The following is a 57,671-nucleotide window of genomic DNA, read 5'->3' as shown; positions in this document are numbered from 1 at the left end:
CCTCCGGATGAAATTGCAAACCATACATTTGACGACGTTCATCGGCCATACCTGCAATGGGTGCATTGCGAGTCTCACATATAATTTTAAAACCAGGAGGCAATTGAGTTACTTTATCACCATGACTCATCCATACATCCAATAAAGCGCTGCCATCTAGTGTTGTACGATCTTCGATATTGGCTAGTAATTGGCTATGTCCATGCAAGTGTAATTCCGCATAGCCAAATTCTCTTAATGTCGATGACTCTACCTGTCCACCGAGTTGTACTGCCATGGTTTGCATTCCATAGCATATCCCTAACAAAGGTAAACCACAATCGAATAACCATTGAGGAGCTCGTGGATTCGCATCGTACGTTACTGTAGACGGACCTCCCGACAAAATAACACCACAAGGGTTTAATTTACTAAATTGCTCATGATTAATAAGATATGGATAAATTTCACAATAAACTCCCATTTCGCGGACACGTCGGGCTATTAATTGTGTGTATTGAGAACCAAAATCCAATATTAATAATGGGCGTTTTTTTAAATCATTCATTATTAATTGTCCACTTGATAATTAGGAGCTTGTTTTGTAATACTGACGTCATGCACATGCGATTCACGCATACCAGCATTAGTAACTTGTACAAATTCAGTTTTGGTATGTAACTCATCAATAGTTGCACAACCGGTATAACCCATGCAAGAGCGCAAGCCACCTAATAATTGATGAATAATCGTTTGTACAGGGCCTTTATAAGGCACCCGCCCCTCAATTCCCTCTGGAACCAGTTTTTCTGTTCCTAAGGCAGCATCCTGAAAATAACGATCACTAGAACCTTGTGCTAAAGACATAGCACCAATTGATCCCATTCCTCTATAATTTTTATATGTTCTTCCTTGATATAATTCAATTTCACCAGGTGACTCTTCGGTACCAGCAAACATACTACCTAACATAACAGTATCAGCACCTGCGGCAAGCGCTTTACAAACATCTCCAGAAAAACGTATTCCGCCATCTGCAATAACAGGAATTCTTCCTTTGAGTTCTTGTGCTACATTAGCTATCGCACTGATTTGAGGAATACCAACACCAGTGACTATCCGAGTAGTACAAATAGAACCTGGCCCTATTCCAACTTTTACAGCATCGGCACCTGCTTCATACAAATCTTTGGCTGCCGCTGCCGTTGCAATGTTTCCACCTATGACTTGGACACTCGGATAATTCTTTTTAATCCATTTCACTCGATTTAATACGCCTTGAGAATGACCATGTGCTGTATCCACTACTAACACATCTACTCCGGCTTCAATTAATGCGGCAACTCGCTCGTCAGTACCTTCGCCAACACCAACTGCCGCACCAACACGCAATTGTTCGGAACTGTCTTTACATGCGTAAGGATTGTCTTTCGCTTTTTGTATATCTTTTACTGTAATGAGCCCACGAAGTTTGAAATCTCCATTGACAACCAATAATTTTTCTATGCGATGCTTGTGCAACAAGCTTCTCACTTCTTCTCTACTGGCTCCTTCCCTTACAGTAACTAAACGTTCTTTGGGAGTCATAACTTGGGATACAGTTAACCCCATGTTAGTTTCAAAACGAATATCTCTACTGGTTACTATTCCGACCAAATGTTCGCCATCAACAACTGGCACACCTGAAAAATTATATTTGGTCATAACCTGCAGCAACTCTTTAACAGTTAAATTGGGAGTCACTGAGATAGGATCTTTAACCATACCGCTTTCAAATTTTTTAACCTTTCTTACTTCTTCTGCTTGTTCCTTGATACTCATGTTTTTATGGATAATACCCAAGCCACCTTCTTGGGCTAAAGCAATAGCCAATCTTGCTTCAGTCACTGTATCCATCGCAGCTGAAATCAAAGGCATATTTAGATTAATTCCACGAGTTAATTTGGTTTTTAATGAAACATCTTTAGGTAAAATAGTTGAGTGGGCAGGGACAAGCAAAACATCATCAAAAGTTAATGATTGTTGTATAATGGAAAGAGGCATTTTTATCTCACTCCAGTTATTAAATAACCCAATAGTTTACTATAAACATTCAAAAATTTAAACATTTATTACATAAAATTATCTCGTTTTAATCAGGGCAAATTCAGTGCAAAGTATGATTTTGCCCTGTTCATTTTAATACATTGATTGAAGATTATTTATCGTTCTGAATACAATGAAATCTTTATTTAGTTTTTATTACAATAAAGTGATTGATGGCTTGAATTAGTTAATCAATAACGTGTAAACTGTTGGTTAAATATTGTGTTGAATCGAAAAATAGGAAGGGTTCAGCTTGGCTAAAATAATAGTAATTACATCAGGAAAAGGCGGAGTAGGAAAAACCACTTCATCGGCGGCTATTTCTTCTGGGCTTGCGCTGTTAGGACATAAGACCGTAGTTATCGATTTCGATATTGGCTTAAGAAACCTAGATATCATCATGGGCTGTGAAAGGCGCGTGGTATATGACTTCATCAATGTTATTAATGGTGAAGCCAACTTAAATCAAGCCCTTATTAAGGATAAACGGATCCCTAATCTTTGCATACTTCCAGCATCACAAACACGTGATAAGGATGCCTTAACACTAGAGGGTGTTGAAAAAACCTTGAATGAATTAGCTGAAGAGTTTGACTTCATTATTTGTGATTCTCCTGCTGGAATTGAAACAGGGGCACTTATGGCAATGTATTTTGCTGATCATGCTATCGTTGTGACTAATCCTGAAGTATCCTCTGTTCGGGATTCCGATAGAATTCTAGGGATACTATCCAGCAAAACAAAACGAGCCATAGAAAACAAACCGCCCGTACAAGAACACTTACTACTAACACGATATGATCCAGAGCGTGTAGAACGTGGCGAAATGTTATCTGTGACCGATGTAAAGGAGATATTAGCTATTCCTTTAATTGGTGTTATCCCAGAATCTAAATCAGTACTCAAAGCATCAAATACGGGGACACCTGTTATTCTTGATGAAACTAGTGATGCCGGAATTGCTTACCAAGATGCTATTGCACGCTTTCTGGGTGAAGACAGACCATTGCGTTTTGTAAGCAACGATCGAAAAGGAATATTTCGTCGCTTATTCGGCAAAAACAAGGAGGAAGTGACAATATGAGTATTTTTAATTACTTACGGAGAAGAGCTTCTACCGCATCAGTTGCTAAAGAACGTTTGCAAATAATAATTTCCCATGAACGCTCTCAGCGCAATACGCCGGACTATTTACCCAAGCTGCAAGAAGAGATTCTTGCAGTCATTGCAAAATATATTAATATTAGCCGCGATCAAGTCAGTGTCAATCTAGAGCGAATGGAAGATAGTGCAGTCCTAGAACTAAATATTACAATGCCAGACAAAGCATTGGAAGAAAATTAAAATTAATTCATTATAAAATAATTTCTTTTTACACCAATAAGCCGGCAGCGATTAGCAATTGGCATCTTATCGGTTTGTAATCATCAATCCAATCAATTTTCACTCTAATTAAGTAGATGAGCTAACGCAGCCATGTACCTCTCATCCACAAAATATAGTAGAGATATTAGAACAATCACATTAGAATTCATAATTTAGGGGAAAATGAATTAAAGTCTCTAAAATTTTTTGTAGACTTCCCTGCGTTAACCTAGGTACATAATTTTCAGTTTGCTTCAACGACAAGTCCTCCTCCCGCGCAAAGCATTAGAATAGTATACTAATGCTTTATCGCAGGAAGACAGTTGCCAGAAATAATTACACCATTTCTGTTTCTATATCATCCTTCTCCGGGATCTTTTTTCTTGATTTTGCCTCATTGTTAGAGAGTTGTACACGACGTAGATCTTCATCAGCAAAATCATCTACTCTGATGACCTCTTGTCTTGCTAATTCAGCTTCCTCCAGCTGTTTCGCTTCAACAGGAGTCAAAATCTTACAATCCAGTGCTTCTAAAATTTGTTCATGGAATGTAAGTGATTTCAATACATTGTCTTTGACCGCCCTCATCACTTTTCGTTCCAGCTCTTCTACCGCGCAAATCTTATAGAATGCTTCTTCCATTCGCCCTAAAGGACAATTTTCTCCCGGTTTCTTATACACCAATCTTGTGATTCGATTTCTTGTTTCATTAGGCTCTATTAGTAGTTTTGCTACTCTGTGTCCTAATCTATCGTTGGGTTCGTGTCGTCTGTTACCTAACGGTTTCAAAATAAAAGATAAGGCCGCTCTTGCCCACCGCGCAGGAAAATTAATAATGACGCCATGCATCGCAGCTTCACACTCATGCAACAACTGTTGACAGCTCCAGTGCACTACAGGCAAATCAACCCGTGGCTCCCCGTCCTCATAAAAACGCTTTAAAACGGCTGAAGCCATATATAAACTACTTAACATATCACCCAAACGAGCTGATAGTTTTTCTCTTCGCTTTAACTCCCCTCCAAAACTATCATTGAAAAATCAGCTAGAAAAGCCAAATTGGTACTGTATTTATGAATTAGTTGGTAATATCTTTTAACTGAACTGGCTGGGGCTTTACTCATGCGTGCATCAGTCCATCCAAAAATAACTGATTTGGTAAAATTAGCAATAATTAGACCGACATGAGAAAAGAATGATTCATCAAACTTCTCTAAATCATTATTTCTCATACTTTCTAATTCTTTAAAGATATAAGGATGGCATCTTACCGCTCCTTGACCAAAAATAATTAAACTCCGGGTTAAAATATTAGCTCCTTCAACAGTAATACCAATGGGAGAACCTTGATAGCCTCTTCCCATATAATTATTTGGACCAAGACATATCCCTTTACCACCATGAATATCCATTCCATCAAGAGCTAAATGACGCGCCCGCTCCGTAGTATGGTATTTTAAAATAGCGCCCGCAACAGAGGGTTTGGCTCCATGATCTATGGCAGCAGCAGCCATTGTTAAAGAGGAGTCAATGATATAAGCTGTAGAAGCAATACGAGCGAGGGGCTCCTCAATTCCCTCAAACTTTCCGATTGGCTGATTAAATTGTCTTCGAATCCTTGCATAGGCACCTGAGGCGAGAGCAACGGCCTGTGCACCGCCACTGGCACTTGAAGGTAAGGAAATTGCCCGTCCTGCACTTAAGCACTCCATAAGCATGCGCCATCCTTGCCCAGCCATAGAAGCTCCCCCGATTAAATAATCAAGCGGAATAAAGACATCTTTTCCTTGTGTGGGACCATTTAAAAATCCTGTATTTAAAGGGAAATGCCTGCGACCTTTTGTTACTCCAGGGGTTGTTGACGGAATAAGTGCACAAGTGATCCCTATATCTTCACCTTTCCCTAGCAAATTATCTGGATCAAACATCCTAAATGCTAATCCAATGACTGTAGCCACTGGGCATAAAGTTATATAGCGTTTATTCCAGTTCAAACGAACGCCAATTATTTGTTCTCCATTAAACTCCTGACGACAAACAATCCCTTTATCAGGGATAGATGCTGCGTCGGATCCCGCATTAGGGCCCGTTAAAGCAAAGCATGGAATTTCCCTTCCATCTGCCAATCGTGGCAGATAATAATTTTTTTGTTCATCAGTACCGTATTTAAGAAGCAATTCACCAGGGCCCAGTGAATTTGGTACAGAGATAGTCGTAGCAGCGGTTATTGATCGCCCATATAATTTTACTAAAATTGACATTTGTGCAGTAGCCGAAAATCCAAGGCCACCATACTCTTTTGGAATTATCATTCCCAAAAACCGATTTTCCTTTATAAATTGCCAGACCTCTGGTGGCAAGTCAGTTCTATTATGAGTGATATCCCAATCATCCAACATCTCGCATAGGGTATTTACTGGACCGTCTATAAACGCCTGCTCTTCCTCTGTTAAGGACACAAATGGAGCATTTCTCAAAAGAGAAAAATTAGGATTCCCACTAAATAAATCGCCTTCCCAGCCGACAGTACCTGCTTCCAGTGCTTCTCTTTCAGTACTGGACATCGATGGCATTACCTTTTTAACTATATGAAAAAGGCGTTTTGATAATAATTCTCTTCTTAAGGGTTTGATAGATCCAAGGACTAGAGTTATTTCAATTGTCCATAATATAATTTGGCTTAATATTCCAGGAGAACCGTAATGTAACACCAACCCAAGAAAAATAGTAAAGCTAATAGCCCAAACAGATATCGATGCTTGTCGAGTTAACAACATTCCTGCTGCACCAATTGTTGCTAGTAATAATATGAGTTGTAACACGAAGTTCTCCTTATTGTAGGCTAATCCAAGAGAGCGATTAAAAGTGAGGTTTTTTTATTTGATCTTATTCTCAGTAATCCTAGACATCCCGCGACTTGACTGCAGGACCAGAGATCTTGAAGATCATGGACCGCGGTCAAGCCACGGGGCTTCGGCCAAGAAAACCACACTTTTAATCGCCCCCTAATCTAAAGATTATATGATCTAATCAAATTATAGCATCAACCACTTCCATAACTTGCTTCCCAACAGCTTTAGGATACTCCATCGGGAATAAATGGGTACCCTTAGTTTTAAAGCATTTTACGTTAAAATGATTTTCCATATAACGAATATCCATTCTATCAACTACTGTGCTTTTGTCTCCATAAATCAAAGCAGTAGGAGTTACTAACTTGCCTTTATAACTTGGAATAACATGTGGAATGGTTCGGTATATTTGATATTCAATATGCCTATCAAAGCGCAAATAATATCCATCTTCTTTGTATTCTAAACCATAAGTAATGTAATCATTTAAACATTCGTCAGTAAATGTTTTGAATAAGTCTCGTGTTTTTAAATAAGCCATCAGCTGATCATAGTTCTGCCAATGCTCTCGTCTTTTCTTTGTTCTAAAAGCGGGCGTCACTCTATCAATAATTCCTAAAGCTTTTGCTAATCGCACCATACTGGATTTAAAAGAACCAATAAGAGGTGAATCCAGCATAATAACTGCTTTAAATAATTGAGGTTGCTCTATTGCAGCCAATAGGCTGAGTACTCCCCCCAAAGAGTGCCCAATGGCAATTATTGGTTGTTCTGCTTGTTGTTTTATACTGTCAATGACTTCAGCTACTAAATTATGCCAGTTTTCTCCAACTGGATATTTTGGGTTATGCCCAATTCTATCAATAAAGCAATAATCAAACCGAACTTCCAATTCGTTAAATAACTGTTTATAACAAAGCGAGGGAAATCCATTACCATGGGCAAAATGGATTAACTCCCTCATTTAAACACCATTTGTCTGCTTTCGCCCCTAAAGCTATAAACACCATAGCTGTAATAAGCAATCATCAGCGTCAGCAAAATAACTCCCAAACCAGGAAAGACTAAATTAAATGCTAGCATAATCGCCAAAACAACCAACATAGGTGTTGCTGCTACCATAAGCAATCTACTGGACTTCATAAAAGACAAAGAGAATGAAAAAAAGACTTTAGAAAATACCTGTCCTAAAAATGCAATAGCTAACAATACAACGACTGTAATAGAATATAAAATAGTCACTACCACAGGATAAATCAGTAATTGAGAAGCGTATTTCAATCCTGACACCGCATTATCCTGAATTATTTTCTTACCATCAAATACTGTATTCATTCCCTTATCTAAAGGCTGAACTATAGGAACACCAGTATTTTTAGTTGTCTGACTCATCCCTAATAATTCTGGTGTTGGCAATCTAAAATAAATATTATTTTTATTGATTAAAATATTGAGATCAGGATACTCATTGCTGAATTTTTCAATTTTACCCGTTGTATCTATAATGATGACTACCTGATTTCTGTCATTTCGAATCAAATAAGGCATAGGTTTATCGAAAATAACTTTGCCATTTTGTACATAAATAGTGGGTAATTTCGACAATGGCATGATAATTTGTTGATTAAACGTTTTATTGAAATCAAAAGCTACTCTTAATGAGAGAGGTATGGAGCTCACGGTAATAGCTAATAACAGATAGAGAATGCCTATCCCACGCCAACGCTTAGCCACATCCACATAAAGACGTTTTGAAAAAAAGGACATGAACAGTGCTGACCAATAACCATATATGGGGGTATCAATTGGTTTTAATTTTTTTTTCTCTTTAGCCACGCCACTCTCCTATGCGTTTTCCTGTTCGCTGATGAAATATGTGTAACTTCTCTTTAGGTAGCATCACATATATTTGTCTACCTGAAATCAGTTGATCTGCTGAAATTCTTAGATTAATCAATTCCTCATTTTTAATACATTTTGCCTGTATTAATTTATCGGCTCCCATATCATCGATGAATTCTATGTTAAGCTCAACTGCATTATTACTTTGAGCTGAGCAAAGCTGAATATGTTCAGGGCGAATTGCCAAAACAAGATTAGTTTTATCTTCGAGAGCATGTCTCCAATCCGATGCTAAATAATCTATACCTAAATTAGTTTGAATGCTATCTGTTTTCTTATCATACTTGCCAGAAATAAAGTTGACCGGGTAATGGCCAGTAAATCCTGCTACGAATTGAGTAGCAGGATTCTGATACAATTCCTGTGGCGTTCCAATTTGTTCGATTTTCCCTTGATTAAGGACTAATACTCTGTCTGCCATAGTCATGGCTTCTGTTTGATCATGAGTAACATACAGACTGGTTGTATTAAATTGTTGATGCAATCGTTTAATCTCATGACGCATTTCAGTCCTTAACTTAGCATCTAAATTAGACAATGGTTCATCAAATAAATACACTGCCGGAGATCGAACAATAGCTCTTCCCATGGCAACACGTTGTTTCTGCCCCCCTGACAGCTCCTGGGGCTTCCTTTCTAAATAGGGCATCAAATGCAGCAATTGAGCAACATCGCGTACTCTTTTATTAATTTCTTCCTTATTGAAACGTCTTAATTTTAAACCATAAGCCATGTTATCAAATACTGTCATATGAGGATAAAGAGCATAGTTTTGAAATACCATAGCCATATCTCTTTTAGACGCATGGATATCATTAACGCATTGATTATTAATGAGTATTTTCCCTGAGCTTAGGAATCTAGCCCTGCGATTAGCCGTAAAAGAGTGGATTTTCCACAACCCGATGGACCAACTACCACCATAAATTCACCTTTCTTGATGTCAACATTGACGCCATTTAAAATGGTTGTTTGTCCAACTTGCTTCGATACTTCGATCAAATTTAGTGTTGCCATTATTTCAATCCTTTCTCAAACCATCGCTGCGTCAACATAACCACTATACAAGGGGGAATCAGTGCAATTAATGCAACAGCCATAATATAGTGCCACTCTGGAACCTGATCTGCTACTCCAGCCAAATATCGAATACCCATCACAATAGTTGTCATTTTAGTTTCAGTAGTGATAACCAGAGGCCATAAATACTGATTCCAACCATAGACAAATAAAATTACAAACAAAGCAGAAATTTGAACTCTTGATAAAGGTAAAACAATATCGATAAAAAATCGAAATGGACCTGCCCCATCTAATTTAGCAGCATCAACTAACTCTTTAGAGAGGGTTCTAAAAAACTGGCGAAATAAAAAAGTTCCAGTAGCAGAGGCCAATAATGGCAAGGTAAGTCCTGAAAATGAATTTAATAATCCAAAGGATGCCACCACTTGAAAAGTAGGAACTATTCTGACTTCTACCGGCAACATCATTGTTGCAAATATCAAAGCAAAACAAGATTTTTTAAAAGGGAAATCAAAATATACCAGTGCAAAAGCAGATCCCAAAGCGAGAACAATTTTACCTAGAGCAATAATGAAAGCCATGCACAGACTATTAATTAACATTAAAGTAATTGGTTCCCCCCCAGTGACAGCCAACCCATCTGTCAGCACATTTTTGATATTTTTAAAAAATGAGGAGCCTGGAAATAAGGGCAATTGAGAATGCATCATTGCCGTCCCTTCATTACTGGCAGCAACCACAGCCAGATACAAAGGGAGTAACATCAACCCTATAAATAATAGTATAAGTCCATGTGACAGAAGATATTTTAATTGTTTCATTCGTAATGAACCTTTTTTTCAAGGTATTTAAATTGCAACAAAGAAACTGCTATTACGATAATCATTAGTAAAACGGACTGGGCTGAAGAACTCCCTAAATCCATTCCCTCAAAACCGTCTTCATACACTTTATATATTAAATTAGTAGTACTATTACCCGGACCTCCATGGGTCATAACCTGGATAATCCCAAACGTATCAAAAAAACCATAAATTAAATTCATTATTAGCAGGAAAAAGGTAGTAGGTGAGAGAATTGGAAAAATTATCTGCCAAAATCTTTGCCATGCATTGGCTCCATCCATAATAGCCGCATCGATTAAAGTCTGGGGAACTGCTTTCAGTGCAGCAAAATAAAATAAAAAATTGTAGCTGAATTGTTGCCAACTGGCAGTTAGGATAATCACTAACAAAGCCTGATTGGCATCATTGACATAATTAAAATGAATTCCCAAAAAACCCAAAGCGTGAGTTAACCACCCTAAAGTAGGATGACATAAAAATCGCCACAGTATTGCTGCGACAGCAGGTGCTATAGCATAAGGCCATATCAATAAAGTTTTGTAAAGTCCCTGACTTTTTCTTCTATGGCTCACCAAAGTTGCCATTAAGAGCCCTAGACTCATGGTGATGAAAGTCACGCTAATTGCAATGACAAAGGTAACCCACACTGCTTTGGCATAACCAGGATCGGAGAACAAATCAAAAAAATTGGTCAAACCTGCAAAATGTTTATGTAAGCCAAAAGCATCCATATAAAAAAAAGATTGCATCAAAGCACTACAAGCTGGCCAGATAAAAAATACAATGGTAACAACAAGCTGGGGAACTATAAAGAACCATGAAAATAAACTTTGATGATTAAATTTAGCCATTAGCTAGCCATATGGTTGTTTAAGTAATTATTCATCTCAATACCCTCTCCTCATTTCCATCAAGTTAATGGCAGTATCCTCGACCCTTCTTCTTAAGCCAGGGGTCAAGACTAACAGTTACAAAGATTTTAACTATTATGTGAGCTACAAAAGATATAATATAGTAAATTATTACACTATGCATTCACACTTTAAAAGAAGGATCTAACTTTGCGTTATATACAAATTAATAATCCTGGCCCTCACAGTCAGTTAACTCTTGTTGAAGGTCCCAGTCCTCAATATAAACAGTCTCAAATCTTGGTTCAAGTAAAAGCTACTGCATTAAATAGAGCTGATTTAATGCAGAAATTTGGCAAATATCCCCCTCCACCTGGTGAGTCGGATGTTCCTGGATTAGAAGTCGCAGGAGAAGTGATAGCAATCGGTTCTAAAGTAGAACAATTTAAACCTGGCGATAAAATATATGGTCTTGTTGGTAGCGGTGGATACTCTGAAGTTTGCACAGTAGAAGCATCCCTAGCCCATTGCATCCCTTCGCATTGGGATTTTTCGCTTGCCGCTGCGCTTCCTGAAGCATTAACTACTGTGTATGCCATACTTTATGATCTCGGCAACTTACAAGCCGGACAAACCCTGTTAATACATGGTGCTGGCAGTGGTATAACCTCACTAGCGATTCAAATGGCTAAATTAACATCAGCTCATGTGATAACCACTGTTGGTGATTCCAATAAAATAAAAAAGGCAATGGCTCTAGGCGCTGATCAGGTCATACATTATAAAGAGCAAAATTTTGAACTGTTGATTGAGAATAGCTCTGTAGACTTGATCATTGATTTTGTGGGTGGTGATTATTTTAATAAACACCTGCATTTATTGAAACCAAAAGGTAAATTAATCCAGATCGCATGTCTTAAAGGCAGTAAAGTAGAATGCAGTTTGGCCTTAATCATGCAAAAAAGATTACAGATTGTTGGTTTTGTCCTGAGGCCACAAAGCATCGAGGAAAAAACCAGACTATGGAAATTAGCTCATGATCGTTGGTTTAATGCACTAGAAGAGAACAAGCTAAAGCCTATTATTGATTCAGAATTCACGCTAGATCAAATAGAACTGGCACAACAGCGCATGCAGCAAGGAATCCATTTTGGGAAAATAGTTATTCGAGTTAATTAACGTGGGCTTAAGAACTTACTTTACTTAGTCGCAAGCTCCTATCTAATAATTGAGTATAAATTGGTTTATTGCGCGCCAACTGCACTACCGTGGTCGCAGTAATACAAGAAATCATAAGGGGAAGAATTAAAGAATAGTTTTTTGTCATTTCAACGACTAATACCACACCAGTAATTGGTGAACGTACTGCTGCTGAAAAAAGAGCCCCCATACCTGCCACAGCAAACATACCAGGTTCAATAGCAAAATCAATACTTAACCATTGAAACAAATGGAAAAACGCCAGCCCAACCAATGTTCCCAAAGCCAGCATCGGTGCAAAAATACCACCAGGAACACCACTGGCGTAGCATAGCATCGTCGTTATAAACCGGAAAACCACCAGACTACATAATACTCCAAACGCTGGAGACATGGTTAGCGCCTCGTTAATAATAACATAACCTCCACCAACTGTAGCCGAGTGAAAATAGGCCAGATAGCCCACTAAAAAACCGACCCCCAGAACATAATATTTCTTATTTTGGGGATGTAGCTTATCTAGCCATCCAAGCGTTCTCATTAATACAATATTGAATAACAAACCAACTAGACCAATTAATATGCCAAAAAGTAAAAACAACCACAAAGAAACCAAAGTCGGTAACTCAAAAACTTCCATTTTAATCGCTGGTTGGGAGCCAATCATAAGGTGTAAAACGATTGTTGCCATCACACAACAAATAATTACCATTTTAAAATTGGTAAATGAATAATTAAATTGGTTACGCATTTCTTCCATAACAAAAAGTACGCCCGCCAAAGGCGCATTAAATGCAGCGGCTAACCCTGCTGCAGAACCTGCAGCAATTAAAGTATCACATCGATGCTGTGCAAGTCGGAATAACTCTCCAAGCATTTGCCCCAAGTTACCTCCCATTTGTATGGTTGGCCCCTCTCTACCCACAACCATTTTTGCTGATATGGACAACACACCTGAAATAAATTTGACTGGTAATAAACGTTTCCAAAAGATAGGTCGTATATGCAGTAAAGTCCCTTCAATTTCTTGAACACCACTTCCCGCTGCCTCAGGTGCTATATATCTCACCATTGTCCAAGATATAAATACCATAGCCATAGATACTATGGCTGAAATAAAGGCAGCTGGCAAACCGTATTGACTCACTAGAGAAAAAAATAATTCCAATAAATGATCCAGTTGGGCAATAGCCAGTTGAAACAAAGAAGCAATTGCACCTGTTAATATCCCTAATAAAATTGATATAAAATACAAAGTCAGTATTTTTTTACCCATCGCTCCTCACCATACTCATCAAATTGACGATTATTTTTAGCCCAGCTTGATTTGCCAACGACAAGATTGTTTCAGGATGAAATTGTACGGCATGCACAGGCAAATGCTTATGCGATACTGCCATCACTATACCATCCTCACTTACAGCAGTAACCAATAGTTCTTCGGGTACTGCCTCTTCTCGAGCATAAAGGGAGTGATACCTTCCTGCTTTAAAATAATCTCCTAGCCCGGAAAATAATCCATCACTCTTTAATACTTTTATCTTTGAAGGCTTACCATGCATAGGGTAATCGAGAGTATCTAACACCCCCCCAAAATACTCTACAATACCCTGCAAACCCAAACAAACGCCAAATATTGGAATTTTTCGAGAAAGAGCGGCATTTATTGTATCTGATAGTTTAAAATCACTTGGCTTCCCTGGCCCAGGAGATAACACCACTAAATCGAAATGATTATTTTCTAAGTAACTAGCTGCTTTATCATAGCGTACAGTAATAACCTCGGCGCCAGTTTGCCTTAAATAATTTGCCAAGGTATGTACAAAGGAATCTTGATGATCAATAAGCAGAATCCTTTTATCTTTTCCGGTTAAGGGAATCTCATCATTTTTCTTTTTCAGTTTCTGTTCTGGTTTTCTTAAAATATCTAAAAATGCGGAAGCCTTTAATCGCGTTTCGTCTTCCTCTGCCTCTGGGATAGAATCATAAAGCAAAGTAGCCCCTACTCTAATTTCAGCAATCCCTTTTTCTATACGAATAGTCCTTAAAACTAATCCCGTATTTAAATTTCCATCAAAACCAAACCATCCCACAGCCCCAGCGTACCATTTACGAGGAGATTTTTCATACTCTTCGATGAAATTCATAGCCCAAATTTTAGGAGCTCCTGTTACTGTAACAACCCACATATGAGTTAAGAAAGCATCTACCGCATCAAATCCATCTCTTAAAATACCCTCAACATGATCCACAGTATGAATCAAGCGTGAATACATCTCAATCTGACGACGTCCTATCACTTTCACACTACCCGCTTCACAAATCCGTGATTTGTCGTTCCTATCTACGTCAGTGCACATAGTTAATTCTGATTCTTCCTTTTCAGAATCCAATAACATTTGAATGTTCTGTGCGTCCTCAATAGCATCTGATCCCCGTTTGATAGTGCCTGAAATTGGACAAGTTTCTACTCTTTTACCCTGAACACGAACATACATTTCCGGGGAAGCACCGACCAGATATTCTTCTTCCCCCAAATTTATAAAAAAACCATAAGGAGATGGGTTTAGTTCCCTCATTTGTCGAAACAACTGAGAAGGTTGCTCTGTAAAATGAGAATAAAAGGTTTGACTGGGTACCACCTCAAACAAATCACCACAGGCAAATTTTTCCTTAGCTTTCTTGACAACCTCTGCATATTCACCTGTTACATGATCGCAATCCCTTTCTGGTTTACTATTATAGTGATAAGGGGAATACTTTCCTTCCCTGGCTAAAGATTGTGTTGATCGGCCTGATACCCGAAATCATAACGTCTAACAAATGCTTCTTCCTTGTGATGATTCACTATAAAAATCTCGTCGGGCCAATAGAGGACCATATCTCTTTGTGTAGTTATCCTCGGCTTGCAACGATTTAATTGCTCAAATTGGTAAATTAAATCAAACCCAAAAGCGCCATATAACCCTAAATAGGAATCTTCTTCCGTTTTAAAAAAATTCAGTAATAAACGAATAACACTAAATACTGAAGGCTGATGACTTCGTTCCTCTTCACTGAAGATTTTATTAGATGGCTTCACTCTTAGCTGGCAAAAAACAGGGGTTTGGATAGTTAATTCCCACGAATCTTCCATGCTTAATAAAGGAGAAATAAAAGACAGTAATACTTCTCCGCGTTGGTTCAGCGCTTCTAAGCTAATGATGTTGTTACGACAAACTATAGCCAAGGGGGGATTATAAAACCCAATATCCCAACACGTATAACGCCCAGGATATTCAAAACTTGAAGCAAATAATGCCCCGCGTTGAGAGTCCAGATTCTCGATAAGAAAGTCTATCCCTTGTTTATAATCCAACTCTTGTTGAGAAAATTCAACTTGAACACCACCACGAGTTTTATATTGTTGCAGCATGAATAACAGTCTCTATTAATTTTAACTTATACGATATTCATTCTACTGTAAAACTACTTATCTGCAAGAATCTTCTTCGAGATTACTATCGTCGCATCCTCACTAAATTAAGGAAGAATAATGATTGTCATCAACCCTGTTAGTATCAATAGAAAACGACTGCGCTTTATCAGAAAAACCTTGAGATAGTTTTCTTTAGGATAATTAAACTAACATTTCATTTTTAGAACAATATCGCTATAATGATCTCCTGCATAACCTATATATGGATTATGGCCATGACAATTTCTGCTAAAGATCTTGAAGATATTTCCAAACTGGCTTATCTGAATGAAGACGCTGAACATTCTGCCAAATTAACTCAGGAAATCAGCGCCATCATGGATTTTGTTGACCAACTTAAAGCAATCGATACCAGCGATGTAACCCCTCTTTTTCATCCACTTGCCCTTACCCAACGCTTAAGGCCGGATGAAGTCACCGAGGCTGAATGTCTTGCGGAATTAGAAGCCATGGCGCCTTTATTTGAAGATAATTTATACTTAGTGCCAAAAGTAATCTCGTCGGACAAATCATAATGGAAAATTACTCTCTCACTCAATTATCAAAAGCCCTCCGTAATCGGGAATTATCCAGTGTTGAGTTAACCCAGCACTACCTTAATAAGATTCAAAATAATAAGGATTTAAATGCTTTTATCAGTCTTGATGAAGAACATGCTCTTAAGGAAGCTCAATCAGCTGATTTAGTGTTAAAAAATGGACAAGGGAAAATATTAACTGGAATTCCCATGGCCTTGAAAGATTTGTTTTGCACTAAACGACTAAAAACAACCTGTGCTTCTAAAATGTTAGCTCATTTTCAAGCTCCTTACGACGCTACGATCGTATCAAAATTTAAGGAAAGTGGAGCAATTATTATTGGGAAAACCAACATGGATGAATTTGCCATGGGTTCCTCTAATGAAAACAGCTATTTTGGCCCAGTTAAAAACCCTTGGGATAAAGAAAGAGTATCCGGCGGTTCTTCAGGTGGTTCCGCAGCTGCAGTTGCAGCTAGACTTGTTCCTTTTGCTATTGGTTCTGATACCGGTGGCTCCATTCGTCAACCAGCAGCCTTTTGCGGCGTTAGTGGGATAAAACCCACCTATGGATTAGTTTCCCGATATGGAATGGTAGCTTATGCATCAAGCCTGGACCAAGCAGGTCCGTTTGCTAAATCAGCGGAAGATCTAGCCATCATTCTTCATTGTATGGCCGGGTTTGACAAAAACGACTCCACCTCTGTAGAGACACTTATTCCCGATTATGTTGCTGAAATCCAAAAACCTACCACTAAAATACGCATAGGACTTCCTTCCTGTTTTTTTCAACCACAAGTGGACAAAGGAATCCAGAATGCCATACGTGAAGCTGTTAAGTTATTTGAAGATTTAGGCGCTGAAATCATTGAGATGGATTTAAAACTCCAACCATTATGGGTGCCATGCTATTATGTCATAGCTTGTGCCGAGGCATCATCCAATCTTTCTCGTTACGATGGCATCCGATTTGGCCATAGAAGCAAAGAAGCATCTACCTTAATTGAGTTAATTACCAATTCCCGCAGTGAGGGGTTTGGAACTGAAGTGAAACGCCGAATTGTAACAGGAACTCATGTTCTCTCGTCCGGCTTTTTTGAAGCCTACTATCTGCAAGCCCAAAAAATAAGACGATTAATTCAAGATGAATTTATTACAACTTTAAATTCAGTGGATGTTATCTTGGGACCAACAACACCTACCACTGCTTTCAAGCTTGGGGAAAAGATTGATGATCCCATACAAAATTATTTAGCCGATGTATTTACAGTGGCAGTCAATCTTGCTGGTCTACCAGCGCTCTCTATACCTACTGGTTTTGATAATAAATTACCAATTGGTTTGCAATTAATCGGCAAATACTTTAGCGAAAATCGCTTACTTGCCCTAGCACATTATTATCAGCAACATACCAACTGGCATTTAGCCGATCCTAACAAGCAAAGGTGATATATGGAATGGGATACCGTCATTGGTCTTGAAGTTCATGCCCAACTAAAAACTAAATCGAAATTATTCTCAGGAGCATCTACTGCTTTTGGTGCTACACCCAACTCTCAAACGAGTTTTATTGATGCTGGCTTGCCAGGTGTTCTTCCTGTATTAAATCAACAAGCCATTGTGATGGCTATTCAATTTGGTTTAGCAATTCACGGAACTATCAATGATCTCTCTGTTTTCGAAAGGAAAAATTATTTCTATCCCGACTTACCAAAAGGTTATCAAATCAGCCAATACCAAAAACCTATTGTCACGAATGGCCATTTAAATATACCTCTGAATAATAGTCTAGAAAAAACCGTTCATATTGTACGCGCTCATTTGGAAGAAGATGCCGGTAAATCCATGCATGAGACCCACTTCGATTGCACTGGGATCGATCTTAACAGAGCAGGCACTCCACTTCTTGAAATTGTAACCGCTCCTTGTTTATCTTCCGCTGAGGAAGCAATCAATTATCTAAAAGCGTTACATCAACTAGTACGATTTCTTGGAATATGCGATGGGAACATGCAAGAAGGATCTTTTCGTTGTGACGTTAATCTCTCCATAAAGCCTAAAGATTCTACCGCATTAGGGACACGCACAGAACTCAAAAACTTGAATTCCTTTCGATTCATTGAAAAAGCTATTATTTATGAGCAAGCCAGGCATCAGGAGGTATTAGAAAGTGGTTCATCCATTCTTCAGGAAACTCGTCTTTATGATCCTGATACCAACACCACCCATACCATGAGAGGCAAAGAAAATGAAAACGATTACCGCTACTTCCCTGACCCAGATTTGTTACCTATTCATATTACCCAAACTCAGATAGATGAAATAAAAAACAATTTACCAGATTTGCCTGAAGCAATTAACAGAGAAATGCAAGAAATACCTTCTTTAAATGAGGAAGATATTAATTTTATATTATCATCACCAGATACTTATCAATATTACAAAAGCATTAAGTCTCTTGGCCATGCTGCTGACAAATTAATTATTAACTGGCTAAAAGGCCAATATGCCGCTTTCCTGAATGAACATAACCTAAGCTTTGAAATGCCTCCCATTTCAGCTAAAACCATGGCTGATTTTCTCAACAAAATTCACGATAAACAAATTTCTTCGAATATCGCAAAGATTCTTTTTAACAAGCTTTGTGAGGGAGAAGATAATGTGGATGCCATAATTGAGCGTGAGGGTTACCGACAATTGGACGATACTTCGACTTTAGAGGGAATAGTTCAGCAAATCATTAATCAATATCCTCAACAAGTCGCGGAATATAAAGCCGGCAAAGAAAAATTATTCGCTTTTTTTGTAGGACAAACGATGAAACAAACAAAAGGAAAAGCTAATCCCGAGCAAATTAATGTATTATTAAAAAAATTTTTGGCATGAATAATATTGTGAGGATAGGTTGCTGTACTGAAAGAGTCGGTCGATAAGCCGGGTTCTGTCGCGGGCAATCATTCATCTGGGACATACGTCACCGTATGCCTCAAGCGACCTACCCGAATCCCGTATGGGCCATACGTTATGGCTTTGCAGCCAAATGGATTCCTATTTGGTCTTGCTCCGAGTGGGGTTTTCCCTGCCACGATTGTTACCAATCGCGCGGTGCGCTCTTACCGCACCATTTCACCCTTACCCGCAAGCGGGCGGTATATTTTCTGTGGCACTTTCCGTAGATTCACATCTCCCAGGCGTTACCTGGCACTCTGCCCTTTGGAGCCCGGACTTTCCTCCCCTTGCTTTTGCAAGGAGCGATTGCCTGACCAACTCTGACTCCAATATTAGCAGAGCGTCCAGGAAAAGGCCACAATTAATGGTGAGTTTCTATTGAAATACTAGAGGGGTGTGTTGATAATTGTTCCCCAACGCCTACATACCGCAATTTGTTCAGGAGGTGAACACACCCTAAAAAGAACAGCAGAGTTTAAAGAACTATAGATTAAAAATCACGAGTTCCAATAAATTCATCATCAAAATAACGCTTTAATTTAGTACGCAAAGTACCACGCTTACACCAAGAACTCGAGCAGCTTTTGATTGGTTATAACGAGTTAATTCCATAACAGTACGGAATAAAGGTGCTTCCACTTCTTCAACGATTAATTGATATAAATTTAAGTTAGCATCTTTATTACTACCAACACTTGTTAAATAACCTTTCACCACATTAATTACCTGGTGTGACAAAGCATCATTACCTTGCATCACCTGTTGCATAACGGCACTCATTTTAGTCTCCTAATACAAATTTAATGAACATAAATTATGTTCAGCACATCAATTTGGCTCCAACACCATGACCGATATAATATCAAATATCCCAAAGAGTGTAAACATTGTTTTAATGGTATTCATTTATTAAGGAATTATTAAGTCATTATTGTATCATTTTAGTTATAATTGTAAAAATAATTGCTTTATTTTTTCTAAAAATTTACTTTTTACAATTAAGGCATGTTCTCTTTGCTTCTATGCCCTTGATATGGTTAAAACCTATAGATTCTATAAACCAGGCACGGAATGAGTATTCATCAAACCACACCACAAAAAAACCACATAAAAGACGACACAAAAAGACTGGCTGATATTTGAACTATTAGAATAAGATTATATAATTAAGAATAAAATACAGTCAACAAAATTGTTTTAGTTTTAGCTAGGGGAAATCAAATGGCTCGTTGGAAAATGTTTAAGCAAACGGCCACTGCTGTTGGAGGAGCTCTTACCTATTATTTGGGACAGCAAGTGGTTGATTATAGAGAAGTACAAAAATCTTTGCAAAATCCAGACCTTGAAACAAGCGCCCCCGAAAGAGCACAGGTAACTGCTACAAAAAAGGAATGGTATTTATTTGGAAGACAAAGTCCCCATTATGTACGCGACATGACGAAAACTCCCAAGCATGAAGAACATAGAAAGATCGAAGAAAGTTCTTTGTATCTAAAACGATTCGGCACTGTGATGGATAATGAAAAACACTATGATTTATTTGAGGGGTCTGATTTTGAGATAGAACCCATCTCCAGTAACAGTAAATATCCTAAAGTGATAGTCCCTCCTGAAGCCATGTTGAGTGACAGGATCGATGAATTGGATGATGATGCCAGATTTGAAATACACTTTGCCCGTAAACGAGGTTTCGCAGACATTTCAGAAAAATCACCATTCTTTCACTCCTCGATTGCATTAAGAGTTATTCCTGAAGAAGAAACACCTGATCCAAGTACTGTCGTAGTCAGTGGTTCTGAGATAAAAAAAATTTTAAAAGGCACAGAAGAAACTGTCTGTAAAACTCAGCATTGTAATCTCTACACATCCAATTGTTATTCTGCTTCTATTTTTTCTTTAGAAGGGGTAATTAAAACCATTAATGAAAGAGAGGGAGTAGAAAAAAGTAGCAAGAAAGAAGATATCGCTAAAGTAGCTCAAGTGCTTCAGCAAGCAACCACTGACAATTTATCTAGGGGCATTTCTAATAATTCCTTAATAAAATCATCCCTGATATATGATATCCATCCTATACTGTTAAACTATGGTTTAGTGCAAAAAACTAAAGCAGAGGATGAATACGGAAGGACACCCCCTCCCCAAATGTAATCGCGAATTTAAAATTTTATGACGTGGGTGCAGAGGACTGTGAGGAACACCCCTTATTAATTAAAGGAGAAATTTTATGAATAATAACGAAAATAAAGTACCTAACGAACAGGCTCTACCCAATTTAGGACCACATGTCCTAAAATTAATAGAAACCAAGGGACTCCAAATGGAAGAAGAGCTTGTATCAAAACTATCAGAGCTCGAGAAAGTGAGTATGGAAGGTTCTTCAGACAATGGATTAGTAACTGTTACAATAAATGGCAATCATCAGCTTCTCGATGTGGCAGTGAATCGCCCTCTTGCAGATTGGACAAATAACCAAATAAAACTATGTCAGCTCATTAAAGAAGCGATTAACGACGGGATGTATAAAATCGATTTATTTATTGAAAAAGAAATTTCATTAATTAAGTACAAATACATCAAACAAGTCATTGAAAGATCTTCCAAATTAGAAGGTTAATTTACGACATTCTCATTTTATATTAATCAACAACTCAAATTTTTGAATAAATTGGGATAGTACGTTTTGATAATGTGTCCACTTCGACTTGTTCTCAGGATAGATGTCTACCTTGTGTTTTTGCTTCTTCATTCAGTTTGTTTTTAAGAATTTACTAGGACAGTAAAGAAGATATCCTATATTTATTAGACTCCATTTCAACTCTCTCGATCAATTCTTCAGTGTCGATAAGCAATTCTTTAGCATCTTCAGAATGAGAATCCTTAACCTGCTGCTTCGTTGCATTCAGTGCCGATAACAACCTATCAACAACAACCTGATTATTGAGTACTCCAAAAGAACAGTGGTCTTTTAAAGGGTGATCTTTTATAACTTGAATAATTTGTCGAGAAGAATTGGGATCGTAGTCGGATCGTGCCAGTAAACATTGTAAAGCATACGATATGGCCGTAGTGGAATAAGAATAACAATTAGAATTTATCATATTACATGCCTGACTTTGATTAATCGCAATATCGGCTGAATTAAGAAAAGAATTAATTTCATCTTTTGAAAAAGAAACTCCAGTAGGATAAAGGGTAAAACCAAAATTATCATTTAAATAGTTTGATTCATTATCTTTCCTAGTATTAAAACCAATACCATCTCTAGACCATAATGACAAATCAAAAGGACTTTGCCGGCCATAAATCGCATAAGTTCCATCCTCATGATTAGCAAATGCAATTGCAGAATGACTGATTGGAAAATTGTGAATTGGCAGGCCACATTTTTTAGCGAACATAAGCTCATATTGGGATTTTATTGACCAAGATTCTAAAGAAGACAATTGTTTTTTAGTCACATATATTGGTTTTTTTGGTTGAACTAATTGTGAACTTTTCCTTATATGATTTGCTGCACTAGGGCAAGCTGCTTTGAAAAATTTGCCAATATATTCCATTAATATTCCCTTGTAATACAATCTAACAACAATGAACAAATAAAAATCATCATAGCAAGAAAATATGCATTAGAAAAGGGGTAGTACCCTATTTATTAACCAAGCATCAGAACACATACTGCCCTATCAGGCAGCATTATTGTGTAAATTATTTATTTAACAAATTCTGCATTTCTTCTGAGGTAATGGGCTGGCTGAAGTAAGTCCCCTGGATTTCCTCACAATGGTTAGACTGTAGAAATTCTAATTGTTTTTGAGTTTCAACACCTTCCGCCACAATATTCAAGTTTAATTTTCTAGCTAACGTAATAATGGATTGGATAATCACTTCATCACTGTTATTTAAATTGATATTTTTAATATAAGATTGTGCTATTTTTAGTCTATTTAGTGGGATCCGGTGTAAATAATTAATACTAGAATCTCCTGTTCCAAAATCTCCCAAGGTAATATTCACCCCCATTGCCCTTATGTCAGCAAGAGGATTTTCAGGCCAATCTACAGCACGAACAAGTGCTTTTTCAGATAACTCCAATTCCAAGTACTTTGATTTTAATCCAGTTTCTTCTAAAATACTTTTGATTTTTTGCGCAAAATTAGCTTGTTTAATTTGTTTTAAAGTAATGCTAACCGCCACTCTTATTTTGGGAAAGCCCTTCTCTTGCCATCTCTTATTCTGCTCACAAGCGGTCTTTAAGATCCAATCACCAATTGAAAAAATTAACCCCGTCTCTTCAGCTATCGGTATAAAATGTATAGGCAATAAAAGTCCCTTTTTAGGGTGTTGCCAACGAATTAATGCTTCAACAGACAATATTTTTTTTGTTCTAGCATCCACTTGAGGCTGATAATACAAGACGAACTCATCATTACTCAGTGCATTAGTTAAATCATTTTCCAGCTCCAGACGCTCTGCAATTTGGCGTCCAAGCTCTACTGTATAAAAATGTGGCTGACTTGTCCCCAGACTTTTTGCCCTATACATGGCAGCATCAGCATGCCTCAATAATTCACTAATCGTAGTTCCATCACGAGGATAAAGACTTACTCCCGCACTAGTACTGACTGACAAGGAATGCCCGCATATTTCGAAAGTGTCTTTAAACACACCCATAAGACGATTTGCAATTGTACCGGCATCTAATTCACTATTGATACTGTCTGCAATTAGAACAAACTCATCTCCACCAAGCCGAGCCAATGTATCCGTTTGACGCAATACAAATTCCATTCTTTTGGCCACAAGCTTTAGCAATTCATCCCCTGCGGCATGCCCCAAGCTGTCGTTAATCAATTTAAATCGATTTAAATCAAAAAATATAATAGCAAATAAAGATTGTTGTCTTTTGGCTCTTTCTAATGCATGTTGAAGTTTATGTAACATCAATTCCCGGTTAGGCAAACCTGTAAGTGAATCGTGCAGAGCTTGGTATTCTAATTTTCTTTCTAGAATAATCCTCTGACTAATATCACGAAAACTCCAAACGCGACCAGTAATTTCTTCTTTAATTTTATAGGGTTGTGAATAGCACTCAAAAATTCTCTCGGGTTTGAAATTAAATTTTTTAACTTTTACAGCCTCAGGTTTTTTTGATAAATCAACAATCATATTGGTAAATTCAATAGGATTTTCTGCCTGCTGAGCAATATAATCAAGAACTAGATTACCTTTATTGGTTTCAATAATACTTTGAGGAATATTCCATATATCAAGGAACTTAGTATTGTAATCGACAACCCCACTGTCATTATTTAAAACAAAAATACCATCCGCAGATGACTCCAGAGTGCCTCTGGTTCTTGACAGCAGCTCTTGAAGAGAACTAGTACGCTCATCCACTTTTTCTTCAAGTAAACGCGTATAACTTCTACTTTGCTGTAAAAGCTGCCATTTTTTTGTGAGTGCATAAGCGAGCTGTCTGACTGCGATGCTATCAAACGGTTTTTTTAATATAAGAAGATTTTCTTTTTGACCTAATAACTCGATAGTTTCTTCCCAGGAATAATCGGAGTATGCGGTACAAATAACAATTTGTATGTCTGGATCAACCTCCCAGATGTGTTGAATAGTTTCTATTCCATCCCATCCAGGCGGCATGCGAATATCAACAAATGCCAAGGCATAGGGCTGCCCTTCTTTTATCGCTTTCTTAATCTCTTCAACCCCTTCTTTGCCTTGTAAAGCCGAACCAATTTGAAAATGAGGTAATAATGGTTTATTTTCTACAGCTACGTCGCCAAATAATTTTTTCTCAATATCAGATGGGGTATTAGACTCTGTAAAAGAGAGAATTTTTAAAAAATCTTCATGAATTTTCTTATTATCATCAATAATTAAAATTCGTAAATCTCTTACTTCAGGCATAACATACTCCTAATTGATTCTATGCTACTGGCTGTTTAATAGAGCTCTTGCATAACCTGCATCTTTTATATTATTGCTTCATTGCAAGCATTTCTCGAGTGCTCATTTACTTCTTGTAAACTTCGCTCCTCGCCTTGCACTAATTCAAAATCTACAGGTGATGCAAGAGCTCTATTGTACGGATTCAGAACTGTCAGTAATCGGCAATCTTAGTAAAAAGGTAGCCCCTTTGCCCAAACCTTCGCTCTCAACTGCAAGAGATCCTCCTAATTGTTTAGCAAGGAGAGCACTATGATGTAATCCAAAACCATGCCCCTGCTTCTTAGTGGTGAATCCAAAGCGAAACATTTTTTCTTGATCCTCTAGTGAGATACCTATACCATTGTCCATCACTTTTACTTCAATAAAATTGTCATCAATATTGCTGTCCAAGCTAATATTAATACGGCGAGATCTGTCTTCATCTAACTCTTCAAGGGATTCTTTAGCATTTTTTAAAAGATTAACTATAATCTGCATTAGTCCCACTTTATTAGTAATTATAGGCAAATTGTATTTATAATTTTTATTGATTGTAATTTTCTTCGTTATTATGGAATCTTCAGTAAAAATGATCTGCAAGGAATTATCAATTAACTCCGTTAGAAAGACTTTTTCTAACGCTGTTGGATGGCCTGCAATTTCGTTTTGAGCATTTAAAATATCCTTGATGATAAGGTATTGGTCTTTTAATCGTTTGATTTCTTCATCAATTTTAGTTTTATAAGCTCCAAGTTCTTCAAATATTATCGTTAAATAATTAGGTAGTAACTTGCCTTTCTCGTCGTTCTGAAAGTAATCCATTAAATTCGTGGCATGTTCTTTTAACATCTCACTTAACATAGATATCCTTTTAAATAAGGAGCTATGTTGATTGTCCTTTATCACCTCTATTGAGACATTAACACTATTTAATACGTTACCAATATTGTGAAGTACCGAAGCAGCAACTTCTGCCATACCAGCTTGACGAGAGGCGCTTATTAAATCATCCTGCAATTTTACAAGCTCATCGTTTAAACTCATCGCTTTCTCTTCGGCTTTTTTGCGTTCGTTAACTTCTTTTATCAACTGCATTGTGGCCTTGCTCACCCGTAGATGTAAGTCCCAATAGGATTTATTAAGATGGGCACTTGACGAATCAGCAAACCAGGTTATTCGGGAAGTAGTAGAACTTCCATTTAAAGGAACAGGAAAAGAATAAATAGTCCAATAATGCACAGTCCCTTTTACATAACCTTCCGTTATGATAATTAGTTCTTTATCCTGTTCCAGTGCTTCGAAAAATAATTGAGTTTGTTTTTTATCTTTAATAGCCTCATCAAGCCAACCAATAAAATCAAAGTTATCCAATTTGGTCTGTTCGGATATAAGACATTTAAAAGCCGGATTAATATAAAGAACACTTTCTTTATTGTGCTGCACAAAAGGTACCGGCAATTTTTCCATTAACCAGATTGTTAAATTATCCATAATTAAACCTTTTGGCTTATTGGTTTAAATTAAACATTCCATACTTTTCTAATAAAAAATAGGCTTTTTGCCAAAATATAGACATTAGTGGTGCAATATTGGCTGCTACTTCACTCTTAATGGGGACACGAGTAAAGGCAAGATAAACACTAATATCTCCTTGCGGAAGCATAACACCTGTACCTATAACAGACTGCACCTTATATTGTTCTACAAAATCTTGTGCGGGTATATAAGGAGAACCTTGAGCTGACGACACATAAAACACTCCAAAAGTGCCCGCAATACCTTCATAATCAATCCCTTCTTCATGACCTAACAATAAACCGATATCAAAGCCAATTTGTTGTATCAAACGAGCTACCATAGGAATTCGCTCTAAAGTTTCTTTGCTCAAAAGAATGGCCTTATGGCCTTTCGATTGTTTTCTATCTCTCCATGCTTCTTCTTGGCCATAAGTTCCCATTAACACTAAAATTTTGCTGGTGTCTTTTACCTGTTCTCCCCATATTTCTTTTGTTATGCTTTGCAGCTCCTGAGGCAATACTTGAAAATCAAAAGAATGGTAGACACGCGACAAAACAACTTCGGATTTATTTAACGAGCTGCCAAAATTTTCATAAAATACACGAGCTAATTTTTGATAAGCTTCTTCTACTGAGTTAAAATTATTTTCCTGAGTAAATACTAGTTCAACAGCCCTTTCAATGTTGTCTTCCGTAAGATTTGTAAGCTCCATTTTCATCCCTTAAAATGAATCATTAACATTGTTATCCCAAAGCTCTTTTATTTCTTCAAATTCAAATTTTTCTTTTATTTTATTATCGCGTGTATCGCAACCTATCTTCACTTGAAATACACCATTCTCTGTAGCTCGGTTTTCAAAATAACGCTTTAATTTGACACGTTTTTTTCGTTCATAACGTACGCCAAAAGTAGACGTTTGTTGTAAAATAAAATTCAGACTTTTCGCTAATGTTGCTTCCTCTACAAGACAAAAAAGTAACATCGCGACTCGACCCTTTTTACCAACTGCTGTTGTTTGCCAAACGTCTAAAGCACCGTATTCAAAAAGTTTCTGGGCTGCCCAAGCTAAACGCTCGGCAGTGATATCATCGTAATTTGCCACTACTTCAAAAACGGCATCCTGCTCATAAGGCAAATCGAGCTCTTCCTGCTGAGCTTCGAATAAATTAATCCGAAATAAATTAGGATAATTTCCTAAATCCATTGTTCCTGCCCCATTTCCAGTGATAAGCAGCCTTCCAGAAGGCCATTCCTTTACAAAAACGGGCTCTAATGCCTTAAGTATAGCAAGACCTGTGGGTGTGCTTAATTCGATATTTTCAGGCTCAATCCCAACAGGAAAAGAAGCCACCCACATTTTTGAACATAGAGCAGCAGAAACGGCAGGGGGAACTGGTTGTTGTCCATGAGCAGTTAAAATGAGACCTCGTCCCAATTTCACCGGAGAAGCTAAAATTAAGTCAGGCTTTACCTTGGTAATACAATACGCCGCCATTACAATATCCATAAGAGAATCGAGCATACCTAATTCGTGAAAAACTACTTTTTCCTTAGCTACACCATGAGATTGAGCTTCTGCTTCAGCCAAAGTATTTAAAATTTTTCCTGCCAGTAATTTAACTTCGCTTTCTAGCTGCGAATTGAGAATTACCCGTTCTAACTCTTTGAAGGGAACATGGGCATGGCTTGAATGATGATTTTTAGGAATCCCATGTTTGGAAAATCGCTGTACCCATTCCTCCTCATTAAAAAGAACAACAAGGTGAGCAGCTTTTAATGAGGCACGATTCACCACAGATATTTTCACCGTTATGTCTTGAAAACCAAGTTTCGTACTTAAACTTTGCAGTTCTTCTACAAAAACTAAACCAGCATCCACGAAACTTGCGGCAAACATATCCCCTGCAATTCCTGCAATACTTTCAAGATATAGTGTTTTCACTTTTTATCATTCCATTGACAATACGAGCTGCTGCGAAACCTGCCGAGAACCCCGCATCAATATTAGTGACAACAAGTCCAGGAGCACAGCTGTTTAGCATTCCTAATAATGCAGCCATCCCTTGAAAATTTGCTCCATACCCAATACTGGTAGGCACTGCAATAATGGGTGTTTTCACCAATCCACCAATAACACTTGGCAATGCACCCTCCATGCCAGCCACCACAATCACTGCACTGGCTTGCTGAATTGTTTCCATAGCCTCTATTACCCGATGCAAACCAGCAACTCCTACATCATAAATACATTCCGTTGCAATTTTCATCGCCATACAAACTTCTTTCGCTTCTTCAGCCACAGGAATATCACTGGTACCAGCTGAAACAATAGCGATGAATTTATCAGATAGCCCGCTCTGATGAATGTCTGGAGGATAAAGCATAAAAGTTCTTGCCAAAGTATTTGTTCGACCTTCAGGAAAAGCTTTTTTTAATAAATCCATTCTTTCAGGCTCAAGTCGAGTAATTAATACACAACGCTCTCCCTGTGCAAGTTTTTTAGCAATTTGAATAAGTTGCTCTACTGACTTGCCTTCTCCAAAGATTACTTCATTTAATCCATGCCTTAATTCCCGATGATGATCCAGATTGGCATAGCCTAATTCAGTGCGTTGAAATAAGGTCGTTAATAGCTTATTTATGACGGCATCCACGGCAACCTCACCGCCTACTAACTTATTTAATAATATTCTCAAATTGGCTTCATTCATGATGTAATTGTTGCGCCTCCAAGCTGATAACCCGCTAAATCTAAATTTACCCAACGATAACCTAACTTTCGAGCTGTACTAACTAATAAATCACGTATTCTCAAAACTGCAAGCATTTCTTCTGGCGCTACTTCGATTCGAAAATAGCGATGCCCGGATGTTAGTCGTTCAGATGTAAAATGTTCCTCGTGTATACGAACACGATAAACAGAAAGACCCGCATCTCTTAGAAGACTCTCCATTTCATGAATATGATTTAACTTTTCTTCCGTGACTCGTACCCCAGTCATGATTCGGGAAGCCAGGCAAGGAGTTGCGGGTTTATCAGACAGGCTAAATCCTAATTCCCGCAAGAATTCTCTTATTTCACCTTTTTCCAAGCCCACTTGTTCTAATGGAGAATAAATATTATGTTCTTGAGCAGCTAAATGACCAGGACGAATATCATTCCGGTCGCTCGCATTATAACCATACGCAATCGATTGATACCCCCTTTCTATTCCTTCTTTTTTTGCTATAGTAAACAGCTCAGTTTTGCAATAATAGCAACGTTTACCATCATTTTTAGCATACGCTTCCTGCTGAACTTCATGACTATTGACTATTAAAAGTTCTGCACCAATATTCTTCGCAAATTTTCTTGCGTCTTCAACTTCCCACAAAGGTATACTGGGACTCACCGCAAGCACAGCCAGCACACGCCCTTTTTTTCCCGAGAGATTTAAAGACTTTAAAGTTTCAATAGCAGCCCATAGAAGAAAGCCACTATCAACACCGCCAGAAAAAGCTACGATTAAACCGTTTTCGATGAGTGATGCCAGTATTGATTTTAATAAATCAAGCTTGGATGTCTTTTCTAACAAACAAACGCTTGAATTTTTATTTGTACTCCCTTCTTGCTTTTCCATGCATTATCCATAATTAATTATTATTACTAAGATATACCCAAGATACTTCAAAATACCAGCTTTTAGAATAGGGCATGTTGGCAATTCATCTCCACCAACTATGTGCAGCGACTTTGGATGAATTGTCAATACACCCCCATAAATATTATCAAATATTGATCTTTCGGTTAAAGTGAAATATATTTAAACAAAAAGATTAATGTTTGTGATTAAATTAATTCTTTTAGATCATAAAAAGTAAGCAGATAGGTAGGCATTTTGTTTTCGCGATCCTGCTAAAGTACCTACATGACGCACATAGTCTGGATTGTCCGCGGCATATGGTGATTATCCTATCTAAGGAGAATGATAAATGGAAGCAAACAATAGCGCGGTAATAGATGAGCAAGTACTCAAAAGTCTGGGAGCACGGACTATAAGAGTCATCCGATCCCAAAAAGCTCTGCTTAAGGATAACGCTCTTTCAAAACTCGAAGAGCTTGACAAAATGAGTGCGGAGGGCTCGTCCAAGGATGGATTAGTTACTATAAAAATAAATGGTAACCATCAGGTAATGGATATTTCATTTCATCATTCCTTTACTGACTGGGCAGTTGATAACGCAAAAACATGCAAGTTAATTATAGAAGCCATCAATGATGGAATAAGCAAAATTGATTTGAATATCGAAAAAGAAATTTTCGAGTAATTAAAGAAACGTCCATTATAGCGGGCTACCTTTACCAGCATATAATGTGCATGCCTAGTAATCGTTCAGGGTCATAGCTTGAATCTTGGTGGAATGCCAAAGTTGTGTCCAGTTTTTCGTCCAAGATGGGCCAAATATAGCATTCCGGCGATACAGCGTGACAGTTACCATGCCTATTAGGGTGGCTACTATTTCCTAACTCACAGTAAAGCTTTCTCCGCAACCACATTGACCTGTTTGATTAGGGTTGTTAAAAACAAACTTATAGTTTAACCCTTGCCTTACATAATCAACTTGCATGTTTTTAAGGAAAGGGTAACTTGATTTATCCACACAGACCAAATAACCTTCGGATAAAGGAGCTACCATATCGCCTTCTGCTGGTTCCTTAACATAATCAACCACATAAGATAGGCCAGAGCACCCTGTTTTTTTTACAGATAAGCGCACCCCTTTATGCCCCGGATTTTTTTCTAAATAGGAAATCAAATGTTTTATTGCTGATTCGCTGAAAGTAATGTTTGGATTTACGCTACTTGATTGTTGTATCACTACACTCATAGATTTTACCTCTCAAATCTCTTGCTCACTAAAGCCAGCGCCTCTTTATAGATTCCCTCTATCTGGAGAGCTATAGGATACTGACTGTCGGGTATTTCCAGTTCGTTGATTAAAACTTGGTATGTTAATAACGGAAGCGTTTCCAAGCTTTTGCCTTCGATCTGGCGACATAACCATTCTAGCGCTGCAATTACATAAGGACTACCATTCGTTTTAAAACTGGCTCTAGATATTAATTTGTCTTTTTCACATCTCAAATAAAAATTCACTTCACTCCTTGGATGTGCAGTATAACTTTGTATACCCACTATCAAAGGATTATTTAGATCTAGTTTTTCAACATGCTGAGGATTAAAAAAACAGTCCTTTACTTTTTTATTATATATCATAGTGGTGATAATTCATGCAATCTATTGACTTGTGTGCAAATTATATTAATTGCTTTCTGAATTTGCTCTTCTTGAGTAAAGCGCCCTATTGAGAGACGGATAGAGGATTGAGCTTCATCATCGGTGAGTCCTATTGCTCTTAAAACATAAGATGGCTGAATGCTGGCTGAGGAGCAAGCTGAAGTGGTCGATATCGCCAATTCATTTAAAGCCAGCAATATAGAATCTCCATTTAAATCAACAAAACTTACATTCAGATTCCCTGCAATACGACGATGCTCATGCCCATTTAACTTAATATTAGGTAAACCTCGAATACTTTCCCATAATTGTTTACGAAAATTTAAGATACGCTCCTGCTCAGTATTTCGCTCTGCTTCAGCAATAACAAAAGCTTCTCCCATACCTACGATTTGATGAGTAGCTAAAGTGCCAGACCTCAAACCGCCCTCATGCCCTCCCCCATAACTTAAAGCTTGTAAACGAATTCTTGGCTTATGCCTAACATATAATGCCCCTATGCCTTTGGGGCCATAATTCTTGTGAGCAGAAAAAGACATTAGATCGACTGATAGCTTGTTCAGATCAATGGGCAATTTGCCTGCGCTTTGCGCCGCATCAACATGGAATATAATTCCTCGATTACGTAGCAGCTCACCAATAGAGGCAATGTCTTGTATGACTCCAATTTCATTATTGACATGCATAATAGATACTAAAATGGTGTCTGGTCTAAGGGCTAACTCCAGCTTCTTAAGATCCAATAGACCATCAGACTCCGGATCAAGGTAAGTAACCTGAAAACCTTCTTTTTCTAATTGATGAAAACTATCAAGCACCGCTTTATGTTCTGTGCTCATAGTAATCAGATGCATCCCTTTATTTTTATAAAACCTGGCAGAGCCTAAAATTGCCAAATTATCTGCCTCAGTGGCGCCTGAGGTAAATACAATTTCCTGGGGAGAAGCATTAATAGCTTCTGCAATTTGAGAGCGAGCACGTTCAACAGCTAGAGAGGCTACCCTACCATATTCGTGGGTTATTGATGCCGGATTACCAAAATCCCCATCAGGGCCTAAATATTTTATCATTTTTTCAATAACGCGGGGATCGACGGGCGTTGTCGCCATATAATCCAAATAAATCGATTTTGTTATCAACTTAATCACTCCTACTGTTTTTCCTTGCCCACTCCAATGATTTCTGAACCTGACTAAGCATGCCTCTTAAAATACTTACTTCCATTTTTTCAAGGTTTATTCTATTAAATAATCGCCTCACCCTTTGCATTAGTCGCCTAGGGTTCGATGGTTTCAAAAATTGGATTTCGATAAAAACTTCCTTTAAATGATTATAAAATTGCTCAATTTCATCAGCTGTTGCATATTCTTCATGACGAAGAGCTACTTCTGCCTGTGGTGATAATATTTTCATGCGTAATTCATAAGCAATAATTTGTACTGCTTGTGCCAAATTAAGAGAACTGTATTCAGGATTACTGGGGATATTAATATGATAGTGACATTTTAACAGTTCTTCATTAGTAAGGCCTGCGTGTTCTCGGCCAAATACAATAGCTACTTGCGCATTATCCGATTGTTGACTTACTAATTCCGCACAGGAGGTTGGGAGTAAGCCTGGTAAAGAAAGCCCTCTTGGTCTGGCGCTTGTTCCTAAAATTAACTGACATCCCGCTAAAGCTTCATCAAAGCTACTCGTTACTACAGCTCTGTCTAAAACATCATCAGCACCGGCAGCCATCTCTCTGGCTTTAAGATCAGGAAATGATTTTGGGTTCACTAAATATAATGAACCCAATCCCATAGTTTTCATGGCTCTTGCAGTAGAACCGATATTACCGGGATGGGAAGTTGAAACTAAAACAATTCGAATGGAACTTAATTTCATAAAAATAATTATTATATCCGCTACCTATAACTCTATCCTTGCCTGCTACAAAAATTTTTATTTGCTGTCATCGCTCCGAAAGAATCTGATGTTCGCTCAAGCGTTTTCTTTCTTCTATGTCTCACGACTTATTCGTGGACCATAGATCCTACGGATACCATAGAAACGCTGTCACACATCGAGGCAAGATGATGAATTATTATAAAACATATAGATTAATTTCCAATGCTCATCCCATAAGAACTGGGATGCTCACCATGATAAAACTTAAATTTTTATCCTGCACAAAGAACTATATCATAGTATTTGTGGATTGAACTTCTCTCTACTTAAAAAAAAATGCTAGAATTGCTGATTTTATTGCTAAAGAGTATATCCATGGAACCACTTTTAAATATTGCTGTCAATGCAGCGCGTCAAGCTGGTGAAATCATCAACCGTTATGTAGAACAAGTTGATCGATTAAAAATAACTCCCAAAAGTAGCCATGACTATTTTAGTGAGGTGGATATCAAAGCAGAGCAGTCAATTATTAACACAATACATAAGGCTTACCCGGAACATGGAATCTTTGCTGAAGAAAGCGGCGTTCAACAAACCGATAGCGACGTGATCTGGATAATTGATCCCCTTGATGGTACCTCAAATTACCTACATGGATTCCCCTTTTATTCTGTATCCATCGCTGTAAAAATTAAAAACCGGATTGAACATGGTGTCATTTATGATCCGTTACGGCACGAGTGTTTTGCTGCAAGCAGAGGGCGCGGGGCCAGATTGAATGATAGAAGAATACGGGTATCCAAGCAAACCCAGCTTATTGCTTCTCTTTTAGGAACTGGCTTTCGCTTCAGAGAAGCGTCTCTTGCCCAGAAATATTTACCAACCTTCGAAGCATTGTTTGGGAAATGCGCTGGAGTAAGAAGAACAGGCTCTGCTGCTCTCGATTTAGCCTACGTCGCAAGTGGGCGTTTGGACGGTTTCTGGGAGTTTGGTTTGCGTCCTTGGGATATCGCTGCAGGCGCATTACTTATTAGGGAAGCCGGTGGTTTAATAAGCGATATGCAGGGCGGAGAGGACTTCCTTAACCACGGCGATATAGTAGCAGGAACACCGAAGGTATTTAAATCACTTCTGCAAACCATATCACCTATATTAAAATAATTTGTTAAACAATGTCTTCGCCTATTGGTACTTGTCTTTTGAATTTAAATCCAAGTTTATTCACTCCAAGATAGTACCATAGATATCTCTCAGCATTAGTACTGGTTTTCCTAAAATCACGAGCTCGTTGACTTTCCCATTCCCTCCCCCCTAGGAATTCCCACAAAATTTGAACAGGCATAAAATGCTCATACGACCAACAAATTGGATTAATAAACTCCATCTCTGCATGCACCGCGGAGCAACCCAGGAGTTCTGAATACAACAAAGGTACTTACCTTAACCCAGGCTTAATTCCTAAAGCCACCGGTAACTCATCGACCATTGCAGTACCCAAATTTTTAGTCAAGCGGTCGAAGACATTTTGCTTATAAGTATAATCAACAACATTAGCAATTTGAATTACTTCACGCGCCAACTGCCCACTACTGGCATAACCATCAATTAGGCCACTTGCTAATGCTTGCTCCCCTGTCCAAAATAGCCCTGAAAAAGTTTCATCATTAATATGTAACCGATTCCCACGCCCTTCCTTAACACGATCAATAAACTGTTTATGTACTATATCAAGCATAGTTTGCAGCTTTTGTTTCTGAGAATCTGAAATGGGTGAAAAAGGATCCAGGAAAGCTTTGTTGATTCCTGAAGTCTGTAATCTCCGCGAGATACCTAGTTTCTCTATTGCATCAACAAAACCAAAGCCATTATACAATACACCAATAGACCCAACTATACTTGCCGGACTAGCGTAAATTTCGTCAGCCCCAACAGCAACATAATAGGCAGCAGAAGCACACATATCCACACAAACTGCATAAATTTTAATATTTGGTTTTAATTTTTTATAGTATTGCAAAACATTATAAATATATTCTGCTTGTACGGGGCTGCCGCCAGGACTATTAAGACGAACAATTAATGCTTTTAATCCCTTACTTTTATAGGCCTTATCTATGCCTTTAGTAAAATTATCAGCACTGGCTGAACTGGAATCACTAATCTCACCATTAATATCAATCAAGCCAATGTGATCTTTATCTTTGGATGCTTCGGTACTTTCAGCCAACAACATTATTTTATAAGATGAAAAAACTATTACTACCAAAATGGCAGCCCGTATGATCCATTTCCAGAGGCGTTTTTCGCTTTTTTTCTTTGAGATAATCAATGACCAGTCGATTAAGCAAAGTTTGTGAATCCGAATTAGAATTAGAATTAGAAGATGACTCATTATTCATAAAAAACTCTTGAAAAAAGATAAACCATACCCATTTTAAGGCAGGTAACCTAAAATTAATACCCTAAAATAACTAAAAAGGTGTTCCTATGAGAATGGACAAACTGACGTCAAAGTTTCAAATGGCTCTCGCAGATGCTCAATCCCTAGCTATAGGCAGAGATAACGGATTTATAGAACCTGAACATCTAATGAAATCCTTACTCGATCAACAAGGCGGAAGCTGTAGGCCTCTTCTTAGCAAAGCTGGCGTTAATATACCATTATTGAGAACTTTAATCGATCAAGCTTTGGATAAACTACCTAAAGTCTCAGGCACAGGGGGGGATATTCATATCTCTAATGCGTTAAATCGCTTACTTAATTTGACTGATAAATTGTCACAACAAAGAAAAGATAATTTTATTTCCAGCGAACTTTTTATTTTAGCGGCAATAAGTGAAGATGGCAGTCTTGCGAGAATATTGAAGCAAGCTGGGAGTGATATGAAGGCGATTGAAAAAACAATCGACGAATTACGTGGAGGAGAATCAGTCACTGATCCTAATGCAGAAGAACAAAGACAAGCCCTTGAAAAATATACTCTGGATTTGACCGAACGTGCTGAGCAAGGAAAACTGGACCCGGTCATTGGTAGAGATGATGAAATTCGACGTACTATCCAGGTTTTGCAAAGAAGAACAAAAAATAATCCCGTATTAATAGGGGAGCCTGGAGTTGGTAAAACAGCCATTGTAGAGGGCCTGGCACAACGAATTATCAATAGTGAAGTCCCCGAAGGCTTAAAAAACAAGCGTCTGCTTGCTCTTGACATGGGAGCTCTGATTGCTGGAGCAAAATACCGGGGAGAGTTTGAAGAACGTTTAAAGGGAGTTCTTAACGATTTGGCAAAACAAGAGGGTCAAATCATTTTATTTATAGATGAATTACACACCATGGTAGGAGCTGGTAAAGCGGAAGGAGCCATGGATGCGGGAAACATGCTTAAACCAGCATTAGCACGAGGAGAACTGCATTGCATAGGAGCCACCACTCTAGATGAATACAGGCAATATATTGAAAAAGACGCAGCCCTTGAAAGACGTTTTCAAAAAGTATTAGTCGATGAACCCAGCGTTGAAGACACAATTGCTATTCTCCGTGGTCTAAAAGAACGATATGAAGTGCATCACGGTGTTGAAATTACGGACCCAGCATTAGTGGCGGCAGCAACATTGTCACATCGCTATATCAGCGACCGTCAGCTGCCGGATAAAGCCATTGACTTAATCGATGAAGCAGCCAGCTTAATCCGTATGGAAATTGATTCTAAGCCAGAAAGCATGGATAAATTGGATCGGCGTTTGATTCAGTTGAAAATAGAACGTGAAGCATTGAAAAAGGAAAATGACGAAGCCTCTAAGAAAAGACTGGTTGACTTACAAAAAAGTATTGATGAATTGGAAAAAAGCTATTCCGATTTGGAGGAAATATGGAAGGCTGAGAAAGCAGCCATGCAGGGTTCCACACAAATAAAAGAGGCTTTAGAGCAAGCCAAGCTGGAAATGGAAACCGCAAGAAGAGCTGGCGATTTAAGCCGTATGTCCGAATTACAATACGGGCGTATACCAGAACTGGAAAAAAGATTAAGCCAGGTTGCTTCAGTTGATACTAAGGAAACCAAATTGGTCCGCAATAAAGTGACTGAGGATGAAATCGCAGAAGTTGTTTCAAAATGGACAGGAATTCCTGTATCAAAAATGATGGAAGGTGAAAAAGAGAAACTGTTGAAAATGGAAGAAGCATTACACAGCAGATTAATAGGTCAGAATGAAGCAGTAGATGCCGTTTCCAATGCCATCAGACGATCTCGAGCAGGGCTATCCGATCCGAATCGCCCTATTGGCTCTTTTCTGTTCCTTGGCCCAACTGGAGTAGGAAAAACTGAATTGTGCAAGGCTCTCGCTTCCTTCCTCTTTGATACTGAGGATGCAATGGTTCGAATTGATATGTCAGAATTTATGGAAAAGCATTCTGTAGCACGCTTAATCGGGGCACCTCCTGGTTATGTAGGTTATGAAGAAGGAGGCTATTTGACTGAAGCAGTGAGGCGTAGGCCATATTCCGTAATCTTACTTGATGAAGTAGAAAAAGCCCATTCTGATGTATTCAACATTCTGCTTCAAGTGATGGATGACGGTCGTTTGACCGATGGTCAAGGACGTACAGTTGATTTCAGAAATACAGTCATCGTCATGACTTCTAATCTAGGCTCTCAATTGATTCAGGAAATGAGCAGCAAGTTTGACTACGAGCAAATAAAAGCAGCTGTTATGGAGCTGGTAAGTCAACATTTTAGACCTGAATTCATCAATAGAATCGATGAATCAGTAGTATTCCATTCCTTGACTAAAGAACAAATTGCAAAAATAGCTGCTATCCAAATCAACTATTTGCACCATCGTTTAAAACAGCAGAATATCAACCTTGAAGTCACTAAGGAAGCTTTAACCCACTTGGCGGAAGCTGGTTTCGACCCTGTCTACGGTGCGCGGCCACTAAAACGAACTATTCAGCAAAAGCTGGAAAATCCTTTAGCCCAATCCTTACTGACTGGAAAATTCAAATCCGGAGAAACGATTATTGTATCTTATAAGAATGGAACGTTGGAATTTTCGACCCAATGATTAGGTGTGTCAACACACCTAATCCACACATCAGAAGCTACTTGTGCGCGTGGCTGAATTGATGTGTGAGGATGAGTCAAAGCTTATTTTCTATTGTTCATGAGCACTTAGATAAAGTAGGCTTGGCGAATGCCATCACCTACAACAGCACTCTGGGTGCGACTGCCAAAAGCGCGCATCCAGATGAACAGCTAGCAGGAAACTTGATTGATCTATTCATACTCGATGACTGGAGAGCTGTGCTTTTTCTTTACTCCACCTTCTTCTACCGACAATATCTGTTCGGGCAAATACACCTACTAATACAATATGAATAGTATAGAATGCAGCTCCATAAAATGACTGTTCCTCTGACTACCGGCATAAAGAAGAAAAATTGCAATAAAACCTCTGTTACTTATAGTACCATCAGAAGAAAAACACCAAGGAGGAAAACATGCAACAAATTGAAGTAATAGAAAATAAATTCATTACTTTGTCGGATGGTTGTCAGCTCGCAGCAAAGTTTTGGTTACCGTTAATTACACCGAGTGAACCAGATCAAAAAGTACCAGCAATTCTTGAATATTTGCCTTATCGAAAACGAGATGGAACTGCTATTCGCGATCAACTCACTCATCCTTATCTTGCTGCTCATGGGTATGCTTGTATACGAGTAGATATGCGTGGCTCTGGTGAATCAGATGGTTTATTGATGGATGAATATCTAGAAAGAGAGCAGTTAGACTGTATTGAAGTTATTAGCTGGATTGCCAAACAACCCTGGTGCAATGGAAAAGTAGGGATGATGGGCATTTCATGGGGAGGATTTAACAGCTTACAAGTAGCCGCTCGGAGACCCCCTGAATTAAAAGCCATCATCTCTCTTTGCTCTACAGATGACAGATACAATGACGACATTCATTATATGGGCGGTTGCTTGTTAACAGATAATTTCCAATGGTCATCAACCATGCTAGCCATGATGTCGCGCAGCCCAGATCCACAGTTAATCGGAGAGAACAAAAGCCGAGATCTTTGGTTAAATAGGATTCAAGAACAGCCTCTTTTAGCCTCAATTTGGACACAACACTCAGAAAAAGATGATTATTGGAAGCATGGTTCAATTAGTGAAAACTGGGAAGATATTACTTGTCCGACCTATCTTGTTGGTGGATTTGCTGATGGGTATACCAGTACAATCCCACGAATGCTATCCAATTTACGCTGCCCACGTAAAGGATTAATTGGCCCTTGGGCCCATAAATATCCTCATTTTGCTAAACCCGGGCCACAAATTGGATTTTTGCAAGAAGCCCTTCGCTGGTTCGATTATTGGTTGAAGGGTATTGAAACCCACATTATGGATGAACCAATGTATAGAGTCTGGATGCAAGAGTCTGTATTGCCGAAACCTTATTATGAAAATCGACCTGGTCGTTGGATTGCTGAAAACTCTTGCCCAAGTGAAAATGTTGAAAATAAAACTTTCTTTTTACGTAGTGATGGTCATTGGGATACACCACTCCAGGAAGAAAAATCAAAAACACAAATATCGCCTCAATCAGTAGGTGAAGCAGCTGGTGCATGGTGTAACTATGGAATGGGACCGAAAAACCTGTTGACCAACGAATCGATGACGGGCGATCCATTTGTTTTGACATGGAACCTCTATTGGAACGAATAGAAATTTTAGGTTCTCCTGTAGTCGAATTGGATGTGGCTGTTGATAAACCTAATGCATTCATCGCTGTTCGTTTGAACGAAGTATTTCCGGATGGATCTTCAACTCGAATTTCTTACGGATTGTTAAACCTATGCCATCGTTATGGACATGAGATTTCAGTACCTGTTGTCCCTAATGAACGCATGTCCATTAGAATTCCATTGAAGAATACTGCTCATTCTTTTTCTCCTGGTAACAAGCTTCGAATCGCATTATCTACTACTTATTGGCCCTTAGTATGGCCATCCTCTGAAAAAGTGAGTTTAACTGTATTTGAAGGAGCTAGCCGGCTTATACTCCCTACTCGTCTTCCAAAAGAAGAAGATAATCATTTATCCCCCTTTGATGAACCTGAAAATGCCGCGCCACTTAAGTTAACTTATATCAGACCCTCTTCGGGTACTCGTCATATTACCCGTGACTTAAATGGTTTGGTACGCTATTCCGTTGTTGAAGATTCAGGGCATTATATTATTGAAGATAATGGGCTTGATATTGATTATGTTCAAAAAGAAACCTTTTCAATTCACGACGACGATCCACTCTCTGCTAAGATTGACATTGAAACTATCATTCACATTGGCCGTGGCGAATGGAAAACCCGCACTGAAATAAACTCTAGTATGACTTCAAACAAAGCGGAATTTCAATTAAACGCCACAGTAAAAGCATATGAAAGTGATCAATTAGTATTGACTAAAGAGTGGGCTGATACAATTCCACGAAGAAGTGGTTTGAACTTAGAGCAAAAAAACCAAGTGAGAAAACAAAAAGTATTAGAAGATATCTGCACTCCACCTAGCAAACCAGAGGAGACTATTGTATGTACGCGGGCTTCATCATCCCAACATGTACAAGAAAATAATTTAAGAAATCATGCAGAAGCACTTCAATCCCCTTTTAGCTTTTTTCCCTTAGAAAACTCCCATAGAGAATTATTGGAAGCGCAAGAAACAGAGAGCTTTAAAAAAATAGAAGTGATGAAAAATTAGAAGCAGATTTCTGGAATGCGTAAAATGCCAAGTTCTCACTAGGGTCTCTGTTGGCAATTCGCTTGGTGCGTAGGAAACAGGCGAACTGCCAACAGACCCTATTACCTCATTATTACAATTGCTTGAGGTTCTCTGAATCCCATCAAACCACCAAAGAACTGGCACTATTCTCTGACTGTTGTTCTTGAGCCTTTTTTTGTACCTGAATTTTTTTAACCAAAGCTAATTCCGTTTGGAGAATTGACGTCTTCATAAGTTCTTTTCCACCAAAAAAGTCATAATTTAGTTCAATTTGAGGATTGTCTTCGAAATATTTTTTGAGAAATCTAATGCCATCAAGCATATCTTTATCAGTTAATTCATCAGGATTTTTTGATATACCCATAACTTGGTGTATGCAAAACCTTAATTGCTCCTTAACATTTGTATTTTGTAATAACAGACTATATCCACCGCAAACTCTATAACTCGCAATGCTAGAATTACAGTTTTTCATTTCCTTTATAAATAATTGATGATTCATTTTTTTCAAGTTTTCTTGAATATAGGGTGTATATAACAAATCCAGAATTTTTTCCCGTAAGATTTCAGATTTAATATGAGCTATGACCTGCTCCTCTAATAAATCTATATTCAAACTGTTAAAATCAGGGTAACTTCTAAGCAGCTGCTCTCCTAATAAAACTAATGCCTCTTCAAGTTGCTTATGCTCCTCTTCAATTGGTTTAATTAAAGATTGCATAAAAGCTATCGCTTTGAATTGTTTTAATATTGGCGCGCCAAGTATTTTCCGCTCATCAATAATATCTTGCAAATAAGTAACAAAATGGGTCTTATCATCTGAGAAATGAGGATATGTTTTATAACGGGGCCTTTTCCTTTTATCTTCGCCCTCAATTTCGAGAAGCATGTTATCACGAAATGTTTCCAAAGCAGTTATAATCGTTGTAGCGTCAAGGATTTTCAAGTCTCTATCCGTATAACCTTCCTCCATTTCCTGAGGTAAGCCTAAAGCTAATCTGATTGCTTGAAATAATCGGCAGTTTTTGGGATCTGTCGAATAAAGCGCTGTAAGAGACCTTCTATACTCCTTAATTATTCTGAAATATCGATGCAGTAGCCCTCCTAACAAAAATAAAATAGCTTGCTTACTTTTTTCTTCATTATTTTCCTTAGCAATGTTCCGCACCTCATTGCATAGTTTTTTAAGTGCCTCCTTAGCGGGGCTTCTAGCTGTTGGGCAAGTTTCAACGTTATGAGTTCTATTCAGCAGGGTTTCAAGAGTCTGCTGTATGATTTCATTGTTTGACCATTCTTTAGGAATATCCGTTAAAATCTTATACCTTCCTAATAAAGAAGAGAACTCAGTTTCCAGATTACGAGTGTTGACACTTACTATTGCGAATGCAGGCGGAGTAAAAGTCATAATGTCTCCTATCTAAACCTATTATGTAATCCTAAAGTGCACATAATCTCTTTACAAACATCGTAGAACGAGGTTTCATGGTTTTCTCTTGAAAAACGTACCGTATGAATATCAGCTTGTATTGTTTTACCCAAGCGTTGCATTAGATTGGCGTAGATTCGCTCATTTCGATTCTGATAAGCGAAAGAGCAATATTGACTTAAGGCTGCAAGACTTGAATCAAATAATGTGTCTTTCATATCTCGAGGGGAATTTATTTGTAAGTCTCTTTGAATCAACTCTATCATAGATCTATTCATAAAATTGGAGACAGTAGAATGATAATGAGACCATACCATTAAATATATCCCCGCAAGCACTTTTTCTTTAAATTCTTTAACGTCTTTATGAGTGACAATAGGATACTTTGCAGTGCTCCTGAGATAATTTAGCAATTTCTTATCATTTTCATTATTCAAACTATCGGCAACCAATTTAATGGTATACGCATCTTCTATGGCAGCACTATTAGAAACAAACACAGAAAAAAAACTACAGCAGCCTACAGAGGGAGCACAACGTTTTCTTAACCGATCTGTTAATTTCAATGCATTTTGCTGAAATTCGGAAAACTCTAGCATAGCTCCTCTCCCGCAAGTGCCTACCCGCAAGAACTGCAGCGAATAATACACCTCTAGTGATCAAGTCTTAATTAATTTTTATATCAACCTCCCAGTAATATTGCAACTACTAATTTAACTATTTGCCAACAAATATTTCAAATCGTCAATTAAAATAAATTGTTTTCCATAAATTAGTAACCAAGAACTCAACAAAATCTAGGCTAGGTCATGTTGGCCCCTGTTTACCAAGTAATGAATAACAAAAAGTAGATATTTACATAAAAAGTTTGTCGATAGAATCAATTAATTGTTGATGAATGCCATTAAATCCTCTGTTGCTCATAACTAACACAGCATCACCATCTCTTACGGTATTTGCAACTTCCTTGATTATTTCTTCATTATTCTTACAGATTTTATATGGACACGTCCAAGCTCGTACCGAATCCTCAAGATTAAAATCCTGAGGCTCTAGGACGTAGGCACCATCCACAGGAACAAGAGCGTGAGCCATCTCTCCAGCATGAACTCCTGTTCTCATCGTGTAGGAAGCAAACTCCATAACCGCGAAAATACGTTGATGTCTTTTGCTTCTTTTTAATGCATCAATAGTTTTAGTAATTGCTGTTGGATGATGGGCAAAGTCGTCGTAGATTGTTATCCCATGTCGGTTGGATCGCACTTCAAGTCGCCGTTTGACCGGAGTAAATCGTTGCAATGCTTCCGCTGCTACTTTAGGATCAACCCCCGCATTAAAACTAGCAGCTATAGCAGCCAAACCATTTTCTACATTAAATCGACCAATTAAAGGCCAGGAAACTTGAGCAACTGTTTCCCCATTCTGTAATACTTTGAATGCAGAACCACTGTCATCAAGCAACTCAGCTACCCATTGAGCATCTCCAGACAATGCCAATTCTTCAATACGCGAATATTTTCCTCGCGAAAGCACTTCATTGAGAGCTTTATCATCTCGGGGTTTTATCGCGATACCATTTTTAGGGATCGTTCTTAGCAAGTAATGAAATTGTTGCTGGATAGCAGCCAAATCTGGGTAAATATCAGCATGATCAAATTCCAAATTATTTAATACGGCAATATTTGGGCGATAATGCATAAATTTAGGGCGCTTATCAAAAAAGGCACTGTCATATTCATCAGCCTCTATTACAAACCACTTTCCCTTGCCAAGGTGAGCGCTGGTATTGAAATCACTGGACACACCTCCGATCAGAAAACCCGGGTTTACTCCAGCCTGATCTAAAATCCAGGCAATCATTGAAGTTGTTGTAGTTTTACCATGAGTTCCGGCGACAGCAATGACCTGATATTTTGATAGAATATTTTCAGAAAGCCATTGAGGGCCTGAAGTATAAGGTTTTCCAGATTCCATCACTGCTTCCAAGACTGGCATCCCTCTTTTAATCGCATTGCCAACAATAACTAAATCCGCTTGTAATGCCAATGTTGAATCATCATATCCCTCTGTCCAGGGTATACCTTTTGTGGCAAGTAAATCACTTACGGGTGGGTAACAATTAGCATCACTACCTGTCACTTTGTACCCTGCATCTCGAGCAAGTAAAGCCAGAGCGCTCATAAAGGTTCCACTTAATCCTAATATATGCAAATGTGTCATTATGTCATCGCCAAAAAGAAATAGTTAAAATATTAACTGCCACCAAACCAAAAGCCGCCAAAACTGATTTTACCGGTGTAGTATCAAGAGCAAATCTATAAATATGTGCCGTAATTATAAATTGCCAAATAGAAAGACCCAATGTAATAAATAAATATATCATAGCGATCAATAAAAATATGGGTTTTTTAATACTCACAGCAGATAAATAAGGATCTATCAAAAATAATGGCGTTGCTAACACATGGATAATAATATAAACAATAAACAAGCATGTTACTGTTTGTACAAATCGCGCTGTAAAATTTCTAAATCTTAGAATCCAATAGGTGTATAAAATAAAAGACAAATTCAAACTAACAGCCATCATTAAACTGAGCAACCAGTCATGAGAAAAATCGAGCTCTGCAAGACTCCATTGAATTATCAGAATAATAACAAATAGGATGGCAGCCAATACCAGTAAGGAAATTGAATAAGGAGAGTTTTCTGGTGTTTCCTTTAATAAACTGAGACGCCAATAATAAGAAAATAATAGTTTTAAAGTATCCATAATTGTTTTTAATTATGCTCCCAGATCTTGATTATCCTTGTTTCCTATCAACACCTTAACTCTCTCATTGAAGCTTTTTTTTCACTATGCTTAGTTGCTGGACAATGGGCTGACTCCAAGGGCCAGAAACTTTATAGCTATACCCAGTAATTTTCTGCATACTTTGATTAATGATTTTATTTGCAATCCATGCGGCGAGGCCAGCGATAGGGCCACCGGCTATGGTAGCTACTACAGGTAGGCTAGCCGTAATATGAGGAGAAATGCTTAAATTTAAATCATATAAGCGCCTTCTCAGATCTAAATCACCTTTCATACTGGCATACGCGACTGGTCCATCAATATAACTATTATTAGTACTCATAATGCCATTATTGACATTAAAATTGCCTTTAAATATATCAAAACTATAGCCATCCTGAGATAGATCACTAAAGTCCAATTTTAATCGTCTTGGAATAGTTTGTAGGCTCAAGATACTTAATAACTTGCCTATACCCAATTTTTCTTCAGTTTCTGGGCTAAGATCAGTAATTCGGCCATTGTTCAGTTGCAAATACAATGAACCATTCAATTTACTCAGAGAAAAATCATACAAAGTGCCTTGCCAGCCCCCTCGAAATTCTATATACCCTTTTCCAGCATCTACCGCAGGATTAAGCTTCCAACGTTCAAGACTTTTAGCTAAATCTTTTAGATACATTTTTGTCTGCATTTTTGTCTGATTAACTTTTCCATTTTGCAGCCACTCTCCTTCAAAATTTGCCTGGTAATAGGGAGAGTCTACTCTCCCGTAATCAAGCTGCCATCGTGTAGGAGTAGAATGACTCTTCAGAGTAATATTCCCAATTTGAATTTTCCCAATTGAAAAATTGTCAATCCTTAAATTCAGATTGGGAATTTGATCCGGCGTTGCTTTGGAAGGAGAATCTCTCCCTATTTCCGATGGCTTCATCTCCGATAAGTGCAAATACCTTACAAAACCACTTAATGAGTTTGTTGACGAATGATAAGTTAAATCTGCATCAATTTTCTTCTGTTTCAAAATAACAGTCCAATCATTATCAGCACGTTTTTTAGCATACACCAACATATGATCAAAATGCTGATGCAGAAAGGTTAGCTTACTCATTGTTACATTAACAGTATTGACCAATTTTAATAGAGAGAATTTGGTATTTCCCTTGGAAAATCGCGCTAATACCTCTTTCCACTCTTGCAAATCAAAACCATCCAAAGTACCTGTAATACCTAATCCTGGGGAGTTTTGATTTATAGCTTGTGCACTACCTAATTGTATTTGGCCAGACTTAAGCTCAAACTCTCCTTTTTGCTTTTGCAGTAAAAGATCCGTACTCAATCGGCCATTGTAATTGACCCTAACACGAAGTGCTTTTTTCGGATTGAAATCCAGATTAACCAGTAAAGGGGCTTTTTCTTTATAAGTTTTTCCCAGTGGAGCAGGTAGATTAACAGCCATTCCTACCAAATCAGAATTTAATTTCATGTTATCCAAATCATTTGGATCATCGGTAATTTTTAACAATGCTCTAGCCAAAATATTGCCCTTAAGCACTGAGAAAATAGGCAAATTTAACTTATTTTTTAAGGATTCAACGGTACACTCACCTTCAATGGCTATTGCAGTCAACGAGTGTGGGGAATGCTCTGATTGAATCTTGATAGTTAATGGATAGTCAAATGCAGTAGCACTTAGCGAGCTGTCTAATATACCTTTTTCATCAAAAAATAAATTTCCTCTCACTTTTTGTAGGGAAAAATCACCCATCTGATGCTTTATAGTTACAATATTATTTTTAAACGTTAATTCCCCTCTGGCCAGATCATCATCATTCTCCGGATATAGGGGGATTTCCAATCGTAAGTTCAAAGATAATAAACCCTTTATCGCTAGGATTTTTAGAGCCGATAGTTTTTCCTGTAAGGGCGAGGCCATTATAAAATTCAGCATTCGTTGTGCTTGACCATGGACAAGCCCAGAGATCAGCAAGGTTTCTTTATCTTTACCAATGTCATCAATACGCAAATTCATTTGCTTAAGAGGTACCCCTTGAATATCACCATTGATAATATCTATATCGAGATTTCTATTTTTTAATTTGATATAGCCTTCTAACTCTTTAATTAATTGCCATTTTGGAGTAATTAATATATTACCTCCAACCACATGGCTCACTATTGAAAACTCACCATTCCCATTATCAAAAGGAAAATCCTTGACCATACCATTAAAAGTGATCTTGCCAGTTGCTTGTGCTAGACGTTTTACATCATTATTTAGCCAGGCAAATAACTTAGGCTTCATGTGATTTTTGGGTAAATAAGGCATCCATTTCTGTAAATTTTTTCCAGAGAAGTCTGCTGCTAGACGAATATTTCCAACAGAGCCTTTAGTAACTTGATCAAGAATTCCTTCTAGGCTAATTGTTAATTCAGGCTGACTAAGAACCATGCGTTCAATACTGAATCGTAATCCATCATTTAGTTCTTTCCAATCAAAAGCACCATTTAAAATAGTTAAATTTTGGTTTGGATAACCTTTAACTGATAAAATGGTATTTTCAGAATCCAGCTCCAAACGTCCTTCCATCGGTTGCCAATTGAAAGCCCCAGATAAATTATCCACTCCAGGAATATTATCTCTTGCATTCCATCCTAATTGCTCAAACCCAGTCAAAATGTAATTAATTTGATTTTCTTTTATTAATACCTGTGTATCATGCAATATTCCATGTGGTTCGAACTGCACTATATTTTGAATGGTAGAAGGCCAATTAATCGCATCGGATAATAATGATCTTACAAGAATATGTTTACTAAAGAGTTGATAAGTATTTTGTTCTTTATTAAAACGAACTGATATTTGGTTCTCTGGCCAACGAACCTCTCCCGCCCTTAGCTTTATATGGTCTGCCTGGAATTGCCAACCCAGTTTATCCAATTTCCATCCCATATTGGCATAAAATGACTGAATCAATTCACTATTTTTTTTGTTTAATAATTTCCAAGCCAAACGCTTGAATTTTACTTGCGCTTGAACGGAAGAAACCTTTCCTCTATCCAAATCAAACCATAAAGCGAGATCCCCTTTACCTCCTTCCAGTCTAATTAAAGTTTTTGGTAATAAACTCTGCCATTGGGCTGGTAAAACGTGGTTAGCTGAAAAATAAAAGTGCCCGTTAGTATTTTCCATTTTAGCCGGATCAAATTGGACATTCCCTAGCAATTGAAAGGAGGTTGTATTGGTTTGCTCAAGTCTCGCTTCTCCTTTTATTTTATAATTTCCCCCTTTATTTACTATTGAAACGTCTAGTTCGCTAATAGGAATTAATGAGCCATCGCTAAAATGAAAATGTGCTGAAACATGTTTTATTATCAATTTTTCTTGTTGAGCTATCCAACTCAATATTTCTTGTATTTTGTCAGGATCAATATTGGTATCTTTAATTGCATTACCTGAAATTCCATCAATGCTCCAATGACCATTTTTCTCCCGAAAAACTAAATTGACATCATCTATATAAAGCACACCGGGCTGGATACGCCAACTCCAAAAGGATTTGAATAAATTTATCCCAACAACCAATTTATCCAAATAAATTGAATTATTATGGCTGTCCTTAATGGTTACGTGCTTTAATTTAACAACGGGCTCTAACCAATACCACCCCGTTTCCATAGTTTGAACAGTCACGGGTTGCCCAAGTAATGAAGTTAAATGCTGTTCCACTTCCCCTTTGTATTGCTCAGCCCAAGGAGTAAGTGAACGGAATACACTAGAAAAAACAGCCGATAAAATTATCAGGATAGCTAAAACCATCCCAATTTTTTTAAGAATTTTATTTACTAAGAGCTTATTATTGGTCATTTTTTATATTACTATACCATTGCTTTTACGCATACTCATCACTTTCCTTTTGTTCAATACACTGTATATTTCTGCTCAGTATTGTTTATACCAAGTCTGTAGATCTACTTTTCGAGAACAATATGGTTTCAAATTATATCAACAACAATCAGTTAGAACAAATAAAAATCAAATTTCTGTCAAATTTCTCGGTAACCCGAGTCGTACGTATTATCCTGGATCTTTTACACCTCTCTGGAAACCCAGTCCAGCTGCTTTTGCAACGGGCTGCAGAGCACTGCGCTAAAATGCTTTCTGACTACACAACATACCCTTCTTCCCGCATTTTGGCGAGCTTATAGCGTAACGTTCTTTCGCTAACTCCCAATAATGCAGCAACCTTTTGTCTATTGCCTTGATTCTCCGACAGCGTCTTTTCTATCAATTCGTATTCGTGCATCTGTAAGTTTTTACTGCCAATAGTAGAAACTTTATTTAAAGTATCGGCTGATGAAGGAGCGGATATCTGTAAATGCTCTTCTTCAATAATACCTTGAGTTTGCAGCACAAGAGCTCTTTGGATAACATTGTCGAGCTCTCTTGCATTACCTGGCCAATTATAAGAAAGCATTAACTTTTGGGCCGATGGACTAATCACTGGAACTACAGGTTGCTTATGTTGACAATGTTTACGAATTAAGTAGTTTGCCAAAGGAATAATGTCATTTGTCCTTTCTCTTAATGGATGCCATTGCAAAGGAAAAACATTCAACCTATAGTAGAGATCTTCCCTGAATCGCCCAGCATGAACTTCTTCCTTTAGCTGTCTATTCGTTGTTGCAATAATTCTAACATCCAGACTTATTATCTTGTTTGAACCGATTCTTTCTACCTCTTTTTCTTGTAAGACTCTCAGTAATTTTGCTTGCAAACTCAAAGGCATTTCACTGACTTCGTCTAAAAGCAAAGTGCCTCCTTGTGCTTGCTCAAATTTACCTGGAGTGGATTTGTATGCTCCGGTAAAAGAACCTTTTTCATAACCAAAAAGAGTGGCCTCTAACATTTGCTCCGGAATCGCAGCGCAATTAATTGCTACAAAAGGTTGCTTCCTGCGGTTAGAGTGGTCGTGAATGAAATGTGCTAATACCTCTTTTCCTGTCCCGCTTTCACCGCTAATCATAACTCCAACATCGGATTGCGCTACCTTCAAAGCCATTGTTAATAAAGCCTGACTTTTAGGATCTTGGGCTATTGGATCATTAGAATCATCCTGTAAATCATTTTTTATATATTGATTTATTTTTTCAATTAAGAGCTGTGCACTAAATGGTTTTTGTAAATAGTCCACAGCTCCGTGCCGAATAGCGGTAACGGCATCCTCAACTGAACTATAAGCTGTCATAAGAATAACAGGCAAGCCAGGCCTTTTTTTTTGAATTTCATTTAATAACTGATTACCATCTAATTTATCCATTCGAATATCAGTAAGCACAACGCCTGGATTATGTAATTCAAGAAGAGCTAACGCTTCTTTACCATCTTTGGCTGTAATGTAAGTATGACCTGAAATAGTCATCGTCTCAGCCAGCGCTTCTCTTAAAGCCGAATCATCTTCCACAATTAAAACATGGCTCATAGAAAATCCTTTGTGTTATAAAGTTATCCTACGTTTCTGTTCAGGCAAGGTAAGCAAATAGTTACCTGTGTTCCTATCCCTTCAGTCGACTCAAGAGTCACTCGACCACCATGTGCTTTAACCACAGCAAAAACTACTGCCAGTCCTAAGCCTGTACCTTGTGCCTTCGTTGTATAAAATGGCGAAAATGCTTGTACCCTTACTTCCTCTGGCATTCCCTTTCCATTATCCTCTACTATTATTTGTATACCTGAATCATCTAGAGATGCAAGAGTTAAATCAACTTTGTTTGCTTCAGACTGTAAACCATTAATTATCAAATTCAATACTGCTCCAATTAACGACTCTCCATGGATAGAGGATTCTCTAGTAATTAGATAATTATTTACATTTAATACAGCATTATAAGACTCAACATAGGGCTGAGCTCTTTGTATTAATTGAGAACACCAAAATTCCATATCCACGTATTTGGGCTCAATGGAAGCGCCTCTTGCAAATAACAATAAATCTTGGATTTGCTGCTCAATGCTCGCATGACACTCTTGTATTCTATGAATCCAGTTTTTACTACGATGATCTAAATCTGGGAGATTATTCAAATGTTCAGTATACAACATCGCAGAAGACAACGGTGTTCTAATTTGATGAGCTAATTGAGCCGTCATCGTTCCAATAGAGGCTAATCTCTTTTCATTTTCTTTAGCTTCTTCATAGTCCCTGCTTGCTGTAATATCAGATAAGGTAATCAATATGCCAGGTAAACTTTCTAAGGATGAAATGGCTACATGCACTCGTCTGCCATCAGCTAAGGAAACTTCATGCCCATCATCTGCTTTTGGAACAAATGCTCTTTGTATCACATCTAGCCACAAAGAACCAATTAATCCATAACCAAGCATCGCTTCTGCTGTAGGATTCAACCAAACCACTTTACCTTGTGCATTCAAAATAACTAGCGCTGTAGGTAAACTAGATAAAATATCCCATTCAGAAAGCTCTATTTGTGGTTTGACAGCACATGTTTGATAATTTGAATAATACATAATTATTAATTTTCATCATTGTATTAGTGACTGTAACAAAGTTTGGGGGGAAATTAAAATACATTTAAAATCAAATAATTAATAGACATATCCTCGAAGAATATAAAACGTGATCATTGTGTTTTTTTTGATCTTATCTGAGATTTAATGAGATCTTAAATATCATCATTCGTTAGCGAGACTTACTGGAAGACCATATAAAAGCCTAAACCCATAAGTTTACTTCTTTGCCTCATCATCTAATTGGCGAAGAAAAGCAAGTTTTTCGGCAATTTTAGTTTCTAACCCTCTTGGTACTGGTTTATACCAGTTCACCTCAGACATTCCTTCAGGAAAATAATGTTCTCCAGCGGCGTAGGCGAAAGGTTCATCATGGGTATAGCGATATTCATGGCCATATCCAAGTTTTTTCATTAACTGAGTAGGTGCATTTCTTAAGTGAATCGGAACCTCTCTAGACTTGTCTTTTTTCACGAATTCCATAGCTTGATTAAACGCTACATAACCAGCATTGCTCTTTGCTGAAGTTGCAAGATAAATTACAGCTTGCGCCAAAGCCAGCTCCCCTTCTGGAGAGCCTAGCCTATCATAAGTTTCTGCTGCATCATTGGCAATCTGGATGCCCCTTGGATCTGCCAAGCCAATATCTTCCCATGACATCCGGATAATACGTCTGGCCAAATAATGAGGATCCACTCCACCATCCAACATTCGACATAACCAATACAAGGCAGCATCAGGATTAGAACCTCGTACTGATTTATGTAAAGCAGAGATTTGATCATAAAATGCTTCTCCACCTTTATCAAAACGCCGCCCACCCTGCACGATAATATTATGCATCATTTCTTTATTTATAATGGTTATTTTGAGTGCCGAACTGGCTGTTTTGACTTGTTCCAGCAAATTAAGTAATCGCCTAGCATCCCCATCAGCACAAGAAATTAAAAATTCAACAGCCTCGTCAGTAAATTCAAGCGCCGATAAAACCTTGTGTTGAGCTCTTTGAAATAATAGTTTTAGTTCTTGTTCTGATAAAGGTTGCAAAACATAAACTTGAGCGCGTGATAATAGCGCGGAATTGACTTCAAAAGATGGATTTTCAGTGGTTGCTCCAATAAAAGTAATTAATCCTGATTCCGTATAAGGTAATAAAGCATCCTGCTGAGCTTTATTAAACCTATGAATTTCATCTATAAACAAGATAGTCTGTTTATCATGAATGAGGTGTTCTTGTGCCTTTTCAATTGCAGCTCGTATATCTTTAACTCCCGAAAATACCGCAGACAAGGCTATCCATTCGCAATTAAAAGCTTTAGCCGTTAATCTTGCAATAGTAGTTTTGCCAACCCCTGGAGGCCCCCAGAGGATCATGGAGTGTAATTTAGAACTCAGAAAACACAGTCTCAACGCTTTCCCTTCTCCAAGCAAATGAGTTTGGCCAATTACTTCATCAATATGTTGGGGCCTTAGCATTTCGGCTAACGGCGGTTCCGGATCTTTGTTAAATAAGCTCATTATCGATTCAATTATGATGATAGATCTCTTTGCAATAGAGTTTTCCAAACGAATGTTATTGTCTCACCACATCAACTCCTTTAGGAGGTTTGAACTGAAACAACTTAGCAGGCAACTTAGGATTAGATTTGATTTGTACTAATTTAACATTAGTCACTTGGCCTAATTGATCATACAACTCCAGACCAATTAAAGAATTCTGAGTAAAAATTAGCTTTATTCTTTGAAAATTTTCTTTGGCTGATTTGGATTTCAAATCAAAAATAGTCAAGTTCCCATTCTTTTTTTCTGTTACATTGAAATCATGAGTAAGCGTTTCATCATAACCGCTTAAAAATAAAGCGGCAGTCCCACCCAATCCTTTTTCTTGGTTTTTGACCGTCACTTGCTCCAGATCCACATCATAGACCCACATTTTCCGGCCATCTGCTACGATTAATTGTTCCATAGGATCTTTTGTCTGCCAACGAAATTTTCCTGGTCGTTGTAAAGCCATAGTCCCGGAAGAACGTGACACCTCACGATTTTTTGCTTTTACAATTTGATTAAAATTTGCAGTCATCGTTTGAATGGAATTCAATTTGCCTTGTAATATTTCAGCAGAAGTTTGACTAAATACTCCACCAGAAAAAATGAGCAGCAAAACGAGTAAAAATTTGTTCATATTCAGTCCTCAGTTACAGATGTTACTAATACATCGCGATAGCCACCATCCAATGGACCGACTATTCCTGTTCGTTCCATTTCTTCTATCATTCTCGCCGCACGATTATAACCAATTTTTAATCTTCTTTGCACAGCAGAAATACTAGCCTTACGTGTCTGAATCACAAATTCTACAGCCTGATCATAAAGGGGATCATCTTCCTCTCCAGATTGCCCACCTTCCTCATCAAAACTACCCTCACTACTTTCATTCCCCATTTTAAGGATGTCATCAATATAATCAGGCTCCCCTCTTGAGCGCCAATCATCAGCAATACGATGAACTTCCTTATCGTCAACAAATGCTCCATGCACACGCAAGGGGGCTCCACTACCAGGAGCCAAATACAGCATATCACCATGTCCTAGTAATTGTTCAGCGCCTTGTTGGTCAAGTATAGTTCGGGAATCAATTTTTGAAGACACCTGGAATGATATTCGAGTGGGGATATTTGATTTTATTAAGCCAGTTAATACGTCTACAGAAGGTCTTTGTGTCGCAAGAATCATATGAATTCCTGCTGCCCTGGCTTTTTGTGCAATACGTGCAATCAACTGTTCAACTTTTTTACCGACAACCATCATCATATCGGCAAGTTCATCAATCACTACCACTACAAAAGGCAATGCTTGTAACTCAGGCGCTTTATCATCCATAGAGTCTACAGGTTTCCATAAGGGATTTACTAATGGTTTACCATCAGCAACTGCTTCAGCAATTTTGGCATTATATCCAGCCAAATTCCTAACGCCTAGCGCAGCCATTAGTTTATAGCGCCTCTCCATTTCCTCAACACACCAACGAAGCGCACTCGCTGCTTCCTTCATATCAGTAACAACAGGAGTAAGCAAATGAGGAACTCCATCATACACTGATAGTTCCAACATTTTAGGATCTACCATGATTAAACGAACTTGTTCTGGAGTAGCCTTAAATAGAATGCTTAAAATCATAGCATTAATACCTACTGACTTACCTGAACCGGTAGTTCCAGCAACGAGCAAATGAGGCATTTTTGCCAAATCAACTACCATAGGATGTCCTCCTATGTCCACTCCCAAAGCCAAAGACAAAGGTGAGTGTGCTTGTTGATATACCTCAGTTGATAAGACGTCGGATAATCTGACCATTTGACGAGAGTGATTAGGTAATTCAAGGCCAACCACTGTTTTACCTGGTATTACTTCCACGACACGAACTGAAACTACTGATAACGAACGTGCTAAATCCTTAGCCAAGGCTGTTAATTTACTGACTTTCACTCCTGCTGCTAATTGCAGTTCGAACCGGGTAACTACTGGCCCGGGGTGCACTGCAACCACATCAGCTTGGATACCAAAATCCAGCAAATGTTGCTCGACGTCACGTGAAAGATTCTCCAATTCTTCATGAGTATAACCGCCCATGGTTTCCCTGGTTGGCCTTTATCCAGCAGTGTCAGACTAGGAAGTGTTCCGGGAGTTGTTGTTTTAGGAGGACGAATCTCCTTTAGCTCTTTTATTGGTTTAATAATTTCAGGCTTTTCTTCATTGGTAATTAAAATAGGAATGGCTCTTTCATTCTCTTTATCTTTCTCTTTTCTAGACTGGAACAATTTAGGTACAGATTTCTTTCTCTCATTCTCTGATTTAAGAGTCTGACCTGGTTTAGGAGCTTCTTCCACTTTAAGCGAAGGAGGCCTTGATTTATAATTCTCAATACCCGAGGAAGCAAGTTGTATCCCCTTTCTTAAAAATCTATCAAGGTACGCAAAAGCATTTAGCGTATGGTATCCGATGAGTTCTATTGCCTTAATCCAAGACAATCCAGTTAACCAGGTAGTACCCACCAAAAACATGGCAAGGAGGAGTAATGTAGCTCCTTCAAGATTTAGCATATGGTACCAGCCACTTCCAACCGTTTGCCCGATAATGCCTCCTGCACTATGGACTGTATCCACCGCTTCAAAGAGGTGATTTATACTTAACAAACCACAGCCCCCAGACACCATTAGAACAAAACCAATCGCCCTTAACACCAATATTGACTTATCCAACGCCTTAAAAGAACGAAAATCTTTCAGGATAGCCCAAGCAACATAAACAAACGCGATGGGTAATAAAAAGGCAAGGTATCCGAATGCAAAATAAAGCGCATCAGCAATGTAGGCCCCAACTTGTCCCCCAGAATTAGAAACAGGCACTCCTGAACGAGAAGCATGCGACCAACTGGGATCGTTTGTTGAGTAGGTAAGTAAAGACAAGAAGACAAAAAGAGCTCCTGTCAAAATTAATATAAAACTACCTTCGCAGAGGCGTTTTATTATAAAGATTGGCATGGATTTTTTGGGGATTCCAGCCTGCTTTCCCTGATGTAGTTTTGCCATAGGTATTTTAATGTTTTTATTTTTATCATAATATTTGTCATCTTAACACAAAAAATAAGGAAGACAGAGACAAATGAGCACAAGCAATCATCACCGCTTAATCATACTTGGTTCAGGCCCAGCAGGCTACACTGCCGCAGTCTATGCCGCAAGAGCCAATCTGAATCCTGTCTTACTCACCGGAATGGAACCTGGTGGGCAATTAACAACGACCACCGATGTAGATAACTGGCCTGGTGATATCGAAGGATTGCAAGGCCCCGCCCTTATGGAGCGTATGCAAAAACATGCAGAACGGTTCGATACGCAAATCATATTCGATCATATTGTTAAAGCTGATTTAGCGCAAGCACCCTTTACACTTCAAGGAGATAGCACAACTTATACCTGTGATGCGTTGATTGTAGCGACTGGTGCCTCCGCTCGTTATTTAGGTTTGCCTTCAGAAGCAGCCTATCAAGGGAAAGGAGTCTCGGCCTGCGCTACTTGTGATGGATTTTTTTATCGTAATAAATCCGTTTGCGTTGTTGGTGGGGGAAATACTGCAGTCGAAGAAGCGCTTTATTTATCGAACCTGGCATCTTCCGTTACCCTGATTCACAGACGAGACAGTTTGCGTGCCGAAAAAATACTGCAAGACAAATTATTTGAAAAAGCACATTCTGGTAATGTTAAATTAATATGGAATTCAACTCTAGACGAAGTGTTGGGCGATGGAAAAAAAGTTACTGGAGCTTTGATTCGCAATCTTAAAACCGATAAGCTGGAAGAATTGGGTGTAGATGGTGTATTCATTGCCATCGGTCACACCCCTAACACCGCAATATTTGAGGGGCAACTGGCAATGAGAGATGGCTATATCCTGATTAAATCAGG

General features: G+C 38.1%; 42 protein-coding genes, 1 other RNA gene and 6 pseudogenes (1 of these 49 running past the window's edge). 14 read left to right on the top strand and 35 right to left on the bottom strand.

What is annotated here, in order from left to right; genetic code table 11:
* Positions 1-547, bottom strand: the 5' portion of a protein-coding gene (gene guaA / locus OK13_RS03395; RefSeq protein WP_035887679.1) for a glutamine-hydrolyzing GMP synthase. It extends 1,031 nt beyond the left edge of the window; the window shows 547 of its 1,578 coding nt (coding positions 1-547); the start codon lies at positions 545-547; its stop codon lies off the left edge, out of view.
* 2 nt (positions 548-549) lie between these two features.
* Positions 550-2,022 (bottom strand): IMP dehydrogenase, encoded by a 1,473-nt coding sequence (gene guaB / locus OK13_RS03390; RefSeq protein ID WP_035887676.1) that lies wholly within the window; start codon positions 2,020-2,022, stop codon positions 550-552.
* 295 nt (positions 2,023-2,317) lie between these two features.
* On the opposite strand from guaB, the gene minD reads away from it, so the two are divergent.
* Together minD and minE are read left to right on the top strand one after the other, a co-directional pair.
* Complete coding sequence (gene minD, locus OK13_RS03385; protein ID WP_035887673.1) at positions 2,318-3,148, top strand: septum site-determining protein MinD; 831 nt, start codon at positions 2,318-2,320, stop codon at positions 3,146-3,148.
* Entirely contained in the window at positions 3,145-3,408 is a 264-nt protein-coding gene (minE, locus tag OK13_RS03380) for a cell division topological specificity factor MinE (protein ID WP_035887670.1), read from the top strand. The genes minD and minE overlap by 4 nt, the downstream gene beginning before the upstream one ends.
* A 357-nt stretch (positions 3,409-3,765) precedes the next feature.
* Here the strand turns inward: minE and OK13_RS03375 are convergent.
* The 6 genes and pseudogenes from OK13_RS03375 to OK13_RS03350 all read right to left on the bottom strand — a co-directional run bounded on the left by OK13_RS03375 (position 3,766) and on the right by OK13_RS03350 (position 10,902).
* A pseudogene (locus tag OK13_RS03375) lies at positions 3,766-6,251 on the bottom strand (acyl-CoA dehydrogenase).
* A gap of 208 nt (positions 6,252-6,459) precedes the next feature.
* Positions 6,460-7,245, bottom strand: a complete 786-nt coding sequence (locus OK13_RS03370; RefSeq protein ID WP_035887669.1) for an alpha/beta fold hydrolase — start codon at positions 7,243-7,245, stop codon at positions 6,460-6,462.
* Positions 7,242-8,117 carry a DUF1189 family protein gene (locus OK13_RS03365; protein ID WP_035887667.1) on the bottom strand — a complete coding sequence of 292 codons (876 nt, stop codon included), beginning with the start codon at positions 8,115-8,117 and terminating at the stop codon, positions 7,242-7,244. The genes OK13_RS03370 and OK13_RS03365 overlap by 4 nt, the downstream gene beginning before the upstream one ends.
* Positions 8,110-9,200 (bottom strand): annotated as a pseudogene (locus OK13_RS03360) (ABC transporter ATP-binding protein). The gene OK13_RS03365 and the pseudogene OK13_RS03360 overlap by 8 nt, the downstream one beginning before the upstream one ends.
* Positions 9,200-10,027: a sn-glycerol-3-phosphate ABC transporter permease UgpE gene (gene ugpE / locus OK13_RS03355; protein WP_035887665.1), complete on the bottom strand. Its 828-nt coding sequence runs from the start codon at positions 10,025-10,027 to the stop codon at positions 9,200-9,202. Before ugpE ends, OK13_RS03360 begins: the two are co-directional and overlap by 1 nt.
* Positions 10,024-10,902: an ABC transporter permease subunit gene (locus OK13_RS03350; RefSeq protein WP_035887663.1), complete on the bottom strand. Its 879-nt coding sequence runs from the start codon at positions 10,900-10,902 to the stop codon at positions 10,024-10,026. Before OK13_RS03350 ends, ugpE begins: the two co-directional genes overlap by 4 nt.
* Positions 10,903-11,112: 210 nt before the next feature.
* On the opposite strand from OK13_RS03350, the gene OK13_RS03345 reads away from it, so the two are divergent.
* Positions 11,113-12,081 (top strand): NAD(P)H-quinone oxidoreductase, encoded by a 969-nt coding sequence (locus OK13_RS03345; protein WP_035887660.1) that lies wholly within the window; start codon positions 11,113-11,115, stop codon positions 12,079-12,081.
* A 7-nt stretch (positions 12,082-12,088) separates the two neighbouring features.
* Here OK13_RS03345 and clcA read toward each other — a convergent pair whose 3' ends face one another.
* Positions 12,089-13,378, bottom strand: coding sequence for a H(+)/Cl(-) exchange transporter ClcA (clcA, locus tag OK13_RS03340; RefSeq protein ID WP_035887658.1), 1,290 nt, complete (start codon positions 13,376-13,378; stop codon positions 12,089-12,091).
* Positions 13,371-15,517 (bottom strand): annotated as a pseudogene (locus OK13_RS03335) (anthranilate synthase component I). Before OK13_RS03335 ends, clcA begins: the two are co-directional and overlap by 8 nt.
* Positions 15,518-15,795: 278 nt before the next feature.
* Between OK13_RS03335 and gatC the strand changes: the two are divergent.
* Genes gatC through gatB form a run of 3 tightly spaced genes read left to right on the top strand, consistent with a single transcriptional unit; the run spans position 15,796 to position 18,983 of the window.
* Positions 15,796-16,095: an Asp-tRNA(Asn)/Glu-tRNA(Gln) amidotransferase subunit GatC gene (gene gatC, locus OK13_RS03330; protein ID WP_035887655.1), complete on the top strand. Its 300-nt coding sequence runs from the start codon at positions 15,796-15,798 to the stop codon at positions 16,093-16,095.
* Positions 16,095-17,546 carry an Asp-tRNA(Asn)/Glu-tRNA(Gln) amidotransferase subunit GatA gene (gene gatA / locus OK13_RS03325; protein ID WP_035887653.1) on the top strand — a complete coding sequence of 484 codons (1,452 nt, stop codon included), beginning with the start codon at positions 16,095-16,097 and terminating at the stop codon, positions 17,544-17,546. The genes gatC and gatA overlap by 1 nt, the downstream gene beginning before the upstream one ends.
* Positions 17,547-17,549: 3 nt before the next feature.
* Positions 17,550-18,983 (top strand): Asp-tRNA(Asn)/Glu-tRNA(Gln) amidotransferase subunit GatB, encoded by a 1,434-nt coding sequence (gene gatB, locus OK13_RS03320; protein WP_035887651.1) that lies wholly within the window; start codon positions 17,550-17,552, stop codon positions 18,981-18,983.
* Between the two features lie 28 nt (positions 18,984-19,011).
* Here gatB and rnpB read toward each other — a convergent pair.
* Both rnpB and OK13_RS03315 read right to left on the bottom strand, forming a co-directional pair.
* Positions 19,012-19,368, bottom strand: an RNA gene (rnpB, locus tag OK13_RS13840) — RNase P RNA component class A.
* Positions 19,369-19,536: 168 nt separating this feature from the next.
* Positions 19,537-19,826 (bottom strand): annotated as a pseudogene (locus tag OK13_RS03315) (helix-turn-helix domain-containing protein).
* A 441-nt stretch (positions 19,827-20,267) separates the two neighbouring features.
* On the opposite strand from OK13_RS03315, the gene OK13_RS03310 reads away from it, so the two are divergent.
* Entirely contained in the window at positions 20,268-21,194 is a 927-nt protein-coding gene (locus OK13_RS03310) for a hypothetical protein (RefSeq protein WP_035887648.1), read from the top strand.
* A 76-nt stretch (positions 21,195-21,270) separates the two neighbouring features.
* Positions 21,271-21,660 (top strand): YbaB/EbfC family nucleoid-associated protein, encoded by a 390-nt coding sequence (locus OK13_RS03305; RefSeq protein ID WP_035887645.1) that lies wholly within the window; start codon positions 21,271-21,273, stop codon positions 21,658-21,660.
* 154 nt (positions 21,661-21,814) lie between these two features.
* On the opposite strand, the gene OK13_RS03300 is transcribed toward OK13_RS03305, so the two are convergent.
* The 7 genes from OK13_RS03300 to larE form a co-directional block, all read right to left on the bottom strand.
* On the bottom strand, positions 21,815-22,603 hold the full coding sequence (locus OK13_RS03300; protein ID WP_035887643.1) for a hypothetical protein: 789 nt from the start codon (positions 22,601-22,603) through the stop codon (positions 21,815-21,817).
* A 148-nt stretch (positions 22,604-22,751) separates the two neighbouring features.
* Positions 22,752-24,968 (bottom strand): EAL domain-containing protein, encoded by a 2,217-nt coding sequence (locus OK13_RS03295; RefSeq protein ID WP_035887641.1) that lies wholly within the window; start codon positions 24,966-24,968, stop codon positions 22,752-22,754.
* Positions 24,969-25,139: 171 nt separating this feature from the next.
* Positions 25,140-26,480: a sensor histidine kinase gene (locus OK13_RS03290; protein WP_052117543.1), complete on the bottom strand. Its 1,341-nt coding sequence runs from the start codon at positions 26,478-26,480 to the stop codon at positions 25,140-25,142.
* A gap of 16 nt (positions 26,481-26,496) precedes the next feature.
* Positions 26,497-27,219 (bottom strand): hypothetical protein, encoded by a 723-nt coding sequence (locus OK13_RS03285; RefSeq protein ID WP_035887640.1) that lies wholly within the window; start codon positions 27,217-27,219, stop codon positions 26,497-26,499.
* Positions 27,220-27,228: 9 nt separating this feature from the next.
* Entirely contained in the window at positions 27,229-28,449 is a 1,221-nt protein-coding gene (larC, locus tag OK13_RS03280; RefSeq protein WP_035887638.1) for a nickel pincer cofactor biosynthesis protein LarC, read from the bottom strand.
* Positions 28,430-29,218: a nickel pincer cofactor biosynthesis protein LarB gene (gene larB, locus OK13_RS03275; RefSeq protein WP_035887636.1), complete on the bottom strand. Its 789-nt coding sequence runs from the start codon at positions 29,216-29,218 to the stop codon at positions 28,430-28,432. Before larB ends, larC begins: the two co-directional genes overlap by 20 nt.
* A complete protein-coding gene (larE, locus tag OK13_RS03270) occupies positions 29,215-30,126 on the bottom strand; it encodes an ATP-dependent sacrificial sulfur transferase LarE (RefSeq protein ID WP_052117542.1) in 912 nt (303 codons plus the stop codon). The genes larB and larE overlap by 4 nt, the downstream gene beginning before the upstream one ends.
* A 352-nt stretch (positions 30,127-30,478) precedes the next feature.
* Between larE and OK13_RS03265 the strand changes: the two genes are divergently transcribed.
* Entirely contained in the window at positions 30,479-30,814 is a 336-nt protein-coding gene (locus OK13_RS03265) for a YbaB/EbfC family nucleoid-associated protein (RefSeq protein ID WP_035887634.1), read from the top strand.
* Between the two features lie 195 nt (positions 30,815-31,009).
* On the opposite strand, the gene OK13_RS03260 is transcribed toward OK13_RS03265, so the two are convergent.
* The 4 genes from OK13_RS03260 to trmJ are packed head-to-tail and all read right to left on the bottom strand — an operon-like array spanning position 31,010 to position 33,672.
* Positions 31,010-31,375, bottom strand: coding sequence for a HesB/IscA family protein (locus OK13_RS03260; RefSeq protein ID WP_035887631.1), 366 nt, complete (start codon positions 31,373-31,375; stop codon positions 31,010-31,012).
* A gap of 5 nt (positions 31,376-31,380) precedes the next feature.
* Positions 31,381-31,764, bottom strand: coding sequence for an iron-sulfur cluster assembly scaffold protein (locus OK13_RS03255; RefSeq protein WP_035887627.1), 384 nt, complete (start codon positions 31,762-31,764; stop codon positions 31,381-31,383).
* Positions 31,761-32,924, bottom strand: a complete 1,164-nt coding sequence (locus OK13_RS03250; RefSeq protein WP_152571565.1) for an IscS subfamily cysteine desulfurase — start codon at positions 32,922-32,924, stop codon at positions 31,761-31,763. Before OK13_RS03250 ends, OK13_RS03255 begins: the two co-directional genes overlap by 4 nt.
* A gap of 1 nt (position 32,925) precedes the next feature.
* A complete protein-coding gene (gene trmJ, locus OK13_RS03245) occupies positions 32,926-33,672 on the bottom strand; it encodes a tRNA (cytosine(32)/uridine(32)-2'-O)-methyltransferase TrmJ (RefSeq protein WP_035887625.1) in 747 nt (248 codons plus the stop codon).
* A gap of 378 nt (positions 33,673-34,050) precedes the next feature.
* Between trmJ and OK13_RS03240 the strand changes: the two genes are divergently transcribed.
* Entirely contained in the window at positions 34,051-34,836 is a 786-nt protein-coding gene (locus OK13_RS03240; protein WP_035887622.1) for an inositol monophosphatase family protein, read from the top strand.
* A 4-nt stretch (positions 34,837-34,840) separates the two neighbouring features.
* Here OK13_RS03240 and OK13_RS14055 read toward each other — a convergent pair whose 3' ends face one another.
* Both OK13_RS14055 and OK13_RS03235 read right to left on the bottom strand, forming a co-directional pair.
* Positions 34,841-35,017, bottom strand: a complete 177-nt coding sequence (locus OK13_RS14055) for a DUF559 domain-containing protein (protein ID WP_081964848.1) — start codon at positions 35,015-35,017, stop codon at positions 34,841-34,843.
* Between the two features lie 93 nt (positions 35,018-35,110).
* Positions 35,111-36,074: pseudogene (locus OK13_RS03235) on the bottom strand (S49 family peptidase).
* 88 nt (positions 36,075-36,162) lie between these two features.
* Between OK13_RS03235 and clpB the strand changes: the two are divergent.
* The 3 genes from clpB (at position 36,163) to OK13_RS14835 (ending at position 41,436) form a co-directional block, all read left to right on the top strand.
* Complete coding sequence (clpB, locus tag OK13_RS03230) at positions 36,163-38,739, top strand: ATP-dependent chaperone ClpB (RefSeq protein WP_035887620.1); 2,577 nt, start codon at positions 36,163-36,165, stop codon at positions 38,737-38,739.
* Between the two features lie 436 nt (positions 38,740-39,175).
* Complete coding sequence (locus OK13_RS14840) at positions 39,176-40,405, top strand: CocE/NonD family hydrolase (RefSeq protein ID WP_206538884.1); 1,230 nt, start codon at positions 39,176-39,178, stop codon at positions 40,403-40,405.
* Positions 40,393-41,436 (top strand): CocE/NonD family hydrolase C-terminal non-catalytic domain-containing protein, encoded by a 1,044-nt coding sequence (locus OK13_RS14835; protein WP_241480385.1) that lies wholly within the window; start codon positions 40,393-40,395, stop codon positions 41,434-41,436. The genes OK13_RS14840 and OK13_RS14835 overlap by 13 nt, the downstream gene beginning before the upstream one ends.
* 142 nt (positions 41,437-41,578) lie before the next feature.
* Here the strand turns inward: OK13_RS14835 and OK13_RS03215 are convergent, their stop codons facing one another.
* The 10 genes and pseudogenes from OK13_RS03215 to OK13_RS13835 form a co-directional block, all read right to left on the bottom strand.
* Positions 41,579-42,862: a hypothetical protein gene (locus tag OK13_RS03215; RefSeq protein ID WP_035887617.1), complete on the bottom strand. Its 1,284-nt coding sequence runs from the start codon at positions 42,860-42,862 to the stop codon at positions 41,579-41,581.
* Between the two features lie 8 nt (positions 42,863-42,870).
* Positions 42,871-43,482, bottom strand: coding sequence for a hypothetical protein (locus OK13_RS03210; RefSeq protein WP_035887615.1), 612 nt, complete (start codon positions 43,480-43,482; stop codon positions 42,871-42,873).
* Positions 43,483-43,738: 256 nt separating this feature from the next.
* Positions 43,739-45,106, bottom strand: a complete 1,368-nt coding sequence (mpl, locus tag OK13_RS03205; RefSeq protein WP_152571561.1) for a UDP-N-acetylmuramate:L-alanyl-gamma-D-glutamyl-meso-diaminopimelate ligase — start codon at positions 45,104-45,106, stop codon at positions 43,739-43,741.
* A gap of 1 nt (position 45,107) precedes the next feature.
* Complete coding sequence (locus OK13_RS03200; RefSeq protein WP_035887613.1) at positions 45,108-45,656, bottom strand: hypothetical protein; 549 nt, start codon at positions 45,654-45,656, stop codon at positions 45,108-45,110.
* Positions 45,657-45,720: 64 nt separating this feature from the next.
* Complete coding sequence (locus OK13_RS03195; RefSeq protein WP_035887611.1) at positions 45,721-49,545, bottom strand: YhdP family protein; 3,825 nt, start codon at positions 49,543-49,545, stop codon at positions 45,721-45,723.
* 298 nt (positions 49,546-49,843) lie between these two features.
* Positions 49,844-51,160, bottom strand: a complete 1,317-nt coding sequence (locus tag OK13_RS03190; protein WP_035887609.1) for a sigma-54-dependent transcriptional regulator — start codon at positions 51,158-51,160, stop codon at positions 49,844-49,846.
* 23 nt (positions 51,161-51,183) lie between these two features.
* Entirely contained in the window at positions 51,184-52,206 is a 1,023-nt protein-coding gene (locus tag OK13_RS03185) for a sensor histidine kinase (RefSeq protein WP_035887607.1), read from the bottom strand.
* Between the two features lie 219 nt (positions 52,207-52,425).
* Entirely contained in the window at positions 52,426-53,724 is a 1,299-nt protein-coding gene (locus OK13_RS03180) for a replication-associated recombination protein A (RefSeq protein WP_035887605.1), read from the bottom strand.
* 55 nt (positions 53,725-53,779) lie between these two features.
* Positions 53,780-54,388, bottom strand: coding sequence for an outer membrane lipoprotein periplasmic chaperone LolA (gene lolA, locus OK13_RS03175; RefSeq protein WP_035887602.1), 609 nt, complete (start codon positions 54,386-54,388; stop codon positions 53,780-53,782).
* Between the two features lie 2 nt (positions 54,389-54,390).
* Positions 54,391-56,795 (bottom strand): annotated as a pseudogene (locus OK13_RS13835) (DNA translocase FtsK).
* A gap of 73 nt (positions 56,796-56,868) precedes the next feature.
* Here OK13_RS13835 and OK13_RS03160 point away from each other — a divergent pair.
* A partial coding sequence (locus OK13_RS03160; RefSeq protein ID WP_035887597.1) for an NAD(P)/FAD-dependent oxidoreductase occupies positions 56,869-57,671 on the top strand: 803 nt, incomplete at its 3' end.

Source organism: Legionella norrlandica (assembly GCF_000770585.1).
Classification (GTDB): Bacteria; Pseudomonadota; Gammaproteobacteria; order Legionellales; family Legionellaceae; genus Legionella; species Legionella norrlandica.
This window is presented reverse-complemented; position numbering and strand designations above follow the sequence as displayed.

Excerpts from the sequence above, each read along its gene's own strand:
- guaB (WP_035887676.1), bottom strand. The coding sequence starts at position 2,022 with ATGCCTCTTTCCATTATACAACAATCATTAACTTTTGATGATGTTTTG.
- minE (WP_035887670.1), top strand. The coding sequence starts at position 3,145 with ATGAGTATTTTTAATTACTTACGGAGAAGAGCTTCTACCGCATCAGTT.
- OK13_RS03370 (WP_035887669.1), bottom strand. The coding sequence starts at position 7,245 with ATGAGGGAGTTAATCCATTTTGCCCATGGTAATGGATTTCCCTCGCTT.
- ugpE (WP_035887665.1), bottom strand. The coding sequence starts at position 10,027 with ATGAAACAATTAAAATATCTTCTGTCACATGGACTTATACTATTATTT.
- OK13_RS03350 (WP_035887663.1), bottom strand. The coding sequence starts at position 10,902 with ATGGCTAAATTTAATCATCAAAGTTTATTTTCATGGTTCTTTATAGTT.
- clcA (WP_035887658.1), bottom strand. The coding sequence starts at position 13,378 with ATGGGTAAAAAAATACTGACTTTGTATTTTATATCAATTTTATTAGGG.
- gatC (WP_035887655.1), top strand. The coding sequence starts at position 15,796 with ATGACAATTTCTGCTAAAGATCTTGAAGATATTTCCAAACTGGCTTAT.
- gatA (WP_035887653.1), top strand. The coding sequence starts at position 16,095 with ATGGAAAATTACTCTCTCACTCAATTATCAAAAGCCCTCCGTAATCGG.
- gatB (WP_035887651.1), top strand. The coding sequence starts at position 17,550 with ATGGAATGGGATACCGTCATTGGTCTTGAAGTTCATGCCCAACTAAAA.
- OK13_RS03310 (WP_035887648.1), top strand. The coding sequence starts at position 20,268 with ATGGCTCGTTGGAAAATGTTTAAGCAAACGGCCACTGCTGTTGGAGGA.
- OK13_RS03305 (WP_035887645.1), top strand. The coding sequence starts at position 21,271 with ATGAATAATAACGAAAATAAAGTACCTAACGAACAGGCTCTACCCAAT.
- OK13_RS03300 (WP_035887643.1), bottom strand. The coding sequence starts at position 22,603 with ATGGAATATATTGGCAAATTTTTCAAAGCAGCTTGCCCTAGTGCAGCA.
- OK13_RS03295 (WP_035887641.1), bottom strand. The coding sequence starts at position 24,968 with ATGCCTGAAGTAAGAGATTTACGAATTTTAATTATTGATGATAATAAG.
- OK13_RS03290 (WP_052117543.1), bottom strand. The coding sequence starts at position 26,480 with ATGGATAATTTAACAATCTGGTTAATGGAAAAATTGCCGGTACCTTTT.
- OK13_RS03285 (WP_035887640.1), bottom strand. The coding sequence starts at position 27,219 with ATGGAGCTTACAAATCTTACGGAAGACAACATTGAAAGGGCTGTTGAA.
- larB (WP_035887636.1), bottom strand. The coding sequence starts at position 29,218 with ATGAATGAAGCCAATTTGAGAATATTATTAAATAAGTTAGTAGGCGGT.
- larE (WP_052117542.1), bottom strand. The coding sequence starts at position 30,126 with ATGGAAAAGCAAGAAGGGAGTACAAATAAAAATTCAAGCGTTTGTTTG.
- OK13_RS03265 (WP_035887634.1), top strand. The coding sequence starts at position 30,479 with ATGGAAGCAAACAATAGCGCGGTAATAGATGAGCAAGTACTCAAAAGT.
- OK13_RS03260 (WP_035887631.1), bottom strand. The coding sequence starts at position 31,375 with ATGAGTGTAGTGATACAACAATCAAGTAGCGTAAATCCAAACATTACT.
- OK13_RS03255 (WP_035887627.1), bottom strand. The coding sequence starts at position 31,764 with ATGATATATAATAAAAAAGTAAAGGACTGTTTTTTTAATCCTCAGCAT.
- trmJ (WP_035887625.1), bottom strand. The coding sequence starts at position 33,672 with ATGAAATTAAGTTCCATTCGAATTGTTTTAGTTTCAACTTCCCATCCC.
- OK13_RS03240 (WP_035887622.1), top strand. The coding sequence starts at position 34,051 with ATGGAACCACTTTTAAATATTGCTGTCAATGCAGCGCGTCAAGCTGGT.
- OK13_RS14055 (WP_081964848.1), bottom strand. The coding sequence starts at position 35,017 with ATGCCTGTTCAAATTTTGTGGGAATTCCTAGGGGGGAGGGAATGGGAA.
- clpB (WP_035887620.1), top strand. The coding sequence starts at position 36,163 with ATGAGAATGGACAAACTGACGTCAAAGTTTCAAATGGCTCTCGCAGAT.
- OK13_RS14840 (WP_206538884.1), top strand. The coding sequence starts at position 39,176 with ATGCAACAAATTGAAGTAATAGAAAATAAATTCATTACTTTGTCGGAT.
- OK13_RS03215 (WP_035887617.1), bottom strand. The coding sequence starts at position 42,862 with ATGACTTTTACTCCGCCTGCATTCGCAATAGTAAGTGTCAACACTCGT.
- OK13_RS03210 (WP_035887615.1), bottom strand. The coding sequence starts at position 43,482 with ATGCTAGAGTTTTCCGAATTTCAGCAAAATGCATTGAAATTAACAGAT.
- OK13_RS03200 (WP_035887613.1), bottom strand. The coding sequence starts at position 45,656 with ATGGATACTTTAAAACTATTATTTTCTTATTATTGGCGTCTCAGTTTA.
- OK13_RS03195 (WP_035887611.1), bottom strand. The coding sequence starts at position 49,545 with ATGACCAATAATAAGCTCTTAGTAAATAAAATTCTTAAAAAAATTGGG.
- OK13_RS03190 (WP_035887609.1), bottom strand. The coding sequence starts at position 51,160 with ATGAGCCATGTTTTAATTGTGGAAGATGATTCGGCTTTAAGAGAAGCG.
- OK13_RS03185 (WP_035887607.1), bottom strand. The coding sequence starts at position 52,206 with ATGTATTATTCAAATTATCAAACATGTGCTGTCAAACCACAAATAGAG.
- OK13_RS03180 (WP_035887605.1), bottom strand. The coding sequence starts at position 53,724 with ATGAGCTTATTTAACAAAGATCCGGAACCGCCGTTAGCCGAAATGCTA.
- lolA (WP_035887602.1), bottom strand. The coding sequence starts at position 54,388 with ATGAACAAATTTTTACTCGTTTTGCTGCTCATTTTTTCTGGTGGAGTA.